The organism is Mucilaginibacter sp. (genome assembly GCF_025359345.1).
Taxonomy (GTDB): domain Bacteria; phylum Bacteroidota; class Bacteroidia; order Sphingobacteriales; family Sphingobacteriaceae; genus Mucilaginibacter.
In genome coordinates, this window is record NZ_JANYGQ010000035.1 from 57,672 (window position 1) to 115,342 (window position 57,671).

General features: G+C 43.3%; 57 protein-coding genes (2 of these 57 cut by a window edge). 22 read left to right on the plus strand and 35 right to left on the minus strand.

The genetic code is table 11. The annotated features are described in order from the left end of the window. The 7 genes from sprA to Q0R52_RS24815 form a co-directional block, all read right to left on the minus strand. Positions 1–366, minus strand: partial view of a cell surface protein SprA gene (gene sprA, locus Q0R52_RS24785; protein WP_295800057.1) — the beginning only. Its footprint begins 6,651 nt before the window's first position; the window shows 366 of its 7,017 coding nt (coding positions 1–366); it begins with the start codon at positions 364–366; its stop codon lies off the left edge, out of view. A gap of 60 nt (positions 367–426) precedes the next feature. Beyond that, on the minus strand, positions 427–1,011 hold the full coding sequence (gene ruvA / locus Q0R52_RS24790; RefSeq protein ID WP_252788630.1) for a Holliday junction branch migration protein RuvA: 585 nt from the start codon (positions 1,009–1,011) through the stop codon (positions 427–429). A 227-nt stretch (positions 1,012–1,238) separates the two neighbouring features. After that, a complete protein-coding gene (locus Q0R52_RS24795; RefSeq protein ID WP_295800485.1) occupies positions 1,239–3,521 on the minus strand; it encodes an NADP-dependent malic enzyme in 2,283 nt (760 codons plus the stop codon). Positions 3,522–4,025: 504 nt separating this feature from the next. Next, the gene (locus Q0R52_RS24800) at positions 4,026–4,589 is read right to left on the minus strand and encodes a hypothetical protein (RefSeq protein ID WP_295800060.1); all 564 of its coding nucleotides are present in this window, start codon (positions 4,587–4,589) and stop codon (positions 4,026–4,028) included. Between the two features lie 178 nt (positions 4,590–4,767). Next, the gene (locus Q0R52_RS24805; protein WP_295800063.1) at positions 4,768–5,442 is read right to left on the minus strand and encodes a hypothetical protein; all 675 of its coding nucleotides are present in this window, start codon (positions 5,440–5,442) and stop codon (positions 4,768–4,770) included. A gap of 46 nt (positions 5,443–5,488) precedes the next feature. Further along, positions 5,489–5,722 (minus strand): hypothetical protein, encoded by a 234-nt coding sequence (locus Q0R52_RS24810; protein WP_295800065.1) that lies wholly within the window; start codon positions 5,720–5,722, stop codon positions 5,489–5,491. Between the two features lie 80 nt (positions 5,723–5,802). After that, positions 5,803–6,360 carry a hypothetical protein gene (locus Q0R52_RS24815; protein ID WP_295800068.1) on the minus strand — a complete coding sequence of 186 codons (558 nt, stop codon included), beginning with the start codon at positions 6,358–6,360 and terminating at the stop codon, positions 5,803–5,805. Between the two features lie 123 nt (positions 6,361–6,483). Between Q0R52_RS24815 and Q0R52_RS24820 the strand changes: the two genes are divergently transcribed. Beyond that, positions 6,484–7,725 carry a PQQ-dependent sugar dehydrogenase gene (locus Q0R52_RS24820; RefSeq protein WP_295800071.1) on the plus strand — a complete coding sequence of 414 codons (1,242 nt, stop codon included), beginning with the start codon at positions 6,484–6,486 and terminating at the stop codon, positions 7,723–7,725. 283 nt (positions 7,726–8,008) lie between these two features. Then, on the plus strand, positions 8,009–8,506 hold the full coding sequence (locus tag Q0R52_RS24825) for a RebB family R body protein (protein WP_295800074.1): 498 nt from the start codon (positions 8,009–8,011) through the stop codon (positions 8,504–8,506). 23 nt (positions 8,507–8,529) lie between these two features. On the opposite strand, the gene Q0R52_RS24830 is transcribed toward Q0R52_RS24825, so the two are convergent. Next, positions 8,530–8,877, minus strand: a complete 348-nt coding sequence (locus Q0R52_RS24830) for a hypothetical protein (RefSeq protein ID WP_295800076.1) — start codon at positions 8,875–8,877, stop codon at positions 8,530–8,532. Positions 8,878–9,000: 123 nt separating this feature from the next. After that, positions 9,001–9,390 carry a VOC family protein gene (locus Q0R52_RS24835; protein WP_295800080.1) on the minus strand — a complete coding sequence of 130 codons (390 nt, stop codon included), beginning with the start codon at positions 9,388–9,390 and terminating at the stop codon, positions 9,001–9,003. A 1,077-nt stretch (positions 9,391–10,467) separates the two neighbouring features. On the opposite strand from Q0R52_RS24835, the gene Q0R52_RS24840 reads away from it, so the two are divergent. After that, positions 10,468–11,595 carry a hypothetical protein gene (locus tag Q0R52_RS24840; RefSeq protein ID WP_295800084.1) on the plus strand — a complete coding sequence of 376 codons (1,128 nt, stop codon included), beginning with the start codon at positions 10,468–10,470 and terminating at the stop codon, positions 11,593–11,595. Between the two features lie 246 nt (positions 11,596–11,841). On the opposite strand, the gene Q0R52_RS24845 is transcribed toward Q0R52_RS24840, so the two are convergent. From Q0R52_RS24845 to Q0R52_RS24895, 11 genes are all read right to left on the minus strand, one after another. Continuing rightward, positions 11,842–13,248 carry a lytic transglycosylase domain-containing protein gene (locus tag Q0R52_RS24845; RefSeq protein WP_295800087.1) on the minus strand — a complete coding sequence of 469 codons (1,407 nt, stop codon included), beginning with the start codon at positions 13,246–13,248 and terminating at the stop codon, positions 11,842–11,844. Between the two features lie 133 nt (positions 13,249–13,381). Continuing rightward, positions 13,382–14,806, minus strand: a complete 1,425-nt coding sequence (gatA, locus tag Q0R52_RS24850; RefSeq protein WP_295800089.1) for an Asp-tRNA(Asn)/Glu-tRNA(Gln) amidotransferase subunit GatA — start codon at positions 14,804–14,806, stop codon at positions 13,382–13,384. A gap of 110 nt (positions 14,807–14,916) precedes the next feature. Next, a complete protein-coding gene (gene tatA / locus Q0R52_RS24855; protein ID WP_252788643.1) occupies positions 14,917–15,117 on the minus strand; it encodes a twin-arginine translocase TatA/TatE family subunit in 201 nt (66 codons plus the stop codon). 34 nt (positions 15,118–15,151) lie between these two features. Next, a complete protein-coding gene (locus Q0R52_RS24860) occupies positions 15,152–15,655 on the minus strand; it encodes a twin-arginine translocase TatA/TatE family subunit (protein WP_295800094.1) in 504 nt (167 codons plus the stop codon). Between the two features lie 60 nt (positions 15,656–15,715). After that, entirely contained in the window at positions 15,716–17,011 is a 1,296-nt protein-coding gene (locus Q0R52_RS24865; protein WP_295800098.1) for a peptidoglycan DD-metalloendopeptidase family protein, read from the minus strand. Between the two features lie 12 nt (positions 17,012–17,023). After that, positions 17,024–17,860 (minus strand): DUF4292 domain-containing protein, encoded by an 837-nt coding sequence (locus Q0R52_RS24870; RefSeq protein ID WP_295800101.1) that lies wholly within the window; start codon positions 17,858–17,860, stop codon positions 17,024–17,026. Continuing rightward, complete coding sequence (locus Q0R52_RS24875; RefSeq protein ID WP_295800104.1) at positions 17,838–19,604, minus strand: tetratricopeptide repeat protein; 1,767 nt, start codon at positions 19,602–19,604, stop codon at positions 17,838–17,840. Before Q0R52_RS24875 ends, Q0R52_RS24870 begins: the two co-directional genes overlap by 23 nt. A gap of 67 nt (positions 19,605–19,671) precedes the next feature. Next, the gene (gene dut, locus Q0R52_RS24880; protein WP_252788648.1) at positions 19,672–20,106 is read right to left on the minus strand and encodes a dUTP diphosphatase; all 435 of its coding nucleotides are present in this window, start codon (positions 20,104–20,106) and stop codon (positions 19,672–19,674) included. Further along, positions 20,103–21,590 (minus strand): oligosaccharide flippase family protein, encoded by a 1,488-nt coding sequence (locus Q0R52_RS24885; RefSeq protein ID WP_295800107.1) that lies wholly within the window; start codon positions 21,588–21,590, stop codon positions 20,103–20,105. Before Q0R52_RS24885 ends, dut begins: the two co-directional genes overlap by 4 nt. 45 nt (positions 21,591–21,635) lie before the next feature. Further along, complete coding sequence (locus Q0R52_RS24890; RefSeq protein ID WP_295800111.1) at positions 21,636–21,908, minus strand: acylphosphatase; 273 nt, start codon at positions 21,906–21,908, stop codon at positions 21,636–21,638. A gap of 91 nt (positions 21,909–21,999) precedes the next feature. Next, positions 22,000–23,175 (minus strand): amidohydrolase family protein, encoded by a 1,176-nt coding sequence (locus Q0R52_RS24895; protein ID WP_295800114.1) that lies wholly within the window; start codon positions 23,173–23,175, stop codon positions 22,000–22,002. Between the two features lie 133 nt (positions 23,176–23,308). Between Q0R52_RS24895 and rlmN the strand changes: the two genes are divergently transcribed. Together rlmN and Q0R52_RS24905 are read left to right on the plus strand one after the other, a co-directional pair. Beyond that, entirely contained in the window at positions 23,309–24,364 is a 1,056-nt protein-coding gene (gene rlmN, locus Q0R52_RS24900) for a 23S rRNA (adenine(2503)-C(2))-methyltransferase RlmN (RefSeq protein ID WP_252789282.1), read from the plus strand. Positions 24,365–24,597: 233 nt separating this feature from the next. Then, positions 24,598–25,296 carry a phosphoribosyltransferase family protein gene (locus tag Q0R52_RS24905; RefSeq protein ID WP_295800117.1) on the plus strand — a complete coding sequence of 233 codons (699 nt, stop codon included), beginning with the start codon at positions 24,598–24,600 and terminating at the stop codon, positions 25,294–25,296. A gap of 71 nt (positions 25,297–25,367) precedes the next feature. On the opposite strand, the gene Q0R52_RS24910 is transcribed toward Q0R52_RS24905, so the two are convergent. The 3 genes from Q0R52_RS24910 to Q0R52_RS24920 all read right to left on the minus strand — a co-directional run bounded on the left by Q0R52_RS24910 (position 25,368) and on the right by Q0R52_RS24920 (position 28,198). Next, positions 25,368–25,757, minus strand: a complete 390-nt coding sequence (locus tag Q0R52_RS24910) for a response regulator (protein WP_295800121.1) — start codon at positions 25,755–25,757, stop codon at positions 25,368–25,370. Between the two features lie 154 nt (positions 25,758–25,911). After that, positions 25,912–27,204, minus strand: coding sequence for a serine hydroxymethyltransferase (gene glyA / locus Q0R52_RS24915; protein ID WP_295800124.1), 1,293 nt, complete (start codon positions 27,202–27,204; stop codon positions 25,912–25,914). 241 nt (positions 27,205–27,445) lie between these two features. Continuing rightward, entirely contained in the window at positions 27,446–28,198 is a 753-nt protein-coding gene (locus tag Q0R52_RS24920) for a segregation/condensation protein A (RefSeq protein ID WP_295800127.1), read from the minus strand. Between the two features lie 195 nt (positions 28,199–28,393). On the opposite strand from Q0R52_RS24920, the gene Q0R52_RS24925 reads away from it, so the two are divergent. Then, a complete protein-coding gene (locus Q0R52_RS24925) occupies positions 28,394–29,209 on the plus strand; it encodes a hypothetical protein (protein WP_295800130.1) in 816 nt (271 codons plus the stop codon). 187 nt (positions 29,210–29,396) lie between these two features. Then, entirely contained in the window at positions 29,397–31,325 is a 1,929-nt protein-coding gene (dxs, locus tag Q0R52_RS24930; protein WP_295800133.1) for a 1-deoxy-D-xylulose-5-phosphate synthase, read from the plus strand. Between the two features lie 88 nt (positions 31,326–31,413). On the opposite strand, the gene Q0R52_RS24935 is transcribed toward dxs, so the two are convergent. Together Q0R52_RS24935 and gmd are read right to left on the minus strand one after the other, a co-directional pair. Then, positions 31,414–33,024: a gliding motility protein RemB gene (locus Q0R52_RS24935; RefSeq protein ID WP_295800136.1), complete on the minus strand. Its 1,611-nt coding sequence runs from the start codon at positions 33,022–33,024 to the stop codon at positions 31,414–31,416. A 17-nt stretch (positions 33,025–33,041) separates the two neighbouring features. After that, positions 33,042–34,178 carry a GDP-mannose 4,6-dehydratase gene (gene gmd / locus Q0R52_RS24940; RefSeq protein ID WP_295800140.1) on the minus strand — a complete coding sequence of 379 codons (1,137 nt, stop codon included), beginning with the start codon at positions 34,176–34,178 and terminating at the stop codon, positions 33,042–33,044. A gap of 121 nt (positions 34,179–34,299) precedes the next feature. On the opposite strand from gmd, the gene Q0R52_RS24945 reads away from it, so the two are divergent. Next, positions 34,300–34,467, plus strand: a complete 168-nt coding sequence (locus Q0R52_RS24945) for a hypothetical protein (RefSeq protein WP_295800142.1) — start codon at positions 34,300–34,302, stop codon at positions 34,465–34,467. Between the two features lie 174 nt (positions 34,468–34,641). Here the strand turns inward: Q0R52_RS24945 and Q0R52_RS24950 are convergent, their stop codons facing one another. Next, positions 34,642–34,950: a type II toxin-antitoxin system RelE/ParE family toxin gene (locus Q0R52_RS24950; protein ID WP_295800145.1), complete on the minus strand. Its 309-nt coding sequence runs from the start codon at positions 34,948–34,950 to the stop codon at positions 34,642–34,644. Continuing rightward, a complete protein-coding gene (locus Q0R52_RS24955; RefSeq protein ID WP_295800148.1) occupies positions 34,932–35,174 on the minus strand; it encodes a hypothetical protein in 243 nt (80 codons plus the stop codon). Before Q0R52_RS24955 ends, Q0R52_RS24950 begins: the two co-directional genes overlap by 19 nt. 134 nt (positions 35,175–35,308) lie before the next feature. On the opposite strand from Q0R52_RS24955, the gene Q0R52_RS24960 reads away from it, so the two are divergent. Next, positions 35,309–38,473: an ATP-dependent DNA helicase gene (locus Q0R52_RS24960; protein WP_295800150.1), complete on the plus strand. Its 3,165-nt coding sequence runs from the start codon at positions 35,309–35,311 to the stop codon at positions 38,471–38,473. A gap of 126 nt (positions 38,474–38,599) precedes the next feature. Next, positions 38,600–39,952 carry a M28 family peptidase gene (locus tag Q0R52_RS24965; protein ID WP_295800153.1) on the plus strand — a complete coding sequence of 451 codons (1,353 nt, stop codon included), beginning with the start codon at positions 38,600–38,602 and terminating at the stop codon, positions 39,950–39,952. Between the two features lie 81 nt (positions 39,953–40,033). Here Q0R52_RS24965 and Q0R52_RS24970 read toward each other — a convergent pair whose 3' ends face one another. The 3 genes from Q0R52_RS24970 to Q0R52_RS24980 are packed head-to-tail and all read right to left on the minus strand — an operon-like array spanning position 40,034 to position 41,952. After that, positions 40,034–40,849, minus strand: a complete 816-nt coding sequence (locus Q0R52_RS24970) for an ABC transporter permease (protein ID WP_295800155.1) — start codon at positions 40,847–40,849, stop codon at positions 40,034–40,036. A 6-nt stretch (positions 40,850–40,855) separates the two neighbouring features. Next, positions 40,856–41,755 carry an ABC transporter ATP-binding protein gene (locus Q0R52_RS24975; protein ID WP_295800158.1) on the minus strand — a complete coding sequence of 300 codons (900 nt, stop codon included), beginning with the start codon at positions 41,753–41,755 and terminating at the stop codon, positions 40,856–40,858. Continuing rightward, the gene (locus tag Q0R52_RS24980) at positions 41,749–41,952 is read right to left on the minus strand and encodes a hypothetical protein (protein WP_252788667.1); all 204 of its coding nucleotides are present in this window, start codon (positions 41,950–41,952) and stop codon (positions 41,749–41,751) included. Before Q0R52_RS24980 ends, Q0R52_RS24975 begins: the two co-directional genes overlap by 7 nt. A 307-nt stretch (positions 41,953–42,259) precedes the next feature. Between Q0R52_RS24980 and Q0R52_RS24985 the strand changes: the two genes are divergently transcribed. Together Q0R52_RS24985 and Q0R52_RS24990 are read left to right on the plus strand one after the other, a co-directional pair. After that, positions 42,260–43,162 (plus strand): sensor histidine kinase, encoded by a 903-nt coding sequence (locus Q0R52_RS24985; RefSeq protein ID WP_295800161.1) that lies wholly within the window; start codon positions 42,260–42,262, stop codon positions 43,160–43,162. Between the two features lies 1 nt (position 43,163). Continuing rightward, positions 43,164–43,904, plus strand: a complete 741-nt coding sequence (locus tag Q0R52_RS24990; protein WP_295800164.1) for a LytTR family DNA-binding domain-containing protein — start codon at positions 43,164–43,166, stop codon at positions 43,902–43,904. A 49-nt stretch (positions 43,905–43,953) separates the two neighbouring features. On the opposite strand, the gene Q0R52_RS24995 is transcribed toward Q0R52_RS24990, so the two are convergent. From Q0R52_RS24995 to Q0R52_RS25010, 4 genes are read right to left on the minus strand one after another with little or no spacing between them, the layout of a single operon-like run. After that, entirely contained in the window at positions 43,954–44,709 is a 756-nt protein-coding gene (locus Q0R52_RS24995; RefSeq protein WP_295800167.1) for a lysophospholipid acyltransferase family protein, read from the minus strand. Between the two features lie 58 nt (positions 44,710–44,767). Then, the gene (locus Q0R52_RS25000) at positions 44,768–45,328 is read right to left on the minus strand and encodes an NUDIX hydrolase (RefSeq protein WP_295800170.1); all 561 of its coding nucleotides are present in this window, start codon (positions 45,326–45,328) and stop codon (positions 44,768–44,770) included. Between the two features lie 51 nt (positions 45,329–45,379). Beyond that, complete coding sequence (locus Q0R52_RS25005; protein ID WP_295800173.1) at positions 45,380–45,994, minus strand: M949_RS01915 family surface polysaccharide biosynthesis protein; 615 nt, start codon at positions 45,992–45,994, stop codon at positions 45,380–45,382. 37 nt (positions 45,995–46,031) lie between these two features. Then, positions 46,032–46,847 carry an alpha/beta hydrolase-fold protein gene (locus tag Q0R52_RS25010; RefSeq protein WP_295800176.1) on the minus strand — a complete coding sequence of 272 codons (816 nt, stop codon included), beginning with the start codon at positions 46,845–46,847 and terminating at the stop codon, positions 46,032–46,034. 180 nt (positions 46,848–47,027) lie between these two features. On the opposite strand from Q0R52_RS25010, the gene Q0R52_RS25015 reads away from it, so the two are divergent. The 10 genes from Q0R52_RS25015 to Q0R52_RS25055 all read left to right on the plus strand — a co-directional run bounded on the left by Q0R52_RS25015 (position 47,028) and on the right by Q0R52_RS25055 (position 57,477). Next, positions 47,028–47,735: an alpha/beta fold hydrolase gene (locus Q0R52_RS25015; protein ID WP_295800179.1), complete on the plus strand. Its 708-nt coding sequence runs from the start codon at positions 47,028–47,030 to the stop codon at positions 47,733–47,735. Further along, on the plus strand, positions 47,684–48,718 hold the full coding sequence (locus tag Q0R52_RS25020; protein ID WP_295800182.1) for a hypothetical protein: 1,035 nt from the start codon (positions 47,684–47,686) through the stop codon (positions 48,716–48,718). The genes Q0R52_RS25015 and Q0R52_RS25020 overlap by 52 nt, the downstream gene beginning before the upstream one ends. Before the next feature lie 5 nt (positions 48,719–48,723). Continuing rightward, positions 48,724–49,803: a hypothetical protein gene (locus tag Q0R52_RS25025; RefSeq protein ID WP_252788675.1), complete on the plus strand. Its 1,080-nt coding sequence runs from the start codon at positions 48,724–48,726 to the stop codon at positions 49,801–49,803. Between the two features lie 79 nt (positions 49,804–49,882). Further along, a complete protein-coding gene (locus Q0R52_RS25030; RefSeq protein ID WP_295800185.1) occupies positions 49,883–50,980 on the plus strand; it encodes a carboxylate-amine ligase in 1,098 nt (365 codons plus the stop codon). A gap of 8 nt (positions 50,981–50,988) precedes the next feature. Then, positions 50,989–51,825, plus strand: coding sequence for a GMP synthase (locus Q0R52_RS25035; RefSeq protein WP_295800188.1), 837 nt, complete (start codon positions 50,989–50,991; stop codon positions 51,823–51,825). A 39-nt stretch (positions 51,826–51,864) separates the two neighbouring features. Next, a complete protein-coding gene (locus tag Q0R52_RS25040; protein ID WP_295800190.1) occupies positions 51,865–52,149 on the plus strand; it encodes a nucleotidyltransferase domain-containing protein in 285 nt (94 codons plus the stop codon). Positions 52,150–52,207: 58 nt separating this feature from the next. Beyond that, positions 52,208–52,474 (plus strand): HepT-like ribonuclease domain-containing protein, encoded by a 267-nt coding sequence (locus Q0R52_RS29405; protein WP_366520945.1) that lies wholly within the window; start codon positions 52,208–52,210, stop codon positions 52,472–52,474. Positions 52,475–52,519: 45 nt separating this feature from the next. Beyond that, a complete protein-coding gene (locus Q0R52_RS25045) occupies positions 52,520–53,716 on the plus strand; it encodes a hypothetical protein (RefSeq protein WP_295800192.1) in 1,197 nt (398 codons plus the stop codon). Between the two features lie 167 nt (positions 53,717–53,883). Then, positions 53,884–54,045 (plus strand): FeoB-associated Cys-rich membrane protein, encoded by a 162-nt coding sequence (locus tag Q0R52_RS25050; RefSeq protein WP_295800195.1) that lies wholly within the window; start codon positions 53,884–53,886, stop codon positions 54,043–54,045. A 57-nt stretch (positions 54,046–54,102) separates the two neighbouring features. Then, positions 54,103–57,477: a glycosyltransferase gene (locus Q0R52_RS25055; RefSeq protein ID WP_295800197.1), complete on the plus strand. Its 3,375-nt coding sequence runs from the start codon at positions 54,103–54,105 to the stop codon at positions 57,475–57,477. A gap of 134 nt (positions 57,478–57,611) precedes the next feature. On the opposite strand, the gene ispF is transcribed toward Q0R52_RS25055, so the two are convergent. Further along, positions 57,612–57,671: the 3' end of a 2-C-methyl-D-erythritol 2,4-cyclodiphosphate synthase gene (ispF, locus tag Q0R52_RS25060; RefSeq protein ID WP_295800199.1), read on the minus strand. The gene runs 426 nt beyond the window's last position; only the last 60 of its 486 coding nucleotides appear in the window; the start codon falls outside the window, past its right edge; the stop codon is at positions 57,612–57,614.

The window sequence follows — 57,671 nt, forward strand, 5'->3', positions numbered from 1 at the left end:
AGGAATAAAGCCCGGCTGCTGTGACTGGTAGGCATAACTGTCTGACGCCTGTTTAAAATTGGTGCGGATACCCTCTTTTTGTTTTATGCGCAGGTATTCATCGAAGGTAAGGTAAACCGGCGGGCGGTACAGCAAATTGCCCACGCGCTCGTACATGATATAGCGGTTAGTTACCGGGTCGTACTCGATGGTACGCACAATCGTAGGCAGAAGATTGTTAGGGTCGTTAAGCAGTACCCCCTGCCGTGCACGGTAATTTTTCGAGTCGGTAATTTTTGCGGGAATGGTAACCTTGGTCGAGTCACTTTTTGCAGGCGTTTGCTGGGCCATAACGCTCCCAACCCCGCAAAATGCGGAAATAAGCATGAAAATTGCAATAAATCGCCAGGTATAAGTTCTAGTCAAGGTTCACCAAATAATACGTAATTATAAACTTTTTAAGGCAGATTTAATAAGCTGTTCGACAGTTAAATCAACATTATTCTTATTAACCTCATGGTCTACTACTTTCTCGGCTGCATTACGTGCAAAACCAAGCATAACGAGTGCTGATAAGGCTTCTTCCCTTACGGATTTGTTTAGCGGAACAGTGCTTAAAGTATCAGGGCCTTCTTTGCGCAGCTTATCCTGTAATTCTAAAATTACCCGCTGTGCAGATTTTGGACCGATGCCTTTAATGCGCTGAATTAACGCAACATTGCCTGAAATTATTGCATTCTGTATCTCCTCGGGTGTAATTGATGATAACATCATCCGGCCGGTGTTCGGCCCGATTCCCGATATGGATATTAAATGCAAAAACAACCGCCGTTCGCCTTCATCAATAAAGCCATACAAGGTGTGTGCATCCTCTTTTACATGCAGCCATGTAAAAAGTTTACAGCGTTCGCTATTGGCCAGCTTTGAATAGGTATTAAGAGAAATATTAATGTGATAGCCAACTCCTCCCACATCAATCACTACAAAAGCGGCGCTTTTAAAGGCTAATTTACCATCAATATAGGCGTACATAATTTATCGTTTCGGGGTGCAAGGTTAAAGGCGAAAGGTAACAGGAATTTTATACTTTCAGAAAAAAAACTTATCCCCAATTCATATGAATTGTTAAATATTTGTTGAGCGTCCGGAAAGTCGGTAAAGTCGGAAAAGTCCGAAAGAGTAAAGTTTAGCAGGCGCAGGTTTTAAACGCTAAAAGCCCGGCCGATTGCAGCTTCTTTACTGACTTTCCGGACTCCCTCCTATTTCTTCACTTCCTCTCCTCTTTCCTGGGCGTCGACAACGGCAATGGTTATCATGTTCACAATTTCGCGAACTGAACTGCCGAGCTGAAGTACGTGCACCGGCTTTTTAAGCCCAAGCAATATTGGGCCGACAGCTTCGGCACCACCGATTTCCTGCAACAGTTTATAGGCGATGTTACCTGATTCCAGGTTAGGGAATATCAAAGTATTGGCCGGTTTTCCTTTCAATGTAGAGAATGGGAAGTTATCGGCCAACAAATCGCCGTTAAGTGCAAAGTTGGCCTGCATATCGCCATCCACTATCATATCCGGGTATTTTTCGTGCAGGATGCGTACGGCCTCTATCGTTTTTTCGGGTATTGGGCCACTGTTTGAGCCGAAGTTGGAGTAAGATAGTATGGCAACCCGGGGATCAATGTTAAATTTACGTACCGAACGCTCAATCAGCACCGTAATGTCCACCAAATCCTGCACCGATGGGTTTACGTTTACCGTGGTGTCCCCAAAAAAAACAGGGCCCTTTTTGGTAATCATCATGTACATACCGGCTACACGACTAACGCCGTCACCCGTTCCGATAATTTGCAGGGCCGGTTTTATTGTGGTTACATAGTCTTTGGTTAAGCCCGATATTAAAGCATCGGCCTCGCCGAACTGAACCATGCAGGCGCCGTAATAGTTACGGTCGTGCACCAATTTTTTCGATTCATAAAGGGAAACGCCTTTGCGCTGGCGTTTGCTGTACAGGTATTCGGCATATTCATCCAGGCGGGCACAATCTTCCTTGGGGTCAATTATCGTTACGTCGCCAAGGTCAATATCATTGTCGCGCATTATCTGGCGTATCTTTTTAACATCGCCCAACAAAATTGGCGTAGCAATTTTTTCTTCCCTCACAATCTGGGCAGCGCGTAAAATTTTATAAGTATCGGCCTCCGCAAAAACAATGCGCTTGGGGTTCGATTTTGCTTTGTTGGTAAGGTTACGCAGCAACTTATCGTTTATCCCTATGCGCGACCGCAGTTCTTCGGTATAACCCTCCCAGTCGGTTATGGCTTTACGGGCAACACCCGATTCCATTGCTGCCCGCGCAACTGCCGACGACACCTCGGTTATCAGCCGCGGATCCATAGGCTTGGGGATAATATAATCCCTGCCAAACTTAAGATTAGTGGTATTATAAGCAAGGTTCACCGTTTCGGGGATAGGCTTTTTGGCCATTTGCGCAATGGAATGCACGGCCGCTATCTTCATTTCCTCGTTAATGCTTGTTGCCCGCACATCCAGCGCTCCCCTAAAAATATAAGGAAAACCAAGCACGTTATTTACCTGGTTAGGAAAATCAGAACGACCAGTGGCCATAATGATGTCTTTGCGGGCGTTTATGGCGAGGTCGTAAGCTATCTCCGGGTCGGGGTTGGCCATGGCGAACACGATGGGGTTTTTAGCCATTGCCTTTAGCATATCAGGGGTAACAATATTACCTGCCGAAAGGCCAACAAAAACATCAGCGCCTTTCATACCTTCAGCAAGGGTCTTTATATCCTTGCGGGTGGTGGCAAATTCAAGGCGTATATCGTCAAGATCGGTGCGGTCGGGGGTTATTAGTCCGTTGATGTCAAACATCACCAGGTTTTCTTTTTTTACGCCCAGGTTAAGGTACATTTTGGTACAGGATACAGCCGCCGCGCCGGCGCCGTTCACTACCATTTTTATTTTATCCAGCTTTTTACCCTGAATTTCGCAAGCGTTTATTAAAGCTGCGCCCGATATAATTGCCGTACCATGCTGGTCATCGTGCATTACCGGGATCTTCATTTCAGCTTTTAGCCTGCGCTCAATTTCGAAGCAGGTTGGCGCCGATATATCCTCCAGGTTTATACCCCCGAAGGTAGGCTCGAGCGCCTTAACAATATTTACAAACTCATCAACCGATTTGGCGTTCAGCTCCAAATCGAACACGTCGATATCGGCATAAATTTTAAACAACAGGCCCTTGCCCTCCATTACAGGTTTGCTGGCTTCGGGGCCAATATTGCCCAGGCCAAGCACCGCGGTACCGTTAGTGATAACACCAACGAGATTGCCTTTGGCGGTATATTTATATACGTCATCAACGTTATCGGCAATGCGCAGGCATGGTTCGGCCACGCCGGGCGAGTAAGCCATGCTTAAATCGCGTTGCGAATTGGTGGGCTTGGTAGGTACTACCTGTATTTTACCCGGGCGCCCCTTCGAGTGGTAATTCAGCGCATCCTGGTTACGGGTGGGTTTGTTCATCTTCTCAGTTACTTGGGATGCCAAAAGTACGGATATTTTTTATTTCGAAATTATTTAATGCGGAAGTAGGCAGGGAAATCGAGTTTAACATTATAGCCAGGAGAGAATAAACCCAAGCCGATGCCTGGTGCAAACCTATACCAGTATTATAGTGTAGTTTTATGTTCCTGTGCACGGTGGAACATAGGGAACAGGGTGGAACAGCAAATGGTTGGGCCAAAGGTACAAAAACCTTGTTTTTGCGCTAATAATGCACTTTTTACCTTGTTTACTACGCTAAAAAACGCGAAAAGTACTGACAAATTGGTGTCAGTACTTTTCGTAAAAACTGCTTGCCGATTGCGGAATTAATGGAATTTCGAATCTGGTATATAACCTGCACGAAATTAAAGTCTCCCTTACCTTGGGAGTTTTAGAGGGGGCTTTGGGTCAGTTTTATAGAAGCGCGGATTATAGCAAACTTTCCTTGTATTGAGGAAATTTATTATAAAACTCCTCTTTTCGTTACGGTGTCAATAATTTTTGAATTGTGTCCGCTGAATGAATTTCAATAGTTTTAAATAAATCTGACTTTAAAACATTTTGTGTTCCGGGTTCCTTGTGAGATATGTACACCAGAGAATAATTACCGCGTTTCAGGAACTCTAGTAAAGTCTGATGCGAATATTTTTCAGCAGTATAGTCCTTTAATAATGACTGTATCTTTTGTTCATCCAAAAACAATAAAAAGTAAGCAGCGCCGCCGCTCTTTATTTTTTTCTCTTCGTCTCCACCATTCACCTGAAGCTTGACGGCTCCCGAATAAAATTCATTACTAACCAGGAAAAAACCTGGATTTTCTGCAGCCGCTGTGTCGCTTTTTGCAAATAAAAACACATCCTCCCTGGTTCCATTAACTGCCTGAATATAAAAAAGAACGGACTCTTCCTCGGTACGATAGTTTTGAATAAAAACATTTTTAAATGTTATAGACAGGTGGCTTTTATTGCAACCGGACAAGGAAATCGTAATGAAAAGCAAGAAAAATGGAATGCTACATCGTAAGTTCATATTTGTGCGCTTGGTCATTGGCTTGGCGTTCATCTGCTGAACTGGACCACTTCAGCCATATAATAAAACTATATTTTTACTGCTGAAAGTTAAAAGTACAGAAATTGTCCAACTATAGTATTACATCGAATAGCAACCATGCTGCCTAAAAGCAGGGCAGTAAATCCGAAGGTCTGGCGGTAGCAAAGGCAACTTATCATTTCATTGCAATTGTCGACGTTTTACAAGTAAAATAAAACTTCCCACTAACCTGCGCTGTATCTAACATATTTCTAATACCTTTCGTATAGTATTTCGCTGAAGTATACGTTGCAAACCCGGTTAGTTGCTGGCCTTCTTTCATAGTTGGCCTTTCGTCAAGCAAAAGCGTTTGGAATTTACTTTTAACGGTCACTAATCGGGTAAAACTTGTATCTGTCAGCTTTGATTTGAAATAGTCGCCGTCTGTTTCCTCAAAATACTTAAGGTCGAATTTATCCTCATTCAAATTAATAGTAAACCCAAAGCCGCCAAAAAAACCAGCGGCCACGCTTATCGTTAACGAGTCGCGATGCAATTCGCACTCGCATAAAACTGGGTCGCCTAAATCAAAAGGTTTTTGTACCGGCTTTTGCTTCCCGTTTTCATAGTTGGTTATAAAAATTCGGCCCCGGTTATATTTAAAAAAATCATGCAATGGCGACTGCGCCTTCGCCATTATGCTGTCAAAGCTTTTCTCGTAGACATTATATGTTTGGAAGTCGTTCAGTTTAGGTATGTCACCAATGTGATAAGTATGGTTATAGACGTAAGGACTGGATACCTTTACTTTATGTTTACAGGAACAAGTTGCTATAAGAATTGAAAAAACGATAAAGTTTTTAATGTTCATGTGTTAAGGCTGCTTTAATTCATTGGCTATATCCCAAAGCCATATGTTAGTCCCAAGGCTGGTGCACGTTACGAGTGACCGTTTCGGCAATGTTATTCAAATTACGCACATAAATGGTATCCTGTAAGCACGATATTATCAACATGCTTTTTTCATTGTCGGCAACCCTGATTTTTTGATTAGTCCCATCAATTGCCTGGACATTGTACACTTGGGCATTACTTATTTTGCATGCGAGTACGGTAAATAATAGCAAAGCTATGAGCGTGCGTTTGGGCATTGGGCGGATTCTTTAATATACTGTTTCCTCAGGGTCAGTCAGAGACGACTCTGCGTTCGACTAATGGCAGGATTAATGTTTTATTGATCTTGACTTGCGTCCATTGCAAATGTGTTTTCTATTTCCGCAATCCATGGAGAGAATAAGGGATTTTTTGCAATCGAGGGGCACATTTTATAGGCTAACAAACGAACTTTTGAAAATAAAGTATACAACATCAAATTCAAATCCAATATGCTACCTGTAGTGTTTAAGGGTTTGAAACCTGAGATATCATTGTCGTTAAAAATTAAAATATATCTTCCATTTTCGGCTTTTTTAAACGACAACAGGCGATCTCCTCCTTGTTCATAAAACCACAAATTGAATTCAACTTTATTATCATCATTGGCAAAACATATGAAGTTGTGTAATTCTTCCAAGAGTATACATAATTCAACACCTAAATTGATACAACTGTGGTCGCATATTTTTAGAACCAGCACAATTTCCCGCTCATAAAAAGATTCGCTCAAATCATAAAGCACACTTGTTATATTTTGATACTCTTCATCAAATTCATATTCCGCGTAATCAATATCGTTAGGTGAAAGCAATCTTTTACATTCTAAACCTATTATAAAATTTCTGTCGAGCATATCTCTATTTCATTATAAGTCACCCCAAATCAGCAGGGTAACAAACTTGATATTACTATTTTCACTTCGGAAAGTTACAACAAAACCCTAACTTGCATCACCACCTCATACCAAAAAACCTTTATGAAAAATAAATCACTACCCGGCAAAAAAACATTTTTGATTTTATCATCCATTGCGGTCATCTTGCTCGCGCTCCCCTCCTACGTACTGCTTAAAAACAAACCGCCGGCAATCATCGACGGGCCAGCCCCCATTACTTTAAAAGCCCAGCAAATTGCATCCGGTCTGCACGCGCCTACCGCTGCAGCGTTCCCCGTCAATGGTACCGTTTGGATTACCGAGCAGGACGGCAAAATACGACTGGTTAAAAATGGCAAAATGAGCGCTACCAACGTACTGGATCTGCACAGAATGCTAGTTAATATCAACGATAGCTACGACGAACGCGGCCTGCTTGGCATCGCCCTGCACCCACAGTTTGCCACTAACCGCAAGTTTTATGTTTTTTACAGCGCCCCTTCCAATGCGTCGAAATCTGACCATAAAGGCACGTTGGCCGAATATAGGTTACTGCCCAATTCAGATATGGCCGACCCGAAGAGCGCACGCATAGTGCTTACGGTAGAAGAACCAGAATCGAACCACAACGGCGGCTGCATACAATTTGGGGCCGATGGTTACTTATATATCGGTCTTGGAGATGGCGGCGGCGCGGGCGACAGGCACGGCGACACCGGCAATGGCCAGAAACTGGATACCTGGCTGGGCAAAATATTGCGTATTGACATTAATACTGAAACCGGCTATAAAGTACCAAAAGATAACCCGTTTGTGGGCAAAGGCAACGCTAAACCCGAAATATGGGCTTATGGCCTGCGCAACCCGTGGCGCTTTTCGTTCGACCGCGGGTCGAACCAATTGTTTGCGGGCGATGTTGGACAAGATACCTGGGAAGAGGTTGATATTATCGCCAAAGGCGCCAATTACGGCTGGCGTTTAACCGAGGGCACGCATTGTTTTAACCCATCATCCGGCTGCTCCACCAAAGGCATTACTATGCCCATAACCGAGTACAGCCATAAAGAAGGCATCAGCGTTACAGGTGGCTACGTTTATAATGGCACCCAAATTGCCGCCCTGAAAGCCAAATATGTATTTGCCGATTGGACAGGCCCCATATTCTACCTTGAAAAAAACGGCGACAAATGGCTACGCGGCAAGGTAACCCTGCAAAACTATCCAACAAATCTAAAAATCACCGCCTTTGGCGAAGACCCATCCGGCGAGTTGTACGTACTAACCAACCCTGATACCGGGCCTGGGAATACTAGCGGCGGGATGTTTAAGATTGTGAAAAATTGATTGGTAAGGATTAAGAGTCGAGATAAAAATCTCAAATTGTCATTTCGAGCGAGAGCGAGAAAACTTTGCCATTGAAAGGTATATGCCAAACCTGTCCGCCGTTCATATCCGGCGTACAAGTTTTTTCGCTTCGCTCGAAATGACATAATTTGTTAATCCTGTATATGTCTGAAGTCCCGCTTGGTTCTTCACTTTTGGCTCTTGATTCTTGACTCTTGACTCTTGATTCTTTCTTTCCTATATTTAACCCAATAATCATTACAAACCACCTAAATACATTATCATGCCAGACACCGAAAAAACACTCCCCGAAAAAGTTATTGAAGCAAGCGAAGCATTCACCAAAACGCTGGAAATGGAAAATGCAGTTGTAAGAAACCAGTTAGATGGCGTCATAAAATCCACCATCGATACGCTTCAACAGTTGATTGCACTTTGCAAGGAAGCTGTCGCTATTGGGAATGATGCTATTGATGCCACAGTTCAGCAAACCCTTACCGGCACTATACAGCAAGCACTTGCCGATGTTCAGCAAACAACGGCGCAAGTGCCTAAAACAGTTACGCCTGTATTACCTGAAACTGCACCCGGAGAAAGCCCCACCGGACAGGATTTAGACCAGGCGCTGGTACACGCGGTAGGACTGAGTTATGAAAACGCGGTTAATACGCAGCAACAGGTTAACATAACCCAGCAGGCGGCTGCCACTATGCTCATATCTACTTTGATAAGTGTGGTAACAGCCGCGTTGGGGATTGCGGTTAAGAAAGCTGAGAGTTAAAAAGGGGGCTGGTGCTCGATCTACTAATCTCCTCCATACACAAATTTCTTTCCGCTTTTTTTTATAAGAGTCACGACCAACGTGTTTTCGTTTTTTATAATTGAATCGCCCTTTTGAATTTTATAACCAAAATTCCAAGTATGATAGAATAGGTGATATGTTTTACCTTTAATTGTTACAAAAGGCCCGGTTACATTAGGAACGCTAACACTATGATCACTATACCTAACACTATCAACCCTGCCATTAAATTTGTACGCTAATAATTTGCCATCACCTTTTTTAATGAAATAACCTGCGACTATCAAAAGTAAAATTGGAGTTACAACAGCTCCTCCTATTAAGAACTTGATATTCATGGGTATTTTCATTTGTCTTTTTTTTACAAAAATCTAATTTGTGATTATTTATCTCAACTGTTGGAATCGGTTAGTTCTTAAAAATACTAATAATTGCCTGTCGTTTGTTGTCTTATTGAAAATTGGCGAACATCTCTATTCTTTCGGCCGCCCAAAAAACAAAACATACCCATCAGCATCTTTTACTTCAAACCCGCGCAACCCATCTTCATTGTCCTTAAGGGTTTGGTGAAAGGCTACACCGGCAGCGTTGAATTCGGTAAACAAAGCATCAGGGTCGCTGGTGTGGATATAGGCATCCCAGCGGGCCCATTCATGCCGGCTATGGTTGGGTACCGGCATTATATCGGGGGCAATTGCCTTCAACATAATGGAAATATTATCGCGGCCAACAATGGCCCAAAACGGGTCGCCTTCGGGTCCAATAAACCGAACTTCAAATCCAAGCTTTTTTACATAAAAGTCTATCGAATCTTTTATATCTGAAATGATAAAGAAAGGCCAAATGTGGGTGAGGTTTGACATTGTTTTATGATTTAAAAACGGCCATACCAAACGGCTTATCCAAAATTAACAAAAAGCGGTCGTTTCAAAAATAACGGGGCCAATAGTTTTCCAATTTTCTTCGTTGGTTTGCTCTGCATAGGTGTTCGGAAGATTTTTCAAATTCCCCTCTTGACCGCGTGCAGCCTTAGCTTTTGCGGTGGGGCAGAGAGGGCGCGCCGGACTGTGTAGTAGCAGGGGAGTGTTTTCCGCCATGCAATAGCGTAAATGCTTGGTGCAGAGGACACACCCCTCCACCCCTCTCAAGGACTACCGTGTACCCACATCTATCATCGCTGCAAAGTCAATGCGCCGTAGGTGCAATAGGTCGGTAGAAAAATAGTGTCCCCATCAATTTTGCGCCGTAGGTGCAACACTTAACGGACTATTTATGGCTCCTTGTGCAAATAAGCTAGGTGCCGTACCTACGGCCAATGTCATTAAGTTAAGACAAAAATGCTACTTACCCTCTTTGCGAGCAGCGAAGAGAGGGTCGGCGAGCGAAGCAATGCCGGGGTGAGTCCTCTCCGCCATGCTTTTACGTCGTGCATTGGCGCCAATGCATTTGCGTTAACGCCGCTTCGACAGGACTCACCCGGTCGACGCTACGCTGGACCTGCCCTCTCTTCGCTGCGCGGAAAGAGGGCGAAAAAGCTTAACTTAATAACATTGACCTACGGCACGAACTCATTTTCGTGCTTTTTCTACCGACCTTGAACTCCGATGGAGTTCTGAAAAGATGTGGGTACACGGTAGCTCTCAAGACGGGAACCGCACGTCTCCGCCTTTTTTAATCTTCGGAACACCTATGGTTCGCATTGCCACAGACCCCTGTCTGTCTCCCCGCAAATAACCTTTGAATTATTTAATTCTTTTCCGGAGAATTTTCAGGAAATTGTGTCGCGTATGAAGCAGGCAAAAAATAATTGGACGACAGGAAAAAAAATCAGCTTTAGATTTTTCTTTTTACTCCTGGGGCTGACTTCGGCGGTTTGCTGGATTGTGACTATTTACCTTACCTGTTTTTTCTTAATCCATCATGTTTATAATCCAGCTACCGTGTTTAAGCCGCTCGCGCCTTTTTTATATTGGCTCGACAGCAATATTTACCATACGGGCTATAACCCCAAAATACACAGGGAATTTCCGCAAGACAACCATTTTGCCGGGGTATTATATCTTACAGCCTTATATCTATCCATTGCGGGCGCCGCTATTTGGACTTTATTTGATGCCAAACGACCAAATTACAACCGGCTTTTTTATTGGTTTACCCTGTACATACGATATGTGTTAGCTATAGTAATTATTATTTACGGTTTTGATAAATTAATACCTGTTCAAATGCCCCGCCCTGATGTTGCCAACCTGGCGACACCCATCGGGGATTTAAGCCGCTTCCAGGTACTTTGGGATTTTATGGGGATATCGCCCGGATACATGATGATGGTTGGCGCCGGCGAGGTACTGGCCGGATTGTGCTTACTGTTTCGCCGCACATTCCTGTTCGGGAGCTTACTATTACTGGTGATACTTGTTAACGTGGTTGCAGTAAACTGTTTTTATAATGTACCGGTAAAAACATACGCAACGCAACTGCTGATTTATACATTATTCTTAATTATTCCTTACGCGCCGAAGCTTTACAATATATTTTTTAAGGGCATTTCCACCTCCATCCTTCCCGAACAGTATACATTAAACACACGGTTGAATCGAAATTTATTAAAGGTGCTATTGATAGTTGTTCCTTCAATACTCATTATTCCTATAGTCATCGGGTTCAGCGGAAGGTTTGCCAGGCAGGCCGAAAACGCCCGCAACCAAAGGATATACAATGTAATTACCTTCGTTGCAAAAGATACCCTGCCGCCGCTTACAACCGATACCCTGCGCTGGAACCGGCTGATGTTATTTGTACAAGGCCGTTATGCGGTAGTATTTAACATGGAAAATCAGCCAATGCAGTTCGAAATGAACACCGACAAAATAAAGAAAACGTTCACATTCCATAACGGCCCCGACAGTACCAAATGGAATGTATTCAACTATTCGTATCCCGCAAAAAACCAGCTGGAACTCACCGGGAAATGGAAGGGCCAAAACATTGATGTTTTAATGGAGCAGCAGCCGGTTGACAGCATTCCGTTAAACCGCGAGAAATTAATTTTTATAAATGACGATTAACCGGTTTCGTGACCCATCGATGCCTTGTAGAAAAATGTATAGCAGATGATTTTTGCTATCCTACTACAGCATTGATAATTCGTAGTTGCCGTGAACTATGCTTGTGAAACGAAAAAAGGCATCCTACTCCCGTAAAACGCCTTCAAATATTTTCTCAATTCCGAAACGGCTTTAGCCCTCTTGAGCGCAGCTAAAAAACAAAGCAAACAGCGAAAAATCGAAATTCCGAAATCCGAAATTCCTCCCCTACCCTTTATTGATCTTTATCATCATCCCCGGCTGCAAACGGCCTTTTTTCAAACCGTTTAGTTCCCTTATCTTGTCTACATTGGCATCAAATTTCGATGCTATGCCGCTCAGGGTATCGCCGGTTTTAACTTTATAGGTTACGTAGTTGCTGTGGGTAACTTTCTCCGGTTTTTGCTCCGGCTCATCCGCCGATTCTTTTACCTTAAGGGTTTGGCCTACTACGGCTTTGTTGCTGTGCAGGTGGTTCCAGGCTTTTAAGTCCTGTACCTCAATGCCGAAGTTATCGGCAATATCGCCCAATGATTCGCCACGCTTTACTTTATGGTACGATGGTAATCTATCAGCCTTTGGCTCTGCGTGGTAAGCCGCATAAACGGGCTGTGCTACAGGGCTTGTGGTGGTCGAGTTATTTAAAACATCATATAAAGCAGCATACTGCGCTTTGTCAATCTGCGGGATGATCATCCGGCGCGGTTTGGCGGCTGTGCCGTTTATTGCCTGGCGCTTGTACGACGGGTTTAAAATAGCAAGCTCGTGCAAGTCAAGGTTAAGCGATTGTGCCACCATGCTCAACGGCAGGTATTTATTTACCAAAACAGTATCTGTCTTTAATGATATATTGCAGGCCATCGGCGTAATATTATGCTGGCCGTAATAGTTCATCACATAAGCTACCGCAATAAATGCAGGCACGTAACCACGGGTCTCTTTAGGCAGGTATTGGCGTATCGACCAAAAATCGGTAGCGCCGCCGGCTTTTTCAATGGCACGCTCTACATTGCTTTTACCGCAATTGTACGATGCGATGGCCACCAGCCAGTCGCCAAATTCCTGGTAGGCGTCTTTTAAATAAGCCGCGGCAGCGTAGCTGGCCTGTATGGGGTCGCGGCGCTCGTCAACGTAATCATCCACGTTCATGCCGTAAAGCTTGCCGGTGGTAAACATAAACTGCCAAAGCCCGGTTGCACCCACTCGTGATACAGCATAAGGGTCGAGCTTTGATTCAACAATGGATAAATATTTTATTTCGTCAGGGATACCGGCATCATGAAAAGCCTTTTCGTAAATGGGGAAATAGTATTTGGTTAAGCCCAAAACCTTGGCCATTTCTTCGCGGTTGCGCATGTATATCTCAATATAGCTTTGCACATACTCGTTATAATCAAGCTGAATATCTTTTTTAATCGAATCCAAACGGCGCTTGTACATGCCGCTTTGGTAGCTTAACGGGGCCGGGGCATCAACCACGGGGAGGATGGTAGTATCGGCGTTGGTTTGTTGTGTATTGGTTAAAAGTTTGCTGTTTTGCAGCGTAAAAGAGGCCAGCAGAGTAGAGGAGTTAGGCGCTGCCTTAATAATTTGTAGTGATACCAGACAAATAATTAGCGTAAGCGTTTTCTTCATTCTTCAGGGTTTAACTTATCAATTTTAGAGTCAAGCAGCAAGAAAAACAACCAGGATTAGTCTTCTTGTCTTGACTCCTGATTCTTGATTTCTTGACTCTTGCTTCCCTCTAATTTACTAATATATAAAACTTTTATAGTTCAAGGAAATATTTCGAAAAATTCAATAGTTCCTGTTCTTCAAAATGTTTTGTTACCAGTTGCAACCCTAACGGTAAACCTTTGCTGTTATTGCCCGCAGGCAACGAGATGGCGGGTGCCCCTGTTAATGATGCTTGTACGGTAAAAATATCAGAAAGATACGTTATAACCGGATCTTTTTCCTGCCGGCCTATGGGGAACGCCGGTTCTGGAGCGGTGGGGATCAAAATAAAATCGTACTCCCGCAGTATTTCGTCAGTTTTTTCGCGGATCAGCCGGCGCACTTTCTGGGCCTTGGCAAAGTAGGCATCGTAATAGCCTGCGCTAAGCACAAATGTTCCCAGCATTATGCGGCGTTTAACTTCCTTACCAAAACCCTCGGAGCGCGAACGCTTATAGGTCGACTGTAAGTCAGTAGCGGCCGGGCTACGGTAACCGTAATGCACCCCGTCATACCGCGAAAGATTTGACGATGCCTCGGCCATTGCCAAAACATAATAAGTCGGCACCAGGTATTCCAGGAAATCAAAAGCTATTGGTTTAACGGTATGCCCTTCGGCTCGAAGTTTATCGATGTAAGTAACCAGCGTGCTTTTTATTTCACTATCAACACCGGGGCTCGATAATGCTTCTTGCAAATAAGCTATCTTTTTTTTGCCCGGTGCTTTAATTTCATTACTGAATGGCGGAACATCAGCCTGGGCCACCGTACTATCGTACTCATCCGGCCCGGCCATAACCTCCAGTAGCAGCCCGGCGTCTTCAACCGTTCTTGTAATAGGTCCTACCTGGTCGAAAGACGAAGCGTAGGCAATAATGCCGTGTCTTGATATACGGCCATAAGTAGGCTTAAGCCCCACCAACCCGCAAAACGATGCCGGCTGCCTCACCGAGCCACCTGTATCGGTACCTATAGCTGCCTGGCACATATTTGCCTGAACCGCCACTGCCGAACCGCCCGACGAGCCGCCGGATACACGCGTTTCATCGGCATAGTTTTTCACCGGGCCAAAAAACGAGGTTTCGTTAGCAGCACCCATGGCAAATTCATCGCAATTGCAGCGGCCAATTATTATTGCATCAGAAGCCAGCAACCGCTCAACAATGGTCGACGAGTAAACAGATGTAAAATTATTAAGGATTTTTGACGAGGCACTCACTTTGTGCCCCTTGTAACAAATGTTGTCCTTTATGGCTATAACCATCCCGGCGAGTTTGCCGGCGGTACCATTTTCAATACGGGTATCAACTTCTTTAGCCCGGGCAAGTGCCTCGTGCTCAAACACTTCGTTAAAAACGTTTAACCGCGCATTAGCGGCAATATTAGTTAAATATCCCTGAACAAGCTTCTCAACAGTAGTTTTCCCTGCTTCAATATCGCTCTTTATCCCGCTTAGCGAGGCATAAGACTTAGTCATGGGCCTAAAATAAAAAACTTATCCGTTGAATGTATAATTAATCAACAGATAAGTTAATATGATAAAACTCTGTACACCTAAAGCGGGATTTGCCCGCCCGGTTTTACAGCTTAAACTCTCGGTTTGTCGTCGTGATTGATTGTCGGACCCGAGGTTGTTGAAGTGCTGCCGCTTTCGCCGTTTTGTGCATCCTTAAATTCTTTCATGCCTTTGCCTAAACCTTTCATTAGTTCAGGAATTTTTTTACCGCCGAACAGTATTAAAATTGCAATGATGATCAGAATAATTTCTGGTGCGCCTAATCCACCCATGATTTTTATGTTTAATTATTGATTAATATTCCTGTTATGTATTCTTCGTATGTTCAGTTGCTGCCGTCTCGTGATTTGAAACTTCTGCATGGTGTTGGTGTTCGTCGGTAACTGCCACGGTGTGTTCTGTTCCGTGACCTTCAACATTTGAATGGTCCGCTGGTGTATGGCTATCGGCCACATGTTCTGTTGAATGGTCGGCAGGCATAAAAGGGTTATCGCCAACTGACACTGTATTTTCAACAGGCGAAAAGCCATCAGAATGTGCCGGCAACTCATGCTGCGCGGTTTCAGTTTGCGTTTTTGTCGCTTCCTCAACCCGTTTATCTTCTTCCCTTTTCTCCTCGTAGCTGTTTATCTGGTTGTTAATTTCGCGCTTAACACCGTCTGATGCGTCTTTAAAATCACGAATCCCCTTCCCAAGGCCGCGTGCAATTTCGGGCAGCTTCTCGCCACCGAAAAGCAACAGGGCCACAAACACTATAAGTATCATTTCGGATGACCCAATGTTCAAAAATCCCAATACTAAATTATGCATACCGATTACTTAATATATAGCCTGCAAATATAGGCAATTTAAAATTTATAATTTTCAAAACTAATTAGGCGCCAGCCATATTTTAGGGTTTACCGGCGTTTTGCCCTTGTACAAATCAAACTCAACAACTGCTTCGCCGGTTGATGAATCAGTAGCAACGGTACCAATTATTTGCTTGGTGGTTACTTTTTGGCCTGCCTTAACCGAGTATGATTTAAGGTTTGAGTAAGCCGTAAAATATTCACCATGTTTTATAACCACCAGCCAGGTACCGCTCACGTTTACTATACTTGATACCTCGCCCTGGAAAACCGCTCTTACAGAAGAACCTGGATTTGTTTTAATACCCCAGCCCGAACTTTCATTTTTTATCCCGGTTTCATCGTAATAGATACCAAACCCTTGTTTAAGGCTACCGTTTGTAACCGGCCACGGCAGCGAGCCCCGGTTTTCCAAAAAGTCGCTCGATAATTTAGCCGACTCAGGAGTTGCATTCAGCACCTCACGGTCCGACGAATTTTTATTTATCGTACGTGCCCTGGGGGCCGGTGCTTCCTTATTTTCGGCCTTTGCCCTGGCTGCTGCTGCTCTTGCTTCGGCCCTGGCGGCTTCTTCAGCCCTACGCCTTGCCTCTTCAATTTCCCTGCGGATAGCCGAAGCGATTTCGCGGTTGGTGCGGGTTATTTTCCGCTGTACCTCCTGCTGCTGCTCCTTAAGCTGCCCTTCGTGTTTCGACAGATCGGCAACCACTTGCACTTGTGCATTTTTTTCGGCGCCAAGGGTTTTCTTTTCCTTTTCCTGGTCAACCAGCAGGTTGTTTTTTTCTTTTTTGTTTTTGTCGAGCTCGTTTATCTTAACATGCAGCTCGGTTTGTGTTTCCTGTATATAACCGGCCTGCCGCTCGCGGTAAGTACCTATTTGCTGTAAATATTTTAAACGTTTATAGGCCTGGTTAAAGTCTGACGCCGCAAAAATAAACATCAGTTTATTATAAGCGCTTTGGTTACGATAGGTAAACAAAACCATTGCAGCGTACTCTTTTTTCAACTGGTCGAGCTGGGTTTGCAGGTTGCGCACAAAGTTGTTACTTTCCGATATCTGGTTGTCCAGGTTACGTACCTCGGAGTTAATATTTGCGATTTTTTCTTCGCGGATAGAAATCTGCTGTTTTAGTAAATTAAGCTGCTTTAACGTTGTTTTTTTATTGTTAGCAGTTTCCTGGTATTCGTTATTCAGTTGCTCCAACTGTTTGGTAAGCGCTTCGCGCTGGCGCTTTAAATCGGCGCTGCTTTGCGCATGCACGCTGAATGCGGCAAATACTAAAATTAAAACTAAAGCTGCTTTTAAAAACTTCATTTATTGCTATCGTTAATCTGCAGGTTGATACCGCGACGGAATTGAAAACGGAAATTCCACGGGCAAATCATAGTCTGCTTTTGTATAGTGCAAATTAACCTGTATTTTTTTATCTTTTACTACCGATGCAATATCTATTTGCGATGGCATTATTTTATTTGTGGCCTGTATAAAGGCGCTGTTGGTAACCTGTAACGTTTGCCGGGCGTTTTGATTGCTCAAATTTGTTTGTGTAGCTTTCATATCAGGCCCCAGCATCAATTTGTAAAGCACCTCGCTTAAGTTACCGGAGATGGTGGTATTACCGCTATCTGTTTTAAACTCCGCATTTTCGGTCAGCAATTCAGGTATGGCATTGCCAATCAGCAGCGATTCCAGCGTCCGATAGTTAACCTGTTCGCCTGCATATTTATTTACATAGCTAAATGGCTTGCGCAAATAAAGGCTCTGCAATTTATTGATCAGCAGCAGGCTATCGGGCGTAATCATAGCGCGGGCAACCTCAATACCTGCAATTGCGGTAATTGAAACCCATATTTTTTTGTCGCGTTGTATGCGTATATTAAGGGTAACATCATTGGTGTTGCCGTTAATATCCAGCTTGGTTTTAGCCTTGCCTGTAAAGGTGTTAAAGCTGGTTTGCTTTGATTTTATTAACTCGAGCTTAGCCGCCCGCGTATCAACCGGCTTAACTGCTGCGGTTGTATCGGCAACGCGCTTAACCACCAGCGGCTTCCGGCTTTTGCAGCCAAAGCCAAACAGTATGCAGCACAGTGCTATTAGTTTTAAACCAAGCGCAGTTTTAACCCTGGCTTTGTTTAAAACGTTATTCAATGTATTTCTTTTCATTTATTTTTCTTTCCAAAACTGGCGATGCGTCGCCCTTGTCTTTAGCTTTCTTCCAGTTTTCAACTGCGTCGTCCGCTTTACCTAAGTAAAACAATATATCGCCGTAATGTTCCAGCTTTGTAGCACTTTTTTCCTTATCGTCGGTTAAGGCTTTTTCAATCCATGTCTTTGCACCGGCGTAATCTTTTTGCCTGAATAGTATCCAGGCATAAGTATCCTCAAACGAAGCATTACCCGGCTGCAACTCGGTCGAACGTTTCGACATTTTTGCAGCCTTGTCCAGTTGCTCACCCCTTAACGATAAATAATAGGCAAAATTATTCAGCGTGAATGCATTATCGGCATTGTATGTCAATGCCTTATCGTAGGCTTCGTCCGAACTTTTGATGTCTTTTAAATCGTGGTAACAATCGCCCAACGCCGAAAAACATTGCGAAAGTAGGTCCTTATCCTGAAGTTCTAATGAAGAAGCGTTTTTTAAATAGTCAACTGCCTTTTTGTAATCCTTTTTTTGCATCCATGCCACGCCCACCAAATAATTCATCCATGCCTGGTTGGGGAACAGCGAAAGTGAGCTTTCACCATCCTTAATAGCGCCGGCAATATCGTTTTCTCCAAGATCGAGCCGTACCAGTTGCTCCTGCACATCATAAACCTGGCTGTTTAATGCTACCGATTTTTGGTACATCAGTTTCGCATCTTTTGGTTTTTCGTTTTGCAGCAGCATATCCCCGTATATGGCATAACCACGGGCATCGGTTGGGTGGGCAACGGTTAATATGCGGCTCAGCTCAAGCGCGCTTGCCTTTACATTAGGGTCGGTTAACCGGGGCAGGTAACCGCCAATTATTTTTATTTTTTGTTCGATGTCTAAATCGGGGATGGCAAACGCCAGGGTGAGTTCGTTGTAACTATGCTCTATATCTTTTTTATCCCTGTAAATATCAGCCAGTGCCAGGTGCACCAGCCCGCTGTTTGACTTTATTTTTTCGCCGGCCAGCAGAGTTTTCAGCGCCTTATCAGGCTGATTGTTTGAGCTATACAGCTGTGACAAAAACAGGTAATACTTTATTTGCGACGGATCGGCAGCGATCATCTGTTCCAGCTGCTGCGCAGCCAGGTCAACCTTATTTTGTTTTAAGTAGATTTTCTGGCGATTAGCCAGCAGGTCGTCGGTCGGGCCTGTCAATTCCTCAATTTTCTTGTAAACCTGCAGGGCGTCATCGTATTTATTCAGGTAATACAGCGCATTGGCTTTATCGTAGTAATAATCGATCTTATCCGGATTTATCCTTATAAGCTCGTTAAAAACATTCTCCAGCTTATCAAAACTGTTATTTTTTTCATAGCAATCAGCCAGCGCTGCCCAATACCATTCGTTGTCCGGGTTAACAGTAACAGCCTTTTCTAAAAACTCCTGCGCATCGGGATAATTGTTTTTCGCTTTTTTAATGATCGCCAATTCGTACAACGAAGCGTCATTCTGCGGGTCGATTTGCACCACCCTGTCGAAATATTCGAAAGCCAATGTATTGTTCTCAATAGCCTTCTCCCGCAGCCCCGAAAAGAAAAGCTGCCTCACCGTAGCGCTATCCGTAGATGTCATCGGCTTGCCGGCCACAATCACAACCTTATTTTTATTTTGAGCATAGGAAGGTCGAATCAAGAGACAAGAGCCAAGAATCAAGACAGCTGCAAGCCTGGCTTTACCACTGGTAATATTGTCTAATTGTCTGCTTCTCATTCTAATCTTTTTATGTTCGCCATACTGCCGTTGGCAACTAATCTCCAATTAACTAATCACTAATAAACTATACTACCCCAGTATGTCCATATCCCCCAGCGCCGCGTGTAGTTTCATTTAAACTATCCACCTGTTCCCAGTTTACCTTTTCGTGGCGGGCAACCACCATTTGGGCAACCCGGTCGCCGGTGTTTATTTCAAACGGCTGGTCGCCGTAGTTTATCAGCAGTACCTTAATTTCGCCGCGGTAGTCGGCATCAATTGTTCCTGGTGAGTTAACTATACCTATCCCGTGCTTAAATGCAAGCCCGCTGCGCGGGCGTATCTGCGCCTCAAAGCCTTCAGGCAGTTCGATAAACAACCCTGTCGGGACTAACTTACGCTCCATTGGTTTAAGCACAATTTGCTCTTCCAGTTCGGCACGCAAATCCATCCCGGCGGCATGCAGCGTTTCGTATGCCGGTAAGCTATTTTTCGATTTATTAATTATCCTTATGTTCATCGCCTGCTAAAAATAGCTTTTAATTCTTTTCCCTCTTTAAAATATGCACCGGCTAAAAATATCACCAGCAGCGCATTCCCTACAAATATATTACGTTTAAATACATAGAATGATAAATAAACGAACACCATTGAAATAATAATATAAACCAGGTTCTTTTTTACATTATATGGTATTGGGTAATTTTTTTGCCCCCAAACGTACGACATTATCATCATACAGGTATACGCCGCGAACGACACCCAGGCCGATGCCATATAGCTGTACGTTGGGATAAACAGGTAATTGAATACAATGGTAACAATAGCGCCTATGCCCGAAATATACAGGCCGTATTTTGTTTGGTCGGAAAGTTTATACCACACCGATAGGTTCATATAAATACCCAGTGCCACATAGCCAAACAGCAGTGGCGGTACCACATCAAGCCCTACCCAATAATTGTGGTTATTTACATAGTATTTTAATATCTGGACATTAGCAACAATGCCAACAAACATTATGCAAATGGTGATAACAAAATAGTCCATTATACGGGCGTAGGTTTGGCCTGCGTTTTTATTTTTGGCATGGCTAAAAAAGAATGGCTCGGCACCCAGCCGGAAAGCCTGTATAAAAATACTGAGAAATATGGATAGCTTGGCACAGCCGGAGTATACCCCAACATCGTGCTCACTATAGCTGGGATCCAGCATTTTACCGAGTAACAGCTTGTCAAAATTTTCGTTTACGATGAAGCTCAGGTTGGCTACCAGCACAGGCCAGCTGTATAGCAGCATATTGCTGAAAATGCTTCGGTTAAAATTAAACTGTATCCAGGCCAATTGCGGCGTCAGCATTAAAAACGTTACCGCGCTGGCTACCAAGTTCGAGATAAAAACATAGCCTACCCAGCCTCCATGGAACCAGCTTGCGCACCATTGTGCACCGGCCAAATGATTCCGTATAATGTAAGGTATAACAAAAATAAACACCAGGTTGAGCGTTACCATTACCACAATGTTTACAACTTTTACCAGTCCATATACCATTGGGCGTCCATCGGCACGCAGCTTGGCAAAAGGCAGTACGCAAAGGTTATCCAGCACCAATATCCCCAGGAAATATTTTATATACTGTTCATATTCGGCTTGCGAAGTATTTTTGCCAATCTTGATAAAACCGGCTATTTGATGCACGAATGGAAAGGTAAGCAAAAGGAACAACCCGGTAAGCAAGGCTACCGCCCAAAAACCATTGTTATAAACCTCGCGCTTTTTTTCAGGCATCTTGTTCATGTACCTGAAAAATGTGGTCTCCATACCGAACGACAGTATTGCATTGAAAATTGATGCGTAACTGAACATGGTAGTGAAAATGCCGTAAACGGCAGGATTGTAAGTGGTAGTGTAAAGTGGGGTGAGTACAGAGCTGAGCAGCCGCTGTACTATTGTAGTTAAACCATATAAGGCTGTTTGGCCTGCGAATTTTTTAGCGGTCGACAATGTTTGTATTAACGAAATTTGGTTTGAAAACTTATACCCGTATTGCTATTTTCTAACAACCTCAAAATTACGATAGTTTTTTAATTCGCCTTCATGGGTTTCAACATCATTTACTTCGGCATGCTCTGGGCCCTCATGGCACCACTCCAAAAACATCTCCATTGCAAATCTGTCGCCCTCGGCAGCCACAAAAACATCGCCGTTTGGTTCGTTTCTTACAAAGCCCTTAACCCCCAACTGATCTGCGACAGCCTTGGTTGCTGCCCGGTATGATACGCCTTGCACGTTGCCTTTTATTGTTATATCGAGGTGGGTCATTTTGTTGGAAATTGTTGAAATGTTGTAAAGTTGGAATGTTGCAATGTTAGGGAAATTTGCTTTCAAAACAAACCGGTCAAACGTTTCAACCTTACAACAATCGCCTCACCTTCGTCTCCGGCGTAATCTTATTCCCATCTAATCCTGTTATCAAATTAAGGCCGGGGGTTTTACCTGGCTCAAGGGAGCCTTTTTCATCGTCGATACCAAGGTATTTGGCTCCGTTAAGTGTTCCCCATTGTATAAGCATCTGCGTACTTATGGATTGGAATTTTTGCTGTATGGTACGCATCTCGCTTAAAATACACAGCTTGTTGTTCGATGCCAGGCTATCGGTACCCAAAGTAATATTATAACCCTGGCCGATGAATAACTCAATTTTAGGTAAAAAGCCCTCGATATAAAGATTGGCGTTAGGGCAAAAGCAGAAATGTATCCTGCGGTCGAACCGTTTGATGAAGTAGATGTCTTTTAAATTGGTGCAGGTGTTATGCACCAATAAAACCTCCTGCTTATTGGTTAGCAGCGGCAAAATTGACTGAATGGAATTACGCGCCTGCGGTTTAAAATGAGTGATGTCCAGCCCGAAGTGCGCATACAAATCATTAAACGAACCCAGTTTATACCTGTAAAATTTATTCTCGTCCTCACACTCCTGGTTATGGATGCTGATAAGGTTATGCCCCGTATCGCTGTATTTTTGCAATAACTTAAACAGTTCTTTCGATACTGAATATGGCGCATGAGGCGTAATGGAGCATGGCATCGGTTTAAACTCATTAAGCAACGACAGCGCTTTATCGAACACTTCCTGCGCCCTTCCGGGTATAAAACCAAAGGTTTCAATAAAACTATGGTAGTATAGCTTACTGCTTTTTTTTATGTCGATAGTGCTGCTGGTGTTTGAAATATCGCCTACCGCTACAATTCCGTTGTCGTACATTTCAGCATCAGCTTTGGTGGCAGCTTCCAGTACCAGGGCACTGTCAGCGCTCCTGTTAGTTTGAATATCGATGATAAAATTAACCAGGCCTATTTGCTGCTTAACTTTGTCTTTCAGATGTGAGAGTTCGAGATGGCAATGTGTATTAACAAAACCAGGGCATATAATGCCGCTAACCTGTTCAACAGGCGAGCTAAATGTTTCTGTCGACAAAGCGGGGTCGATAACCGAAATTATCTTACCAAAATCATCAACAGTAACTATTCCATTTTTAATTGGATCGGCACAAACAGGATAAACGTAATCGGCTTTAAAACTTTTCATTCAAGTATTAGTAACACTTCTCGTTGACAAATCCAATTAATATTAATTACATTAACTCTCAGTTATTGTTTTAATTATAATTGAATGTCATTCAAAATAAGATGATTTTTTTATTTAGTACCTTTGTATCGTGATTAATACAAAAGAGAAAATAGATATCCGCAGCCTAAGTCTCAATGCTTTGCAGGAACATTTCATCAAAATGGATGAAAAAGCGTTCAGGGCAAAACAGGTTTATGAGTGGCTTTGGAAAAAATCATGCTTTTCGTTCGACGAGATGAGTAATATTTCAAAAGAACTGCGTGTCAAACTGAACGACAATTTCACTATCAACAATGTTAAAATCCATAACTCACAGTTCAGCGCGGATAAAACTATAAAAAATTCTTTTATTTTACACGATACTCATTTAATTGAGGGTGTTTTAATCCCGACTCCCGGCCGTATGACAGCCTGTGTCTCGTCGCAGGTGGGCTGTAGCTTAACCTGTAAGTTCTGCGCTACCGGCTATATGGAGCGCAAACGAAACCTTAACCCCGATGAAATTTACGACCAGGTGGTATTGATTGACCGCCAGGCAAAAGAAAACTACGGCATACCGCTTTCAAACATTGTGTACATGGGCATGGGCGAGCCTTTGCTGAATTATAAGAATGTGCTGGAGTCGGTTGAAAAAATAACCTCCGAAGAAGGGTTGAATATGGCGGCAAAAAGGATTACCGTATCAACCGCCGGCATCGCCAAAATGATAAAAAAACTGGGCGACGACCAGGTGAAGTTTAACCTGGCCCTGTCCTTACACGCTGCCAACGACGAAAAGCGCAACACCATAATGCCGATAAACGAGCAAAATTCGTTAAAAGCATTAGCGGAGGCTTTAAAATATTACTACGCTAAAACCAAAAACCCGGTAACCTACGAGTATATTATTTTTGATGGCTTTAATGATAATATATCAGATGCTGCCGAACTGGCGCAATTTTGTAAACATCTGCCCTGCAAAGTAAATATTATAGAATATAACCCCATATCCATGGCCGCATTCATCAACGCCGGCGAAGATAAAGTTGAAGCATTTGCCGACTATCTGAAAAAGCAAGGCGTTAACGTTCACTTGCGCCGAAGCCGCGGTAAGGATATTGACGCTGCTTGCGGGCAATTGGCGATAAAGGACGAAGCGAAGGTATGATGTACGGATAGCACTCTCTATCACGTCATTGCGAGGAACGAAGCAACCTCTACACATGCTAATCAACGAAACGAAAAATTTGTGGCGACCTTTCAGCTGCATTTAGGTTCCCATAAACATATTGGTCCGCGAATGTCCTTCGTAGAGGTGGCTTCGTTCCTCGCCATGACGTTAGGGGTTAGTTAGTCACCTTTTTTCTTGACTCTTGATTCTTTTTCCCCTAAATTGCCCCCATGAACCTGCAACGCAGCTACCTGGCCGATTTTGTTTCATTGTTATTCCCTGAACTTTGCGCAGCCTGCCGCGAAAGCCTGGTAGCTAATGAACACCTGCTTTGTACCGATTGCCGTTTTAACTTACCCTACACCAACTTCCATTTACAGCCAGATAATATTGTTGCCCGGCAGTTTTGGGGTAAAATTAATATTGAGGCGGCATTTGCGCTTTTTTACTTTAATAAGGGTGGCAAAATTCAAAACATACTGCACCAGCTTAAATATAACGGCCAGCAAAAAGTCGGTAACCTGCTGGGCAACATAGCCGGTGGGCAATTGGCGAAAAACGAAATATTTAACACCGTCGATTTTATCATACCCGTGCCGCTGCACAAGAAACGATTCAGGGAACGCGGCTATAACCAAAGCACCCGCTTTGCCGAAGGGCTTGCCGATAAATTAAATGCTGCGGTTGAGGAAGATAACCTGGTGCGCGTTAAATCTACCGAAACTCAAACCCATAAATCCCGCTTTGCCAGATTTGAGAATATGCAGGAAGTTTTTGTGATTATTAACCCGGAAAAACTTAAAGGCAAACATGTATTGCTTGTTGATGATGTGATAACAACCGGCTCCACACTCGAGGCCTGCGGCGAACAACTACTTAAAGTTGAAGGGTTAAAATTGAGTATTGCTACAATTGCTTACGCTGAGTAGTTCATGGTTGATAGTTCATAGCAGGAAGGATCCTTCTAACCTCTGACCTCCAGCCTCTAATCACTAAAAAACTAAACCTTCTGGTATGCGCTTAGTTTTTCGAAAAGATTTTTTGGCTCGAACGGTTTCAGGATATAATCATTCATACCGGCTTCGGAAATCTGGTCGCGTTCGCTGCTTAGCATTGATGCGGTAAGGGCAATAATCGGTAACTGCTGGAAATAAGCTCCGGGTGTAGCGCGAATTACTTGCGTAGCCTCAATCCCGCCCATCTCGGGCATATAAACATCCATTAACACAACATCATAGTTCTGGTTGGTGGTAACCTTCTCGACGGCCTGTAAGCCATTTTCGGCAAAATCAGCCTGGGCTCCCCAACGGGTAAGCACTTTGTTAATTAATAACCTGTTTATGTTGTTATCATCAACAACCAGCACATTAATATTTAATTCTGTTTCCACTTTGTAGAATTTTAGTAGGTATGAATTATGCCCCTTATACGTTGCGACATTAAAAAGGTTGTAAAATAGTCCAAAGTCGATAGTCTTAAGTCTATAGTCAAAATAAAACTTGATTTAGACTTAAGACTATCGACTCAAGACTTCAGACTTAATACTAATCTATTTCAGCATGTTTCGCCCGATACAGCGGATAATCATGCATCAGCTTGTGTACTTTTTTACGCACTTTTTTCAGGTTTTCCTCATTTTCCGGGTCGGTAATTACCTGGTCAATCAGCTCAACTATATCTTCCATTTGCTTTTCCTTCATTTCGCGGGTAGTAATAGCGGCAGTACCCACACGGATGCCTGAAGTAACAAACGGCGATTTATCATCAAATGGCACCATATTTTTATTTACGGTGATGTCGGCAGCAACCAAGGCATTCTCGGCAGCTTTACCTGTGATGTTTTTATTCCTAAGATCGATTAACAGCAAATGGTTGTCAGTACCGCCAGAGATTATTTCATAGCCACGGCTTACAAAAGCTTTCGCCATTGCCGCGCCGTTCTTTTTAACCTGAACGATGTATTTCATGTAATCCTCACTCAAAGCCTCACCAAATGCAATAGCTTTAGCAGCAATGATATGCTCTAACGGACCACCTTGTGTGCCAGGGAAAACAGCCATATCCAACAACGCTGACATCATCCTGATCTCGCCCTTTGGTGTTTTTAAGCCCCATGGGTTTTCAAAATCTTTGCCCAGCAATATCATGCCGCCACGCGGGCCGCGCAGGGTTTTGTGTGTAGTTGTAGTAACAATATGGCAATGTGGCAGCGGGTCGTTTAGTAAACCGCGGGCAATTAGGCCGGCAGGGTGCGATATATCGGCCAGCACCAATGCGCCAACTTCATCAGCCACTGCACGAATAAACTCATAATCCCAATCGCGTGAGTAAGCAGACGCACCGCAGATAATCAGTTTTGGCTTTTGCTCCAACGCCACTTTTTTAAGCATGTCGTAGTCAACCAAACCGGTTTCCTTTTTCACACCATAAAAATGCGGCTCGTATAGCTTACCCGAAAAATTCACCGGCGAACCATGTGTTAAGTGGCCGCCATGCGACAAATCAAAGCCTAAAATTTTATCGCCCGGCTTTAGCACAGCCAGCATAACTGCGGCATTAGCTTGCGCACCTGAGTGAGGCTGAACGTTTGCCCATTCTGCGTTAAAAAGTTCTTTGGCTCTTTCAATAGCTATTGTTTCAATTTCGTCAACCACCTGGCAGCCGCCATAGTAGCGTTTGCCCGGCAGGCCTTCGGCATATTTATTGGTGGCCACAGAACCAGCGGCTTCCATAACCTGCCTGCTAACAAAATTTTCTGACGCAATGAGCTCTATGCCTTCTTCCTGGCGTTCCTGCTCCTCGTCCAATAGCTTAAAAATTAATTTGTCTCTTTTCATTGTGATTATTAAACGCTGCTAAGTTAGCTAAAAAATAAGTTTTGATTAAAGATTTGAGCGGTTAGCTAAAACATTTAATAGGTGCACAATTTAATTTGCTAATTAGGCACTTAAGGCAAATAAATTACTCCGATTTTAAACGTTTACCCTTGAAATTTGATGTCATATTTATTTAGCTATACCCCTATTTTATGACAGGCATAAGGAAAATATTCAATATTTTAATATTATGGGGCTGTAGTCAGGCGCCCGGCTTCGCCGAAATCCAGAAGTTGTTATACCCCAACCCTACCTGTATATCAATTAATTCCTGCTGCAGCATTTCCAACACCGCTAAAAAATTGTAAACAAATTGTACCTTATTTTCCGATTGTGCAGCAATAGCTTTAAAATCCATCATTTTGTTGATACGCAGTAAATCGCCAATTGCTTTTTTTTGCTGCTCAATAGTATATGGATATTGTACTACGGTATGGGTGACCTCCTCGCTCCGGTTAAGATATTTTTTCATCAACCGGCCATAAACTATCATCAGCTTATACAGGTTCAGTTCTGATAATTCTTCGCCCGGTTGAGCTATTGCTTCTGTTTGCTCGATATCAAACTTTATGTTGCCGCGTTTTTCCTGCATAAAGCGCCCGTCTTCCAGCGGGTGCAGTTCTTCGCATATTTCTTTAAATTTCTTGTACTCAATTAGCTTACGTATCAGATCTTCCTTGGTATCGGTTTGGTTGCCGTCATCTTCGGCTTCGTACCGTGGTAGCAGCATCTTGGCCTTTATACGCATCAAGGTAGCTGCTACAATAATAAACTCGCTGGCCAGCTCCATATTGAGGCTGCTCATCTGGTGGATGTAGTTTAAAAAGTCGTCGGTAATTTTTGCAATAGGTATATCGTGAATTTCCAGTTCATCCCGCTCAATAAAAAATAACAGCAAGTCAAAAGGCCCCTCAAACTGGGGCAGCTTTATCTCAAAGTTTTCTTCGGCTGTCATTGGCCCAAAAGTAGGTTAATTTTTAAGAGTTGTAAAGAAAGATTTACCTGCAGCGCGGCTTTGTGCCCCCAATAAAGTGGCCTATTGTAACAAAAATTCTCCAATTACAGTATAAGTGCGGGTTGTTGCAAAAATCCCGGGATTTCTTAGCAACAAAGGACTGATAAATTATTGTGCCACTTGAAACAAGACTACATGAAGTTAAATTATACCCGCATTATACTGATGGCAACTGCAGTTGTATTTTTTTATACAGCATGTAAAAAATCGGAAACAAAGCCTGCGGCGAATACTGCAAGCCTTACCGATACGTCAACTTCTAAAATTGCATTCAGCCTGATGCAGGGATTAACTGGTGCATATGGCGGCACTAATATTAACGATGGTGTTAAGGCAGAGTCGAACATAACCGACGGACAGAACAACGGCGCTATCGTATTTAAGAAAGTTCCGTTATGCGGATTTACCATCGACACCACCTTTAATACCAAAACAAAATCGGCCGATACCAGTAAAACCTTTTTCGGCAATTTTAAATTTGTATATACCTGCAGCACCGACAGGCCCGACGGCTACCTTACACATGATAGCGTAGTCCGCGTGGCTGTTTCTCCGCTGCTTAAAAATACGTTTACGGCAGCACAGGACTATACCGTAAAGGCGCTGGATACAACCTATAAGCTTGTTTCAACCAGTGGGTCGATACTATCCGTTACAGACAATGCAATATATAAGGACGGTTTTTCGGTAGGTTATGACTACAACTACAACAGCTATAAACTGCGCGGCCTAAAAATTGATTTCACAAAAGGCAGCGCCGACATAATAACCGGAGTTGCTGAATTTAAAAGCACCACCAGTTACCTGCATCCCGGCGATAAACAGGTAACAGAAGTGAGCAATACAGGTACAATCACTTTTTTGGGAAACCACAAAGCCAGGCTGCACCTTAACGAGAAAAACAAGTCGTACTCGGTTGATCTGCTTACCGGCGTTGTTACCGCCATTTGATATAGTCCTAAGTCTTGAGTCGAAAGTCCAAAGTCATTGTAGTTTTTCACTTTGGACTTAGTACTTCAGACTAAAGACTTAACAATATTAACATCCCCCCGTCATTGTGCATTAATTATTCAAAAAGGTAGTATTTAATTTATAATAAATTGCCGTACTTTGTGGGTTAAACATTGTAAGGACTTAAATGCAGGTACCAGCAGGTAATTTACTACAAAAAATAAACACCCCTTCTGATTTAAAACAGCTAAAAGAGGATGAATTAAAGCAATTGTGCCAGGAATTACGTCAGTATATAATTGATGTGGTTTCGGTAAACGGCGGCCATTTTGCCGCCAGTTTAGGCGTTGTTGAACTAACCGTTGCGCTGCAATACATATTAAACACCCCCTACGACCAACTGGTTTGGGACGTTGGCCACCAGGCTTACGGTCACAAAATTTTAACAGGTCGCCGCGACCAGTTTCATACAAACCGCGTTCATGGCGGCATCAGCGGTTTCCCAAAACGATCTGAAAGCGAATACGATACTTTTGGCGTTGGGCACTCATCAACTTCAATTTCCGCGGCATTGGGCATGGCTGTTGCTTCGCACTACAAAGGCGAGACCGACAGGCAGCATGTAGCTGTAATCGGCGACGGATCTATGACAGCGGGGATGGCTTTTGAGGCTTTGAATCATGCAGGCATCGAAAACTCGAACCTGCTGGTGATATTGAATGATAACAACATGTCGATAGACCCTAACGTAGGGGCTTTGAAGGAATATTTAACAGATATTACTACATCAAAGCCTTACAATCGCTTCAGGGATGATATAGCTAATGTACTTGCCAAAATTTCGGCTATAGGGCCTGATGCTTTTAAAATTGCACAAAAGCTTGAAAAAAGCATTAAAGGCACTTTACTTAAAAAGAGCAATTTTTTCGAGGCGCTTAAATTCAGGTATTTCGGACCTATTGACGGACATGATGTGGAGCACCTGGTAAAAGTATTGCGCGATTTGCGCGACATTCCCGGCCCCAAGCTGTTACATTGTGTTACCGTAAAAGGCAAAGGCTATGCACTGGCCGAAAAGGACCAAACCAAATGGCATGCGCCCGGCTTATTTGATAAGATAACCGGCGAAATAAAGAAATCAAAATCGGACAAGCCGCAGCCACCAAAATACCAGGACGTATTTGGACGTACCATTATAGAGCTTGCCGAGCAGAATCCTAAAATAATGGGAATTACCCCGGCAATGCCATCTGGTTGTTCATTAAACCTGATGATGAAAGCCATGCCGAACCGCGCGTTCGACGTTGGCATTGCGGAGCAGCATGCCGTAACGTTTTCGGCAGGTCTGGCATCACAAGGTTTGATTCCATTTTGTAATATTTACTCCAGTTTTATGCAGCGTGCATATGACCAGGTAATACATGACGTGGCCATACAAAAACTTAACGTGGTATTTTGCCTGGATAGAGCCGGTTTAGCCGGTGCCGACGGACCAACACACCACGGCGCTTACGATCTTGCTTTTATGCGCTGTATACCGAACATGACGGTATCAGCCCCTATGAACGAAGAAGAGTTACGTAATCTGATGTTTACCGCCCAGCAGGACGATATGGGACCGTTTGTAATCCGCTATCCTCGCGGTAACGGTGTTATGGTTGACTGGCAGCGCCCGATGAAGGCCATAAAGGTCGGCAAAGGCCGCATGGTTTGCGATGGAGAAGAAATCGCCGTATTGACAATAGGTGCAATAGGTAATGAGGCCGTTAAAGCAATAGCTGAATTAAATACCGAAGGCTTTTACCCCGCACATTACGACCTGCGTTTTGTAAAACCGCTTGATGAGGCGTTATTGCACGAAGTTTTCCAAAAATTCGATAAAGTAATAACCGTTGAGGACGGCTGCCTTGAAGGCGGCATGGGCAGCGCAGTACTTGAGTTTATGGCCGATAATAACTATAAGTCCCAGGTAGTCCGCTTAGGCATACCTGACCAAATTATTGAGCATGGTGAACAACCCGAGCTATGGGCCGAATGTGGCTACGATGCCCAGGGCATAGCCAAACAGGTTAAAAAGTTAGGTATCAAGCAGAATAAGCATATAATAGCTTCTTAATCAAGTCTTAAGTCAGTAGTCGATAGTCTTAAGTCAAAATCAGTTCGGACTTAAGACTATCGACTCAAGACTGACGACTTTAGACTACTCAATGCGCTTTATAACTCGCCAAATCGTTATACAGGCCGCGGAATGAGCTGCGCAGGCCGATAGTCACCATAGAGGTTTTGTCTTGGAACTGGCTATTTTTTTCGTTCCTGATGATCCCACCAAGCTCAATTCGCAGGTTATATTTAGGGTTTAACAAGTAGGCTATTTTACCTTCAACATAAATCATGTTAGTGGTTAAGCCCTGGCCGATGTAGTTACCCGTAAACTTTGCCGGGTTACCATAGTTCTGGAACGCATCTTTTCCATAATTCAATCCGTCGATATCCAAACCATAGTGACCGTAATCCACTTCGCCCGAAAAATCAAACCTCTTGTATGAATAGTTTAACAAACCAACAAATTCCCTGAAATTGGCACCCCAGGGATGTGCCAGCATTTCCCCATTTTCGGTATAGCTGATAACAGGTCCGCGTTCCGAATAGGTGTATGGTTTTGAAGCATTCGTTTCAACCAGGTAGTTAAGCCCGGTTACATTAAACAGGTTTGCGCCCCTGAAACCCAGCTGGTAACTATATTTATTTCTCGAGCTACCTTTGCTTGAAAAAAAGCTTGAAGATTCAAACTCATCTAAAGCAAATTGTCCATATGCAGTAATACCATCGGTAATTTTATACTTGCTGGTAAAGCCAATCAGGGCATTATCCGGAGAGCCGTTTAAAGCTTCAACCGGCCTTAGGAATATAATAGGGTTTACGTACGAAAAATCGAATGGTCTCGAGTGACCGGCATCGTCTTTATTATACCAGATAACAGCGTCAAAAAAGCCAACCGAGAAGCGGTTACTAACGTTCCAGTCCAGATAATGAAAAACCCCGCCTTTTTTACGGTTATTACCCGCGGCGTCTAAATCAACCGGATCGGTAAAACTGGCCCACATGGCCATGTACCTTACATTGCCAAGGGTTGCCGTTAACCTAAAAAACGGGTAAGGCGATGCAGCGTCTGACAGTAAAAGCGAACGGTAGCCATCGCCAATAAATGTCTTGTCGCGCCCGGCCGAAATATTCAGAAAGCTGGTGGGCGTATACGATGCGGTTGCTGTTATATAATCCCAGTCGTATCCGTTTGCTTTATAAACTTTGGCGTAAGCCTGCCCGGGTACAATTCCGGTTTGGTTAATATAAGTAGCCAGGTACGGCGGTACAACGGCACTATTTTCGTACCCTGCTACATAATAGCTGAATTTATTTCCAAACGTACCGCCAATCTGCAAACCAAGCGACACGTTGTTGGTATTCAGTTTATTCGAAAAATCCCTGCCGATGGCAAAATCGGGCAGCAAGTCAGCGTAAAACGTGGAGTTCGGGCCTTTGTAATCAATTAAATGCTCGTTAAATAATTTAGCATAAACGCCGCCGTGCGATTTGCCATCGCTGCCGTAATTCATTAAAGAATCGTAGCGGCGTTTAATCACGGAGTCGTCAGCAAAAAACGGCCTTAGCGAACTGTGCTGCCTGGTTTTGGTTGAATAAACATCGGCATTAAGTTTTTGATAAAACTGGTACGAATACTGCTGATATATTGATTGAGACCGGGCTGCGCCAGCCACAGTTAAAAATAACAGTAAAGCACCAAATATTTTCTTCATAATGCCGGTATTAGTTTTTATTCAAAGTAATTAAGCGTTTTAAAGCCGCCCTTTTTTAGGTAGTCATCCTTTTTTACCATGTGCAGATCTGATTGAACCATGTCGCTCACCAGTGCCTGCAAATCGTACTTTGGCACCCATCCAAGCTTTTCCTTTGCCTTGGTAGCATCGCCGATCAACAAATCAACCTCGGTAGGCCTGAAATATTTTGAATCGATTTTTACTACTGTTTGCCCAAACTTTAATGCATCGGTATTAAGGCCAAGTTCTTTCGCTTTTTCTTCGTCAATGTCAATAATCACACCGCGTTCGTTTTCGTCCTTCCCGCTAAATTCAACCTCAATACCCAAATCGTTGAACGACATTTTTATAAATTCTCTTACAGTGGTGGTTACGCCTGTGGCAATAACAAAATCTTCCGGCGTATCGTGCTGCAGCATCAGCCACATGGCTTCAATATAATCTTTCGCATGGCCCCAATCGCGCTGGGCCGATAGGTTACCCACATAAAGGCAATCCTGTAAACCCATAGCAATTTTTGAAGCTGCCCGGGTAATTTTACGGGTAACAAATGTTTCGCCGCGCACCGGGCTTTCGTGGTTAAACAATATGCCGTTGCAGGCGAACATGCCATAAGCCTCGCGATAGTTTACGATTATCCAATACCCGTAAAGCTTTGCCACCGCATACGGCGAACGTGGATAAAAAGGTGTGGTTTCGCTTTGTGGCACAGCCTGCACCAATCCGTACAATTCGGAAGTTGATGCCTGGTAAATACGTGTTTTCTTTTCAAGCCCCAGCAGCCTTACGGCTTCCAATATCCTCAGCGTACCAATGCCATCGGCATTAGCGGTATATTCTGGCGTATCAAAACTTACCTTAACATGGCTTTGTGCGGCAAGGTTGTATATTTCGTCCGGCTGAATTTCCTGCACCAGGCGTATTAAATTAGTCGAATCAGTAAGGTCGCCATAGTGCAATTTAAATTTCACATTGGGCTCATGCGGGTCGTGGTACAGGTGGTCAATCCTGTCAGTATTAAATAACGACGAACGCCTTTTAATGCCATGTACCTCGTAGCCTTTTTTTAGCAAAAACTCCGCTAAATATGCACCATCCTGCCCGGTAATGCCTGTTATTAAAGCAATTTTCATTAATGAGTGTGATGTAATAATTATGTAGTTGCAATATTATCCAATTTAATTGTAAATGTGGGTATGCGGGGGTGCGGTTGGGCTGATTTTTTTATTTGCAATAATCAAAGTACATTTGATTATGAACGAAAAGTCATCATCTTCAATTCAGAAAAATCAGGTCAGAGATTTTTGGAATGACTTGCCGGAACATGTAAAAGCCGGAATAGAACTAGTTCAAAAACAGGCTGCCGACGGCAAGCTTACACCACAAGATGAGGTGATGAAAAAGTATGCGAAGTGTTTATAACCGATGAGAGGGAAAACAAGAAAATCGATACAACTAAAAAAGATTGGGGTGACGGTTTTGAGAAAGAACTATAGAAGAGAAGCGAAGAATTTGCTGAAGGAACGGTTAAAACTTATACTTGGGAAGAGACTAAGCAGGCAGCCATAGAAGCTGCCATGAATAAAAGGAAAAATATTAATCTTTAATTATCTCGAGCAGCTTTTCTGGGTCTTGCCGATTATCCCAAAAAGCGGTAATTATTACTTCATTTTCGTTAAACTTGTATAAAAGGCTAAAATGCCCCATCGCTGAAATTCTTGTTTCAGGATATTTGGTAGCTATAAAAGCCTCGGGGTATTTTCTGATTACTTTAACTCTTACCGCAATGAGTTTTATGAGTTTTTCTGCGTAGGCCGATGACCCATTTCTCACGGTCCAGTATCTAAAAATCTCGCGCCGTTGCCTAACGGCGGTTTCAGTCCAGACTATCTTCCTTTTAGCCACGCCAAATCGTCTTTATCTAGCTGCTCTTGTGAAATCAACCTACCCATTTCGATATCTTTATCACTAAGTTGCAACATAGTAATCTGTGCTTCTTTGAGTTCGACTGTCGCATTATTTTCTACACTTTTGTCAATTAAACTATTTAACGCAAGTAAATATTCCTTATTTGAAATTGTGAGGAGTTTATCAATTAAATTATCCCTTAAAATGTCTACTGTTGCCATATACCAAATTTACATAAATGTCCGATTTAATCAAACAACATTTAAAAAGCCCGGCAAATATTTAATCATTGACACGTAACATTCCCCTTACTCCCTTTCTATCTCCACTAACCTTTTGTTACCTTTACTTTATAATGGTTCCATCTACCCCCAACAAATACAACGAAAAATTTCAGCAGGCAATAGCTCAGCTTAACCCCGAACAATTGGCCGCCGTCAATAAAATGGAAGGCCCTGTTTTGGTTATTGCCGGGCCGGGCACGGGCAAAACGCAAATACTGGCTGCCCGCATCGGCAAGATATTAACTGAAACAGATGCAAGCGCCCATGAGATTTTGTGCCTTACCTATACCGATGCCGGCGCGGTCGCCATGCGCAAACGTCTTTTTGATTTCATCGGGCCTGATGCTTACCGGGTTAATATTTACACCTTCCACGCTTTTTGTAACGAAATAATACAGGAGAACCTGGACTATTTCGGCAAACTGAGCATGGAGTCGCTGTCGGACTTGGATGGCGTGATGCTTTTTAACGAGCTGATTGACGAGTTCCCGAACGACCACCTGCTAAAGCGTTTTACCGGCGAAAAGTATTACGATGCCCCCCGTTTAAAAAGCCTGTTCTCCACCATGAAAACGGAAGCCTGGGACGAAGCGCATATCGAAAAAGCGGTAAAAGAATACCTGGAGGATCTGCCCAATCGCGAAGAATTCATCTACAAAAAAGCAAATATCAAAGCAGGTATAAAGGCCGGCGACCCAAAGCAGAAAGACATAGATAAGGCGCACGACCTGATGAAAAAGCTGCTGGCAGCAGTGAGCGAATACAAGAACTTCGACAAAAAGATGAAAGCCAAAAGTCGTTATGATTATGACGACATGATTTTATGGGTGTTGAAGGCCTTCCGCGAAAACGATGAACTACTACGCCGTTACCAGGAGCGTTACCAATATATTTTGGTGGATGAGTTCCAGGATACCAGCGGCTCGCAAAATGAGTTGCTAAAATTTATGCTGAACTACTGGGAGACACCAAACGTATTTGTGGTGGGCGATGATGACCAGTCGATTTTCAAGTTCCAGGGTGCCAACATGAAGAACATCCTTGATTTTGCAAACGATTATGTAAGCACCCTGCAAACCGTTGTTTTAAAACACAACTACCGCTCAAACCAGCATATTCTTGATGTTTCAAAAGCACTGATAAATAACAACCGCGAACGGCTTACTGCACAGTTGGCGCTGGATAAAAATCTGAAGGCGGCCCATCCCCGTTTTGATCAGCTGGTGGTTTCGCCGATTATAAACGAGTATGAAACACCCGGTAAAGAACTGGTGGATGTCGCCAACAAAATAAAAGAGCTATTAAGCACTGGAACCGAACCCGGCGAAATTGCCGTGATATACCGCAATCACAGCCAGGTGGAAGAGTTGATTCAATATTTAGACACCCAGAAAATCGCTGTAAATACCAAGCGCAAGGTTGATATTTTTACGCTGCCCTTTGGCGAGAAAATCATCAATATTATGCGTTACCTGGCCATGGAGATGGATTCGCCCTACAGCGGGGATGAATTGCTGTTCGAGATAATGCACTATGATTTTTTCGACATCGCCCCTATTGAGATTGCAAAAGCCAGCTTAGCCGTAGCCAAAGAAAATTATGCCACAGCACGGAACAATGAACCCATAACCTCGCTGCGCCGCTACATCAGCGAAATAAAACTGCCGGCACAAACCGGGTTGTTTGATAAATCGCCAAATTATGGAATGAAATTTTTGGTGAGCGATATTGATTACCTGTTAAATTACTCGGCCAGCAATACGCTGCAGCAGCTTTTTCAACAGTTGATAGCCAAAATGGGCATCCTGAAATATATTATGCAACAGCCTGATAAAGGCTGGTACATGCAGGTGCTCACAAATTTTTTTGATTTTATAAAAGACGAAAGCCGCAAAAACCCAGAAATAAAACTGGCCGATATCATAAACGTCATCACCCTGATGAAGCAAAATAAAATCAGGCTTGCGCTTAACCAGGTAATATTTTCCGAAAATGGCGTAAACTTCATGACCGCACACGGCTCGAAAGGGCTGGAATTTGAACACGTGTTTTTAATTGGCTGCACCAAAAAAATATGGGACAGCAAGGGCCGTAACCACGGCTTTAGCTATCCGGATACGTTAACACAATCGTCAGACGACGACATCGCCCAAAAAGAAGAATCGCGCAGGCTGTTTTATGTGGCGCTTACCCGTGCAAAGCAACATTTGCTGATATCGTATGCCAGCCAGGATAAAAACGGCAAGGACCAGGAAGCATCGCAATTTGTGGGCGAAATTTTGGCCGACACAGATTTGCCGGTGCATCACCCAAAAATCAGCGCCGATGCCATGATGGATTTTATCGCGCTGCAATTTAATGAGGCCGATAAGCCCAGGGTTGAATTGCTCGACACCAACTATATTAACCAGTTGCTGCAGGATTATACATTGTCGGTAACCCATCTAAGCAATTACCTGGACTGCCCGCTGCGGTTCTATTTCCAGTGTTTAATAAAAGTGCCATCGGGTAAAAGTCCGGCGGCAACGTTTGGGCAGGCGGTGCATTGGGCGCTGAACAAGGTTTTCAGGAACCTTAAAGCAGATGGCAACGAGTTCCCGCTGACAGATGATTTTATGAAGGAGTTTCGCTGGTATATGTACCGCAACCGCGATTCGTTTACCAAAGAGGATTTTAAATTGCGTTTGGATTATGGCGAGAAAATTTTGCCGCCCTATTATAACCAGAATATTGAGGTTTGGAACAAAAACGCGGTTACCGAGCGCAGCATAAAAAACGTGGAGATTGACGGCATCCCGATAAAAGGCAACCTGGATAAAGTTGAATTTAACGGCAAGGAAGTAAACGTTGTTGATTACAAAACCGGCAAACTTAAATATGCCAAAGACAAATTTATAAAACCTAATAACGACGTGCCTTACGGCGGCGATTACTGGCGCCAGGCCGTGTTTTACAAAATACTAATCGATAACGACCGCACGCTTGACTGGGAAGTGGTAAGCACCCTATTTGAGTTTGTTGAACCGGTCAGTGAAGGGGAATATCATAAAGAAAAGGTGATAATAACGCCGGAAGACACCGAAACCGTGACCGAACAAATTAAAGAAGTTTATGGCAAGATTATGGCACACGATTTTAACACCGGCTGCGGCAAAAAAGAATGCGATTGGTGCCATTTTGTGAAGAGCAATTTTAAACAGATTGGCGGGGTGATGCAGGAGGAAAGTGCGGAATAAATTATTATTGAACTATAGGCGCTGTTACTCCGTGCCTCCTTTGTGATCTCTGTGGTTAATTTTCACCACGTAGACACGGAGGAGGCACAGAGGAGGCAGAGAAAAGATATTTAGGGCAAAATCAACATGAAAAAACTATTACTTATCATCCCCGCCTTTTGCATTTTGCATGCATCGGCACAAACAATTATTAAACAGGACGGCATCATTAAACAAATGGTGGAAGAGGTGTCCGCAAAAAATATCGAGGCCAATATTCGCAAACTGGTGAGCTTTAAAAGCCGCCATACACTAAGCGATACCAGCAGCAAAACCGAAGGCAGCGGTGCGGCCCGTAACTGGATAAAGGCTGAAATGGAAAAATACGCCGCAGAAACGCAGGGACGGATGACCGTGCAGTTTGACACCTTCACCCAACCCAAAGGCGACAGGATTGATAAACCCGTTCACCTAAAAAATATACTGGCAACCCTAAAAGGCACCGACCCGAACGATACCCGGGTTTACATCGTATCCGGTCACTACGACTCGAGGGTAAATGATGTGATGAACGCCAACTCGGCTGAGCCGGGCGCAAACGATTATGCCTCGGGTTCGGCGGTATCCATGGAGTTGGCGCGGGTAATGTCGAAGTGGTCGTTCCCGTCAACCATTATATTTATGTGCGTGGTGGGAGAAGAGCAGGGACTTTATGGCTCAACCAATGTTGCCAAACGCGCCAAAGCTGAGAAATGGAATGTTGACGCCATGCTGAACAACGACATTGTGGGCAATACCCACGGCATGGAAAATGATTTAAAAGATAACCGCAGCGTGCGTGTATTTAGCGAAGGTGTGCCCTCAACGGCTGCCGGAAATGAACGGGAGATACGCAGTTTAATTTCGTTGGGCGGCGAAAATGATAGCCCGTCGCGCGAGCTGGCTCGTTATGTAAAAGAAACCGGCGAGCGTTATGTTGACCATTTGGATGTAAAACTAATCTACCGCCGCGACCGTTTCCTGCGCGGTGGCGACCATGTGCCATTCCTACAACAGGGTTTTACAGCCGTGCGCTTTACCGAAATGAATGAAGACTTTAACCGCCAGCACCAGGATATCCGCACCGAAAAGGGTGTCGACTATGGCGACCTGCCCGATTTTGTTGATTTTAACTACGTACAAAAGGTGGCCCGCATGAACCTTTCCGTGCTTGCCAACCTGGCCATGGCGCCCGCCGAACCTGAAAATGTAGGAGTAGTTACCAGCGATTTAACCAACCGCACCGTATTAAAATGGGAAGCGCCTAAAGCGGGTAAAAAGCCAGCAGGTTATTATGTGCTGATGCGCGAAAGCGTTAGCCCATATTGGGAAAAGAAGTTTTATCTGGAAGGTACCGGGATATCGCTTGCTTACTCGAAGGATAATTACTTTTTTGCAGTGCAGTCGGTTGATGATAAAGGGCACGAGAGTTTGCCTATTTATCCGAAGCCGGTGCGTTGATTTTTGTAGAGACGCAATATTTGCGTCTCCCGTTTGCAAATCAGAATATCCAGAGACGCAAAATATTGCGTCTCTACAAAATTACTTTACACTCTTTTTAAGTACAATAAAGTATCCCGCTACAAAAACAGCTACCGCAACAGCAAGGCTTACCCAGGTATCTTTGGTAAGCATCTCAACAGTAAAATGCGGCATAGCAGATGGGTGATTATCTCCTCCTTTAGTACTTTGTCCAAATGCTTTCATAGCCATCATTGGATGAGAGTAAGGGAAAAGATAAGCATAGGCCCATCCATTTCCGGCCAGGATACCTCCTGTGATGGTACAGATGAATCCAATTCCCATCGGTTTTAAAAAATCGCTAAATAAAAGACTTAATAAAAACTGGATAGATAGAATCCCTAAAGAAGCAAGGAAAAACTTAAAGTATATCTGGGTTAAAATACTTGCAATGCTATACTCACTAAATTTTAACGATGGTTTCAATATCCCCAGGAAATTACCAAAGCCGAGTGTAAATAACACAAACAGCGCCAGGCAAAGGAACAGGAGAAAAAAGGCATAAAAGTATTTAGCAGCATAAACTGATAGTTTCGGTATAGGCAGACTAAAAATAGTTTTCCATGTATCTGCTTTATGCTCGAGGCTATTCACTGAATACGCAATAAAAATGATGAGCATGGGCATCAGTAACAACCCCATTACACCTAATATTGGTGCGGCAAATTTAAGCCAGAGTTCCATACCGGAATTCTTCATCAAATCATCACTCTTTGCAAAAAAGCCAATGAATACAAACAGGCAAAGCAGGAACGGCAACAAAACCGCACTCCAAAAACCCATTGTTTTGCGGGTTTTGTAAAATTCGGACCGGAACGATAATATAAATCCTTTCATAATGGCTTAGGCGTGTTGGGTTATGGCTAAAAATAATTTTTCCAGGTCCTGCTGTTGCTTATTAATGCTATAAACCGTATAGCCGTTTTGGTTAAGCAGGGCGTTTATTTCGCCCATAGTTTCTTTCGAAGTGAAGGGTACAAATACGCAATGGTCGTTAACTTCAGCAACGTCAATATTATTCTTCTTTAAAAAATTAGCGGCATCAACACTTCGGTCGGTTTCAATTTGTACAGATGGTTTGTTTAATGCTTCCAGTTCCTGAATACTGCCCTGGAACATCAGTTCGCCAAAATTGATAATACCAACATGGGTTGCCATCTTTTGAATTTCGGCCAGCAAATGGCTCGATATAAAAACAGTCTTTTTATATACGCTGGTTAGTTTTACCAGCAGTTCACGTATCTCTATAATGCCATTTGGATCGAGGCCGTTGGTCGGCTCATCCAGTATAAGCAGCTTGGGGTCGCTTAACAAAGCCAATGCAATACCAAGACGTTGTTTCATCCCTAACGAGTACTGGCCTGCTTTTTTGTGGGCTGCTGTTGTTAAATGCACTAAATCAAGCATTTCATCAACCCGCTTTTCACCAACACCTAATAACAGCGCCCGGTTCAGCAGGTTTTCTTTGCCGCTCATGTGCAGGTAAATAGCCGGCTGCTCAATCAGCGAACCTATTTGCGACAGTATTTCTATGCGGTTGCTTTGCAGCTCTTTTTCAAAAATATGAATGCTGCCTTCCTGCGTTTTTAGCAGGTTAAGCAGCAATTTTATAGTGGTGGTTTTACCGGCGCCGTTTGGGCCAAGGAAGCCGTAAATACTTCCCTCCGGAACTCGCAATGATAGTGACTTAACAACCGTTTGGCTGCCAAATGTAAAGGTTAGGTTTTGGGTACTAATTACCATACTTTTTCTTTAGCTATGGCGCATACAGTTTTTACCAAACTAACGCTTTTATAAAAAAGCGAGGTCGCGTGTACTGAGGTACCAACAATAGTTTGCCTTTTTTGTTGAAACTGGTAACTTACACCCATTATAAGGGCAAAAAATACCGGTACCAGTAAAAGTATAAAAGGATTCGAGTTTTTGATAAGCGTTTTCATCGTGATTGCTTTTGATGATACAAAGGAATATCAAAAAAACAACCCGCTAAAATCATTTAGACCAACACACAGGATTCATAGATAAACAAGCTAATACCCAAAGCAACCCGTTCGTCGGGTTTTAAAGCCAGTTTATCGACAAAACTTTGTGCTATATATAATATAAATGCTTTAACCCTGTGTAAATAGTATCTTAGAAGTGATGAAAAAAAGCTGGCAAATATTTTGGCATGTGTTTATTTGGGTTCTCATAGTCTGCTTTTTTGGGTATATTATTCACGCTAACGCTAAATTAAGTACCACCTATATGCTGGTGCTTTTACTGTATAGCGTTATAGATATCAGCCTGTTTTATGTTAACTATCTGTACCTGATACCAAAGTTTCTTAATAAAAAACAGTACGGCAAATATGCCATCGCCATAGTTGTGGCATTGGTTTTATTTGGCGTTGGTAAATATGGCCTTGGATTGTTTTTAAAACCTTATGTATTAATGCATGGTAAGGTTGAGATGGGTTTTGGCGAGTTTTTTTTAAGCACCACTGTTACCAACATCATATTTTTGCTACTAAGCGCTGCACTAAAATTTACGGTCGACTGGTTTTTAAACGAACGCATTCAGCGCGATCTCGAAAACCAGCGTTTAAGCGCCGAACTGGCTTTTTTAAAGTCGCAGATAAACCCCCATTTCCTGTTCAACTCGTTAAACAGCATTTATTCGCTGGCTTACCAGCGTTCAGCCACTACGCCCGATGCTATTTTAAAGCTCTCGGAAATTATGCGTTATATGCTTTATGACTGTAACGATAACAAGGTTGATTTGTCTAAAGAGCTACAATACCTTCAGAATTATATCGACCTGCAAAAAATAAGGTTTAGCGACAAGGCGTATATTGATTATAAGGTTGAAGGTAAAATTTTAAACCAGCAGATAGTGCCTCTGCTGCTGATTGCATTTATTGAAAATGCCTTTAAACATGGTGTGGCCAACAACCCGCTTACCCCTATCAGGTTGTTGATTGATGTTGACGAGGAGCACCTGCATTTTTATATGCAGAATAAGAAACATACCAACAATCGTGATGCCTCGGGCGGAATTGGTTTGAATAATGTTAAACGCAGACTAAATTTGTTGTATCCAAATAAATATAATTTGGATATACGCGACGAAGCGGACACTTACACAGTTGAATTATCATTAGTTTTATAAAATGATTAGATGCCTTATTGTTGATGACGAGCCTTTGGCATTGCATATACTGGAAGACTATATTTCAAAAATTCCGTTTTTGAAATTAGTTAAGGCCACTACCAACCCAATTGAAGCGCTAACCCTGGTGCAGGAAAAACTGGTGGACCTGGTTTTCTTAGACGTGCAGATGCCCGAGCTAACCGGCATACAGTTTTTGCGCATTGCCAACGGCAAGGCAAAGGTTATTTTAACTACCGCCTACCCGCAATATGCGTTGGAAGGCTATGAGCTTGATGTTATCGACTATTTGTTAAAGCCGATAGCATTCGACAGGTTTTTTAAATCGGTGCAGAAGGCACAAGGGGTGTTACAACCTGCCGCCGCCCCTATTCAGCCGGAGCCGGTACAGCACCAAATTCAGCAACAGCAAAATGACTTTTTAAGCGATTTTATCTTTGTAAAAACCGAGCATAAAATCCAGAAAGTATATTTGAACGACATCCTTTTTATCGAAGGGTTAAAGGACTACATCTCGATATTCACCCCCGGCGAACGCATCATCACCCTGCAAAATATGAAGAAGATGGAAGATGCTTTGCCCGAGAAGAATTTTATCCGCGTGCATAAATCGTACATCGTATCCATCAATAAAATTGACAGTATAGAACGTAGCCGAATTTTTATAGGCGATAAAGTGATACCTGTTGGCGATACTTATCGGGAAGAGTTTTTTAAGATTATTGACGGGAAGAATATCTAGACGAAGCCCCCTAACCCCCTGAAGGGGGAACAGCTTCGCCGGCGGCTTTTTACTCCCCTTTAGGCGCCGGGGGCTGGCCGAGTTGCTTCCTTATCTCATCCTCCGCCTGCAACACAACATCATCAGCTTTCCTGCCTTCCATTTCAATAGCCGGCAGTACCGTCCACGACATGCTTAGGAAGGTATTTAACGGAAACTTGCCATACCGCACCATTTTCCATGAATTATTGATGGCAACAGGCACTATCAGCGCTTCGGGACATTTTTTTAGCAACGTGGCAACACCAGCAGCCCGGAATCTTTTTACAACCCCATCCGGCGCGCGGGTGCCTTCGGGGAATATCATTGCCGACCAGTGTTTTTCTTTCATGTCGATGCCCAGCCTGCCGATTTCGGTTAAGGATTGGCGCGAGTCGTTACGGTCGATGTTGGCGGCGCCGCCGTGGCGCAGGTTGTAGGATATAGATGGGATGCCTTTGGCCAGTTCAATTTTCGAGATGAATTTTGCGTGGTATTTGCGAAGAAAATATATCAATACCGGTATATCGTACAGGCTCTGGTGGTTAGCAACAAATATCATTGGGCGTCCCTCGGGCAGGTTTTGCTCGTTTACGAATGAGACGGTGTTGCCAAGCAGGTAGTAGGTACCCACCAGGAAAAAGTTTAAAACATCAACAGAACGCTTGTGCGCCTGGTAGCCAAACCAGTTAAAACATATCCATTGTATGGGATGGAAAATAAGAAGCACCAACCCAAAAGCAATGTAATGGATTGGCGTTAAAATGATGCCGAAAAGTCTTCTCATAAAGTGGAGCAAAATTAGGAATTTTGGTTGATTAAGTTGGATTAGCTTGATTGAGTTTTTACAACCGGCCTTCCAATATCAACAATTGCACCCGTAACACCGCAGCCACCGTCATGGCATCGGTTATTTCACCGTTACAAACCATGCTGTACAATTCGGTAAAGGGTAATTTTTTTATTATCAATTGCTCAGTGTCTTCCGGTTCGGCCTCAAACTGTTTTAAACCACGGGCAACGTAGAGGACGCTTAATTCATCACTTACCGAGTTGGATAAATGCAGGCGCTGCAACTCCGTCCACGTATCGGCTTTAAGGCCTGTTTCTTCCAGCAATTCGCGTTTAGCCGAATCCAACGGGTCGGTGCCAACAGGGCCGCCACCTTCGGGCATTTCCCAGCTGTATTGGTTTATCGGAAAGCGGTGTTGGCCTACCAGGTAAGTATTCATTTCATCATCAAGCGGTAAAACCCCGATTGCAAGGTTTTTAAAATGCACTTTGCCATAAATACCCGGATTGCCTGATGGATTGATAACCTTGTATTCAGTTAAACTTATCCAAGGATTATCGTACTCAACTTTTTCGGCGGTTATTTGCCAGGGATTATCTTCGGGGTGCTGCATATTATTTAGATTGAACCAGTAAAATTAAGCTAAAAGGCGATAGCACCTTAGTTATTTTGCATTAAGCATCATGTGAAAGCTCTGGTCTTTGGCTAATTTGTCCCAATACCGGGTTACGTAGGCTTTTACAGCTTTGGGCAACTCGTCGAAAGATTTATCCATCGTCAGTTCCGGCTCATCGCTGTCGCTGTCAGGTTCGTAAGCCCTGATAGCGTATTTTTTGTTTTTGTAGTGCAGCATCAGCTTCCAGTTCGTACCTACGAACTTTTCCTTCGGCTTCTCTATCCAGTAACTATAAACGATTATGGTTTCATAAACGCCATCTTTGTCTATATCTACAAACTTGGTGTAATCGTCGGCCATGCCAATTTCAGATTCTGCAAAGTCCTTTATCTGCCAATCCTGCGCATAGGCACCGTTTATTTTGGTATAGGCTGTGCAGAAAAAGTTTTTACCTTCTTCGGTGGCGGTAGCCAGCAGCAGGTGCTGTCCCGCAGCATCTTTATATTCGTAGCATTCCTGAACTTTCCCTTCAAATTTAACCGGGATGGGAGCTTTAGCCGGAACCGTATCATTAGCCTGTATGGTTTTCACATACATTTGGGCATCGCTTTGCTGCACCGCAAGTGTTATTGCGGCTGTCAGCACAAAGAAGAGTTTATTCATTACTAAGGGGATTCGGTATAAAGCTACAAAATAGCCCTTACCTTCCAAAAGCCCACATCAAAAACTTAGGCATAGCTTTGGCCCAGGTTTCGGTATTGTGGCTGCCGCCTACCATTTCAACATATTGAATGTCAGCAGGGCGGCTAAAGCCTTTATCTTCCAGCTCTTTTATCAGGTCGACAGTATCGTCGATCGAGTCAATTATCCCGTTTTTGTTGCGGTCGCTGGTTTCGTCTTTAGTTCCGGTTTGCAGCCAGATTTTTATGCCGGGTTTTACAGCAGTATTCCGAACAATGCTATGCATGATACGGTCGCTTTCGGAGTAGCCCTTAGTCAAATCCTTGCTTCTCCACCAAAACGAGCCGGAGAACACACCTGTTTTGTCGAACAATTGTGGGTTACTCCAGGCAATGTCAAGCGCAGACAATCCGCCTAATGAAAAACCGGCAAAGGCCGTCGAACTAAATGTCTCGATGCCGGTAAGTTTGGTAATTGCCGGCAATAGTTCAGTTTTAATAAATTCGGTGTATGGGGCTGCCTTTGCGCCGCGTTTTTTAAAATCGGGCTTGCCGGCGGTGCCATATTCCTGCAGGCGTTCGGGGCCGGCATGTATAGCAACTACCAACACAGGTTTTATCCTGTTTGCATTTATTAAATCTTCCAGGGTGTCCTTTAACTGCAGGCTTTCAATTTCCTGGCCGTCGTTAAGCAGCAATAAATTAAGGGGTTCTGTTATTTCGTTATCTTCGGGCATCAACAACGTGCAGGTTACATCGCGTTTCAGCACGTCCGATTTTAGGGTGATATTATTTTCAGTGATAGCTATCTCCATCTCAAGCCAGCTCGCGTACATCTCTATTAGTATTAATTAAAGGCGCGAATTTACGGTTAACATTTTACAATTTCATAATTTGGCCATTTGATGATTTGAAAATGACCGTTTTAGTTGAAAAGATTATTCAATGTTTAATTTTCAAAACCATTCATTTTCAAATTATTTCCTATCTTACATTCATAAATAAATTAAAAAGATTTGGTAGAAAAATATCACCGCTGGTATTCCCAGAACCTTGGGCTTGATGTAGAGATGCTGGTTTTTGGCGACCGCGGCTACCCTATCATCCTGTTCCCTACATCGCAAGGGAAGTATCATCAAAATAAAGATGAGGGGCTTATTGAAAGCGTGCGCTGGTTTATTGACGAGGGCCTGGTAAAAATTTATTGCCCCGATAGTTTCGATTGGCTTACCTGGTACAACAAAGGCGTTCATCCCCTGGAACGGGCAAACCGTTATAACTGGTACGATAAAATGCTGAACGAAGAGCTGGCGCCCTGGGCCATGCACGAAACCGGCGTAGGCAAAGTGGCCACAGCGGGCTGCAGTTTTGGTGGCTATCACGCGGTTAACTTTGCACTAAAGCACCCTGATAAGGTTGGCAACCTGTTCAGTATGAGCGGGGCGTTTGATATTAAGCAATTTATGGACGGCTTTTACAGCGACGATGTATTTTATAATAACCCTGTTGATTATTTACCCGGCAGCAACCTGGCCGATTTATGGCACATGAATATTATCCTGGGCACGGCTGAGCATGACATTTGCCGGGAAGATAATAACCGGCTGTCAAACATTCTAGGGCAAAAGCATATTAACCATTGGTTGGATGTCCGCCCGTTTGCCAGTCATGATTGGCCGGTTTGGCGGGAGATGTTTCCACATTATTTATCGACGATAAAGTAGATATGCGGAGGCTTGTTGTTATTTGGTTGTTCTTTGAGATGTTGGTTTCTTTTAAAGCAGATGCGCAGAAAAAGCGCTTCGCCGATTTTTTTAACGACATACTTGCTATCAAAGAGTTTAAAATAAATTCGACATTGACTGATGTTAAAAATCAAAAAGCCATTGGGCACAATCTGTCTATGTTTAGTAAGGAAAACGAACAGAGTACATATTTTACAAAAGACGAAAATATTGTACTTAATGGAATTGGTTCATTTGATGATGCTACGTTGATGTTTGAAAACGACAAATTAAGTAATATAACTTTAGAGTTAATTGATGAGGGGTTTGGCTGGCAATATAAACAGGCATATCAAAAATTTAAGGCCTTTTATGGCGAACCAGAAACAAAGCCTTCTAAAACCAATCCGGCGTACAGCGTGTATACCTGGCATGAGGGGGACATTGAATTAAAGTTAAGACCGCTTAAAATCTCGTTTTTGATAAGCTATGGAAGGAAAATTGAACAGAAAAAATATTGGGTGCAGAAGGACAGGAAAGGAAAAGGCAATGGATCAATCCAACTCAGTTTAATCTCTTTGGAAAAATTGGCTACAACATCGTTAACTGTTCCGGAATTTGAAAGCTATCTAACTGAATGGAAAACAGTAGGCGCAAATAATCGCGCTTTAGTTGGATTAGCAGTTAAGGAAAATTTCATAATTCCACCTGAATTTGATATCACTTATCAGTTAAATGATTTTAATATCACTGTGAACGTAAGGGATACAACAAAAAAAATCATAGGAGATTATGAGTTCAATAAAATTAAAAATGCAAGTCTTATAACCGCGCTGAAAAAGAATCTGCTAGCTTCAGATTATAAAATTAAAAAGGACCAAAGAGATCCTAAAGGAGATATATACATTAACCGAACAAAAGGAATCGGCGTGATAATAGACAATGAAAATAAAAGCGTAAGCATATTTTACCATAAACACTAACTACCATGAAAAAAATAGGCATATTATTCGGACAGGAAAAATCATTCCCGCAGGCATTTGTTGACCGCATCAACCAAAAAGCCGAAAAAAATATAAGCGCAGAGTTTGTGCGCATTGACAAGGTAATGCAGGCCGAGCCGCAGGGCTACGCAGTAATTGTCGACAGGATATCGCAGGATGTGCCTTTTTACCGGGCCATGCTAAAAAATGCAGCCATAACCGGCACGGCGGTAATTAACAACCCGTTTTGGTGGAGCGCCGACGAAAAGTTTTTTAACAATGCGCTGGCGGTTAAAATCGGCGTGCCGGTACCTAAGACGGTGATACTGCCCTCAAAAGACCACCCGGATGATACAACCGACCAATCGTTTCGCAACCTGGCCTACCCGCTGGATTGGGAAGGCATTTTTAAATACGTTGGCTTCCCGGCCTATATGAAACCGTTTGACGGCGGCGGCTGGAAAGAAGTTTACCAGATAAATAACCTGGACGAACTTTGGGATAACTATAACAAAACCAAGCAATACGTAATGATGCTGCAGGAAGAAATAATTTTTGAAGATTATTTCCGCTGCTATTGCATCGGTGGCAAGCATGTACGCATTATGCAGTACGAACCGCGTAACCCGCACCACTTACGCTACGAACATGGCAAAGCCCCGGCAGAGAAAAAACTGCTGGAAACCGTAAAAAACTATGTAATAAAGCTTAACAAATACCTGGGCTACGATTTTAACACGGTTGAGTTCGCCATTCGTAACGGCGTGCCGTATGCTATTGATTTTTGCAACCCTGCCCCCGATGCCGAAGTAACCAGCGTTGGCCAGGACAACTTCGACTGGGTAGTTGAAACGGCAGCCGATTACGCCATCGAGCGCGCCAAAAAGCAGAAAGACGACAGCGATAACCTTACCTGGGGCGAGTATGTAAAAACAGGCGCTGCCGGGCATCACCTTTTATCATCAGAAAAAAAGGTGGAGAAGAAGGCTGACAAAAAAGAAGTAAGCAAGGGAAGTATTGACCATGGTATTGCGACTGAAGGAGAAGTGAAAGTTGCAAAGCCGAAAAGGGCAGTAAAAAAATAACGATGAGTTATCCATAGCGATGGGTTTTAAACCCATCGCTATGGATAATAAACAAACCAATTATAAAGGCTAAATAAAGATGAACGAATTTACCTTAGGTGTTGAAGAAGAATTTATGGTGGTTGACCCTGTGAGCAGGGAGCTAAAATCGCACGACCAAAAAATTGTTGACAGCGCGCAGAAGATACACGAGGACCAGGTAAAGGCTGAAATGCACCAGGCCGTGGTTGAAGTAGGCACCCATATTTGCCACAATACAACCGAGGCCCGTAAAGAGGTAGGCAAACTGCGCGGCACTGTAGCCATGCTGGCCGGCGATATCGGCTTACGCATAGGCGCTGCCGGCACACACCCGTTTTCGCACTGGCAGCACCAGCTGATAACCGACCACCCGCGCTATTTTGAAATTGTGGATGAGTTGCAGGAAGCGGCTCGTTCCAACCTTATTTTCGGGCTGCATGTGCATGTGGGCATACAGTCGCGGGATATGGCCATTCATATTGCCAACCAGGTAAGGTATTTTTTGCCGCACGTTTATGCATTGTCGACCAACTCTCCGTTTTGGGAGGGACGTAATACCGGTTATAAATCATTCCGCACCAAGGTGTTCGATAAGTTTCCGCGTACGGGTATTCCTGACTATTTCAGCAGTATCGAGGAGTATGATAATTACATCAAGCTATTGGTAAAAACCAACTGTATCGATAACGCTAAGAAGATATGGTGGGACATCCGCGTGCACCCGTTTTTTGAGACCATCGAGTTCCGTATTTGCGATTGCCCTATGCTGATCGATGAGACCATGACGTTTGTGGCGCTGTTCCAGGCGCTGTGTGCTAAATTATATAAGCTGCGCCTGCAAAACATGTCGTTTATCAGCTATAATCGCGCGCTCATTAATGAAAATAAATGGCGGGCAGCACGGTACGGCATCGACGGTAAAATGATTGACTTCGGCAAGGAGATGGAAGTAAACACCCGTTCGCTGATATTGGAACTGCTCGATTTTATTGATGACGTTGTTGACGACCTTGGTTGCCGCGACGATTTGAACTACGTGCACAAAATATTGGAGCATGGAACCGGGGCCGACAGGCAATTAGCAGTTTACCAGCAAAATAATAACTTTGCAGACGTTGTTGACTACATTACGTCGCAAACGTTAAAGGGAATATAATTTTTAAGATGATACAGACAGATAAGCCGGAAATCAAAGTTGCCATTCTTGATTTTTACGATGGAATTGCAAACGAGGGCATGCGTGGTTTCCGCGAGATTTTAGACAGGTACAAAGTAAAGAACGAACTGAATTTAAGCTACGAGGTATTTGACGTACGCAAGAAAGTTGAAGTACCCGGCACCGAATTTGATATTTATATTTCCAGCGGCGGCCCCGGCGATCCGATTGAAAGCGAAGGCAGCGAATGGGAGAAAAAATATTTCCAATTGGTTGATAAGCTGGAAGATCATAACCTGTCGAACACCTCGCAAAAAAAATACGGCTTTTTTGTTTGTCATTCATTCCAGTTAATGTGCCGCAAATATCAATTGGGCCATATAAATATGCGGAAATCACCGTCGTTTGGCGTGCTGCCGGTTAATCAAACCAGCGCAGGCAGAAATGAGCCTGTATTCGAAAATATGGCAGACCCGTTTTACACGGTCGATTCGCGACTTTGGCAAGTGATAAACCCGGATGAAAAACGCTTTACCGAATTGGGTATGCAATTGCTGGCTATTGAAAAAGAACGCCCGCATGTTGATTTACCAAGGGCAATGATGGCCATCCGTTTCAGCGATTACTTTTTCTCGACCCAGTTCCATCCTGAAGCTGATGCAAAAGGTGTAAAATCGTTATTGCTGAAAGAAGAAAAAAAGAAAGAGGTAGTAAGCGAGCACGGCATTGATAAATACAACGAAATGCTGGAACGGCTGGAAGACCCTGATAAAATAACACATACCCAAAATACCATGATCCCCAACTTTTTGGACCAGGCTATTTTGAGTTTGCAGGAAGCCTGAGCCGGGATTAGGGAATTTGAAGGATTAAAATGATTGATTATGCAGGAGATTGAAAAATACAAACAACTAATTCTACCTGTGTTAAAACGGTACTTTATTAAACGAGCCGCTATTTTTGGCTCATTGGCAAAAGGCCGGATGAAAGCAGACAGCGACGTTGATTTACTGATTGAGGCCGGTGATGGCTTCACACTTTTCAATATGTTAAACCTAGAGGAAGAAATTTCCGAGTTAACAAAACGGAAGGTTGACCTCGTTGAATTCAGCGCACTTAAGACATCCATCAGGGCGGAAGTACTATCGTCTGCAATTACTATTTTATGAGCCGGTCGGACCAAGTTTATTTGCAGGATATCCTTGAATCTGTCAAGATGATTCTGGCATATATAGACAAAAAACTGAGCTTGAATTTGTAAATGATTTTATGCTACAAGATGCGGTAACCCGCAGGTTTGAAATTATTGGTGAAGCATCTACCAAGATATCAGAAACTTTAAAAACACAACATCCGCAAATACAATGGCGGTTAATGAAAGGGATGAGGAATAAGCTAATACACGAATATTTTGGCGTTTCGCCCGTCACGATTTATTCCACCGCTAAACTTGACCTCCAAATTTTAAAAGAGCAGATTGAGAAAATTCTATAGTTGACGACGTATTTTTTATTCAAAAACAAAAATCCGAATTTTCACATGAACCCTAACCTCAGAAAAACATACAACGCAAATTTCACCCCCGAAAAGTATAAAAACTTTATAGGTGATTTAAACGAGGGCCTGCGTGAGCCTATCGCCTTCCGTGTGGCTGAAACACCTATTTTTTTGACTGATGATTTCAGGGATAAGTTAATTGTGGCAGGTAATGACATCGTTAAAACCATCCTGCAACCCAATTTTAAAGAATTAACTGAAAGGGCGGTCCCCGAAAAATGGCGGGTAGCTAACGAAAACGATCATCCGCATTTTCTTGCTTTGGATTTTGGGGTTTGCAAGGATAGCGCAGGCAATATTGTCCCCAAGCTGATAGAATTGCAGGGCTTTCCCTCCTTATATGGGTTCCAGGTAAACCTGGCCGATAAGTTTCAGGATAACTTTGATATCCCGGCGGAACAAACTATTTTTTTTAGCGGATTAGATAAAGAAGCGTATATCGATCTGCTTAAAAAAACAATTGTTGGCGATTTTCAGCCCCAGGAAGTTGTTTTGATGGATGTTAATGCACCGGAGCAAAAAACGGCAGTCGATTTTTACCTCACCCAAAAATTCATTGGCACACCGGTAGTAGCGCTGGCTGATTTGGAACAGCAAGGGAACCAGCTTTTTTACCGTGTAAATGGCGAAAAGCAACGCATCAGACGTATTTACAACCGGCTGATATTTGACGAAATTGAAGCCGACCCTGATATATTTAATAAAGTGGTGGACATAAAACAACCACTTGATGTGGAGTGGATAACCCACCCCAACTGGTTTTACCGCGTAAGCAAATTTACCATGCCGTTTTTAAACGGCGATTATATCCCAAAAACACAGTTTCTGCACCACCTCAAACAAATCCCTGTTGACCTGGAAAACTATGTACTAAAACCGTTGTTTTCATTCGCAGGACAGGGTGTTATCATCGACGTAACAGAAAATGACATTAAAAACATAAATGACCCTGAGAACTGGATATTGCAGGAAAAGGTAAATTATGAGCCGGTATTACAAGCGCCGGATGGTGGTGTTAAGGTTGAGATCCGGCTGCTTTATTTATGGCCAAATGGTGATGAAAAACCAACGCTGGCTATCAATTTAGCACGTTTAAGCCGCGGGAAAATGATTGGCGTGCGCTATAACCAGGATTTTGATTGGGTTGGCGGAACGGTGGCGTACTTTTCAGTTGATTAGAGATTGGAGGTTAGAGATTAGGAAAAAACATCAAGACGATGTGAGTCTGTGAACTTCTTAAGTCAATCAACTAACCTCTAATCTCCAACCTCCAATCACTAACATTAAACCTTATACTATTTCAGTTGTCTTTAGCGTATATATATAAATTGTATTAAATTTGTGACATGAACGTGCAGGTGATTATTATAGCGATACTATTTGCAGCGGCAGTATTTTATGTGTGCAGGCTGGTTTACAAAAACCTGTTTACTAAAAAAAGCTGCGGCGGCAATTGCAAATGCGGGGTTGATTTTTCGGCCATTGAGGCTAATAAACCCTCGAAATAAAAATAAGACCAATTTATATATACTAACATAGTGTAGTATTTTCATATAAAAAACTTAATGTCTAATAAGCAGGTTTTCCAAACTGATACCCCGGGAAGATGGATCCGTTTTAAGTGGCTTAGCCGCGCAATTATAATTGTATTGGTTTTTAGCGTGGTTGCTGCTGCAATTACCGTAACGTCCAAGCATTACCCAAGCCTGCCGAATTTAAACCCGGCCCCAAAAAAGCTTACCAAAGAAGAACTTGACCAGCTAAAAAGATCGAAAAAGTTTAAAGATTTTAAGCTGGATAAAGGTGAGATACAAAAGCTTGCCCGCTCCCGTCATTTACATCAACTAAAACGCCCCAATAATAAAGACCGTATAAACGCTGCCTTTTACCGGCCATGGGAAGCGCAGGCCTACAGTTCGCTTGTTGATAATTACCCGAAACTGGATATGGTAGTAAGTGAGGGCTTTTCTATTTTTCCTAAACGGGATACGCTTGTTGCAAACATTGATACAGGCCTTATTAACCTGAATAAAAAGTATAAAAAACCGGTTTTAATATCACTGTCGAACTACGTTAATGAAAATAACGCCAAAGGCGGCTACGACTCGAAAGACGTTGAGCGGATCATCAAAAATAAAACGCTCAGGGTTGCATTTATAAACAACATTGCGAAACAACTTTCCCATTTTAAGTTCCAGGGGGTAAATCTTGATTTTGACGAGATTAAAGACCGCAACAGCAAAAATTACATCGCATTTGAAAACGATTTGTATACCATATTGCACGCCGCAGGTTTTTTGGTTACACAAAACGTTATACCTGATGACGACCAGTTTAACCTTGAGCGCCTGCAGCATATAAACGATTTTTTGTTTGTGATGGCTATTGACCAGCACAACGAAAGCAGCAATGCCGGCGACCTTTCAAACCAGCACTGGGTTGAAAAAATACTGGACGATGTTTGCACAAAAATACCGAGTGAGAAAGTTATTTTAACCGTTGCTGGCGGCGCAATTGACTGGCCGGAAACTAGTATAGGTACAGCCATAGGCTACCCGCAAGCCATAAGTATAGCCCAGGAAAAAGGAAGCAAAATAACTTTCGACCCTGTTTCGGCTAATCTTCACTACAAATATTTTGATGACGACAGCCTTGAGCATACCGTTTACTTTACTGACGCTGCCACAAATTTTAATATTATCCGTATGGCGGACGACTGGGCAACCGGTGGTGTTGCTTTATGGCGTATGGGGTCGGAAGATCCCCGTTTATGGACATTTTTCCCAAAAAACCTGTCGATAGATTCGCTTAAGAAAACAGGTATTGATGTAAAACGGCTAACCTCGGTTGGTTTGAATAATAAAATCAACTATGATGGTAACGGCGAGGTGCTCGATCTTATAACCACCCCAACGCCAGGGCAAATCGATGTGCGGATGGATACAACAAACTATGTTATAACCCACCAGCAATATGTTAAACTGCCAACAAAATATGTAATTAAAAAGTACGGTTATGCGCCGGGCAAAATAGTGCTAACATTTGACGATGGTCCCGACCCCGACTATACACCCCGCATTTTAGATATTTTAAAACGTGAAAACGTGCCTGCCGCATTTTTTGTGGTAGGGTCGATGGCTGAAAAAAATGTACCCATTCTCCGGAGGGAGTTTGAAGAAGGCTACGAAATTGGCAACCACACCTTTTTTCACCCGGATATTTCAACAGTTAGCATATCCCGCGTTAATCTCGAGCTAAACGCTACCCGCAAATTAATTGAATCGGTAACCGGCCGCAGCACCATATTGTTTAGGCCGCCTTTCAATGCCGATGCCGAACCGCAAACCCTTGCAGAAGTTATCCCGGTGGCCGAAAGTCGCAGACAAAGCTATATTAACATTGGCGAATCTATCGACCCATGGGACTGGCAGCCGGGCGTGACCGCTGATAGTATTATTGCCCGTACCATCAGGCAAAAAGACAACGGATCAATGCTATTGCTGCACGATGCTGGTGGCGATACCCGTGAGGAAACGGTAAAAGCATTGCCCGAAATTATTCATTTCTTTAAGAGTCACGGTTACAAATTCACCACTATTGCCGATGTTTTAGGTAAAACTAAAGACGACCTGATGCCGCCTATAAAAGACGATGCAAACTCTGGCGTGGTGGGTACGTTTTATAACTTTTTAATAGAGTTTTATTTTTACGGCAACTGGTTTTTGCTTTACCTGTTCCTGTCTGCCATCTTCCTGGCGGTTGGCCGCGTGGTGTTAATTGGCATACTGGCAGTAAGGCAATACAGCGACGACCAAAAAGTGAACCGCAGCGTTGCCGATCCTACAACATTGCCACCGGTAAGCATAATTGTACCCGGATATAATGAAGAGGTTACAGCGATAAAAACAATACAAAGCCTGCTTAAAACGGACTATAATATATTCGAAATAATTTTTGTTGATGATGGTTCGAAGGATAAAACCTTTCAGCTTGTCAATGACGCTTACGGACACCATCCGCTGGTCAAAGTTTTAACCAAGCCGAACGGCGGCAAAGCATCAGCACTAAACTTTGGCATAAGCCATGCGCAATATGAGTTTGTGGTTTGTATTGACGCCGATACCCAGCTTAAAGACGATGCCATCTATCATTTGATGACCTATTTTACCGATGAAGAGATCGGCGCTGTTGCAGGTACGGTAAAGGTGGGTAACGAAAACAACATTATTACCCGCTGGCAGTCGATAGAATATATTACATCCCAGAATATGGACCGCCGTGCTTTTGATTTGATCAACAGTATAACGGTTGTTCCAGGGGCTATTGGGGCTTTCCGTAAATCGGCCATATTCAAAGCCGGCGGCTTTACTTATGATACACTTGCTGAGGATTGTGACCTTACCATGCGTATACTAAAGCTTGGTTACATTGTAAAAAACTGCGCCGAGGCCATTGCGTATACGGAAGCGCCGGAAACGCTTAACGGTTTATTAAAACAACGTTTCCGCTGGAGTTTCGGCGTGATCCAAAGCTTCTGGAAAAATAAGGACGCCCTGTTCAACAAAAAATATAAGTTTTTTGGAATGTTGGGCATGCCTAATATTCTGGTGTTCCAGATCGTACTCCCCTTATTTTCGCCGCTGGCCGATTTGATAATGATCTTCGGGTTATTCAGCGATAAGCCCGGCAAAATCCTGATATTCTATGCTGCCTTTGTGGTGATAGACTTTATAGTGGCCATTATTGCGTTCTGGATGCAGAAAGAGGATTATAAGAAGCTGGTTTACATTATACCCCAACGCTTTATATGGCGCCAGCTGATGTACTATGTTCTATTCAAATCCATCCGCAAAGCCCTTAAAGGTGAACTGAGCGGGTGGGGTGCGTTGAAACGTACCGGCAATGTTGTTGTGAAGAAGGAAGTTGTGAATAGTGATTAGAGGTTAGAGACTGGAGATTAGGCGAAAATCGCTGATCCTTTGGTCTCTCATCAAGTGTCTCAATGTCTGCGTCATCAGTTGAATCAGCAACTACCAGCGATCAAAAATCAGCGGAATCAACGAAATCATATAAATCAACGGTTCTTTTCTATCAAGCACACCGCATAGGCAACAATGCCTTCTTCCCTGCCGAT

Coding starts and splice junctions, on each gene's coding strand:
- ruvA (WP_252788630.1), bottom strand. CDS start 1,011: ATGTACGCCTATATTGATGGTAAATTAGCCTTTAAAAGCGCCGCTTTT.
- Q0R52_RS24795 (WP_295800485.1), bottom strand. CDS start 3,521: ATGAACAAACCCACCCGTAACCAGGATGCGCTGAATTACCACTCGAAG.
- Q0R52_RS24800 (WP_295800060.1), bottom strand. CDS start 4,589: ATGACCAAGCGCACAAATATGAACTTACGATGTAGCATTCCATTTTTC.
- Q0R52_RS24805 (WP_295800063.1), bottom strand. CDS start 5,442: ATGAACATTAAAAACTTTATCGTTTTTTCAATTCTTATAGCAACTTGT.
- Q0R52_RS24810 (WP_295800065.1), bottom strand. CDS start 5,722: ATGCCCAAACGCACGCTCATAGCTTTGCTATTATTTACCGTACTCGCA.
- Q0R52_RS24815 (WP_295800068.1), bottom strand. CDS start 6,360: ATGCTCGACAGAAATTTTATAATAGGTTTAGAATGTAAAAGATTGCTT.
- Q0R52_RS24820 (WP_295800071.1), top strand. CDS start 6,484: ATGAAAAATAAATCACTACCCGGCAAAAAAACATTTTTGATTTTATCA.
- Q0R52_RS24825 (WP_295800074.1), top strand. CDS start 8,009: ATGCCAGACACCGAAAAAACACTCCCCGAAAAAGTTATTGAAGCAAGC.
- Q0R52_RS24830 (WP_295800076.1), bottom strand. CDS start 8,877: ATGAAAATACCCATGAATATCAAGTTCTTAATAGGAGGAGCTGTTGTA.
- Q0R52_RS24835 (WP_295800080.1), bottom strand. CDS start 9,390: ATGTCAAACCTCACCCACATTTGGCCTTTCTTTATCATTTCAGATATA.
- Q0R52_RS24845 (WP_295800087.1), bottom strand. CDS start 13,248: ATGAAGAAAACGCTTACGCTAATTATTTGTCTGGTATCACTACAAATT.
- gatA (WP_295800089.1), bottom strand. CDS start 14,806: ATGACTAAGTCTTATGCCTCGCTAAGCGGGATAAAGAGCGATATTGAA.
- tatA (WP_252788643.1), bottom strand. CDS start 15,117: ATGGGTGGATTAGGCGCACCAGAAATTATTCTGATCATCATTGCAATT.
- Q0R52_RS24860 (WP_295800094.1), bottom strand. CDS start 15,655: ATGCATAATTTAGTATTGGGATTTTTGAACATTGGGTCATCCGAAATG.
- Q0R52_RS24865 (WP_295800098.1), bottom strand. CDS start 17,011: ATGAAGTTTTTAAAAGCAGCTTTAGTTTTAATTTTAGTATTTGCCGCA.
- Q0R52_RS24870 (WP_295800101.1), bottom strand. CDS start 17,860: ATGAAAAGAAATACATTGAATAACGTTTTAAACAAAGCCAGGGTTAAA.
- Q0R52_RS24875 (WP_295800104.1), bottom strand. CDS start 19,604: ATGAGAAGCAGACAATTAGACAATATTACCAGTGGTAAAGCCAGGCTT.
- dut (WP_252788648.1), bottom strand. CDS start 20,106: ATGAACATAAGGATAATTAATAAATCGAAAAATAGCTTACCGGCATAC.
- Q0R52_RS24890 (WP_295800111.1), bottom strand. CDS start 21,908: ATGACCCACCTCGATATAACAATAAAAGGCAACGTGCAAGGCGTATCA.
- Q0R52_RS24895 (WP_295800114.1), bottom strand. CDS start 23,175: ATGAAAAGTTTTAAAGCCGATTACGTTTATCCTGTTTGTGCCGATCCA.
- Q0R52_RS24905 (WP_295800117.1), top strand. CDS start 24,598: ATGAACCTGCAACGCAGCTACCTGGCCGATTTTGTTTCATTGTTATTC.
- glyA (WP_295800124.1), bottom strand. CDS start 27,204: ATGAAAAGAGACAAATTAATTTTTAAGCTATTGGACGAGGAGCAGGAA.
- Q0R52_RS24920 (WP_295800127.1), bottom strand. CDS start 28,198: ATGACAGCCGAAGAAAACTTTGAGATAAAGCTGCCCCAGTTTGAGGGG.
- Q0R52_RS24925 (WP_295800130.1), top strand. CDS start 28,394: ATGAAGTTAAATTATACCCGCATTATACTGATGGCAACTGCAGTTGTA.
- dxs (WP_295800133.1), top strand. CDS start 29,397: ATGCAGGTACCAGCAGGTAATTTACTACAAAAAATAAACACCCCTTCT.
- Q0R52_RS24935 (WP_295800136.1), bottom strand. CDS start 33,024: ATGAAGAAAATATTTGGTGCTTTACTGTTATTTTTAACTGTGGCTGGC.
- gmd (WP_295800140.1), bottom strand. CDS start 34,178: ATGAAAATTGCTTTAATAACAGGCATTACCGGGCAGGATGGTGCATAT.
- Q0R52_RS24945 (WP_295800142.1), top strand. CDS start 34,300: ATGAACGAAAAGTCATCATCTTCAATTCAGAAAAATCAGGTCAGAGAT.
- Q0R52_RS24955 (WP_295800148.1), bottom strand. CDS start 35,174: ATGGCAACAGTAGACATTTTAAGGGATAATTTAATTGATAAACTCCTC.
- Q0R52_RS24960 (WP_295800150.1), top strand. CDS start 35,309: ATGGTTCCATCTACCCCCAACAAATACAACGAAAAATTTCAGCAGGCA.
- Q0R52_RS24965 (WP_295800153.1), top strand. CDS start 38,600: ATGAAAAAACTATTACTTATCATCCCCGCCTTTTGCATTTTGCATGCA.
- Q0R52_RS24970 (WP_295800155.1), bottom strand. CDS start 40,849: ATGAAAGGATTTATATTATCGTTCCGGTCCGAATTTTACAAAACCCGC.
- Q0R52_RS24975 (WP_295800158.1), bottom strand. CDS start 41,755: ATGGTAATTAGTACCCAAAACCTAACCTTTACATTTGGCAGCCAAACG.
- Q0R52_RS24980 (WP_252788667.1), bottom strand. CDS start 41,952: ATGAAAACGCTTATCAAAAACTCGAATCCTTTTATACTTTTACTGGTA.
- Q0R52_RS24985 (WP_295800161.1), top strand. CDS start 42,260: ATGCTGGTGCTTTTACTGTATAGCGTTATAGATATCAGCCTGTTTTAT.
- Q0R52_RS24990 (WP_295800164.1), top strand. CDS start 43,164: ATGATTAGATGCCTTATTGTTGATGACGAGCCTTTGGCATTGCATATA.
- Q0R52_RS24995 (WP_295800167.1), bottom strand. CDS start 44,709: ATGAGAAGACTTTTCGGCATCATTTTAACGCCAATCCATTACATTGCT.
- Q0R52_RS25000 (WP_295800170.1), bottom strand. CDS start 45,328: ATGCAGCACCCCGAAGATAATCCCTGGCAAATAACCGCCGAAAAAGTT.
- Q0R52_RS25005 (WP_295800173.1), bottom strand. CDS start 45,994: ATGAATAAACTCTTCTTTGTGCTGACAGCCGCAATAACACTTGCGGTG.
- Q0R52_RS25010 (WP_295800176.1), bottom strand. CDS start 46,847: ATGTACGCGAGCTGGCTTGAGATGGAGATAGCTATCACTGAAAATAAT.
- Q0R52_RS25025 (WP_252788675.1), top strand. CDS start 48,724: ATGAAAAAAATAGGCATATTATTCGGACAGGAAAAATCATTCCCGCAG.
- Q0R52_RS25030 (WP_295800185.1), top strand. CDS start 49,883: ATGAACGAATTTACCTTAGGTGTTGAAGAAGAATTTATGGTGGTTGAC.
- Q0R52_RS25035 (WP_295800188.1), top strand. CDS start 50,989: ATGATACAGACAGATAAGCCGGAAATCAAAGTTGCCATTCTTGATTTT.
- Q0R52_RS25040 (WP_295800190.1), top strand. CDS start 51,865: ATGCAGGAGATTGAAAAATACAAACAACTAATTCTACCTGTGTTAAAA.
- Q0R52_RS25045 (WP_295800192.1), top strand. CDS start 52,520: ATGAACCCTAACCTCAGAAAAACATACAACGCAAATTTCACCCCCGAA.
- Q0R52_RS25050 (WP_295800195.1), top strand. CDS start 53,884: ATGAACGTGCAGGTGATTATTATAGCGATACTATTTGCAGCGGCAGTA.
- Q0R52_RS25055 (WP_295800197.1), top strand. CDS start 54,103: ATGTCTAATAAGCAGGTTTTCCAAACTGATACCCCGGGAAGATGGATC.